Source organism: Altericroceibacterium endophyticum (assembly GCF_009827595.1).
GTDB classification, from domain to species: domain Bacteria; phylum Pseudomonadota; class Alphaproteobacteria; order Sphingomonadales; family Sphingomonadaceae; genus Altericroceibacterium; species Altericroceibacterium endophyticum.
This window is the reverse complement of sequence record NZ_WTYT01000006.1, coordinates 173015-230051: the sequence shown is the minus strand read 5'-3', so window position 1 is coordinate 230051 and position 57037 is coordinate 173015. Positions and strand designations below refer to the sequence as shown.

The following is a 57037-nucleotide window of genomic DNA, read 5'->3' as shown; positions in this document are numbered from 1 at the left end:
TTGCCTCGGCAATCGCTTCATCAAAATCATCCACCCGAATCACTTGCAGCAGCGGGCCGAAAATCTCGGCATCGGGGCGGCTGGTCATGGCGGTGGTGTCGATAATGCCGGGCGTCACAAACGGCAGATCGCCATGCGGGCGCCGCATATGGGTGATCGGCTTGCCGCCGTCAGACATCAGGCCAAGATAGGCTTCGGTAAGCTGATCGGCGGCGTGTTCATCAATCACTGTGCCCATGAAGGGCTGCGGATCGTCAAATGGTGCGCCGATGATGATCCGTTCGGTCAGTCTGGTGAGCGTTTCAATCGTGGCATCATACATGCTGGATTTCACGATCAGGCGCCGTGCCGCCGTGCAGCGCTGCCCCGCTGTGGTGAAGGCCGACTGCACGATCAAGGCGGCGGCATCATTCAGCTTTGGCGTATCCCACAGGACCAGCGGATTGTTGCCGCCCATTTCCAATGCGACGATCTTGCCCGGATTTTCGGCCAGCGCCTTGTTGATCGCAATGCCCGCATTGGCCGATCCGGTGAACAAGACACCATCAATATCGTCATGCGCCACCAGCGCCTTGCCTTCGTCCGGCCCGCCGATCAGCAACTGCAGAACATCTTTCGGCACGCCGGCAGTGTGGAAACATTTGACGAGAAATTCGGCCACTGCGGGCGTTTTTTCGCTGGGCTTCAGGATCACCGTGTTCCCGGCGATCAGCGCGGGGACGATGTGTCCGTTGGGCAGATGGGCCGGGAAATTATACGGGCCCAGTACCGCCATGACGCCGTGCGGTTTGTGGCGCAGGGCGGCGGTGCCTTGCAGCGCGCTGTCCAGTTTGCGCTGTCCGGTGCGTTCGGCATAGGCCGTCACCGAAATATCGACCTTGCCAATGACCGCGCTCACTTCGGTGCGCGTTTCCCACAGGGGCTTGCCCGTTTCGCGCGCGATCAATTCGGCGAAGGGTTCTTCCTGCTTGCGCACTTCATTGGCGAAGCGGCGCATCAGTTCGATCCGCGTGGTGGCCGATGTTGCGGCCCATTGCGGCCATGCCTGCCTTGCGTTTGATACGGCCAGTTCCACATCGCCGCATTCTGCACGCCACAATTCTTTGCCAGTGGCCGGTTCGAAGGAAATGATCGCGTTTTCGCTCACGTCGTTGCTCGCACTTTCAAAAATTCGGATGGCCATTGGCGGGAATGGTCAGAAGGGGGGTGTTTAACCACATCTTGGTGATCTTACGAGTCTTGGCTGGAGGGGGGACCATGCCCTTGCGCTATGGGCGGAAGACCGTGCGCATCGCCCATCCGGCGGATTGCGTCAATCTTGGCTTCCAGCGGCTGCCAGTCATCCCTTTCGGCAATCGCGGACCAGATCGTTTCGACCTCGTCGATCAGCATGGTTTCCGGGGCGTTTTCCGTCCAATAGGGATGATCACTGTCCACCGGATCGAACGCCTTGAAGATGTCGGCCAGTTCACCTGTCGCGCCGCGCCCGGCGCGGTGACGCATGAAAAACGCATCGGGCGTATCCCCGCTTTCGCGCATGGCCCGTTCTGCGGCCATGATCAGTGCCGTGCCCGATTGGGTGTCCCCGCCGCTGACGCCCAGACGCCATGTGATGCGGCGGATCATGGCATCACGGTAAAGGTCACCGAAGCGGTCCATTGCCGCCAGCAGTGGCTCCGATGGCACCAGACGGCGCAGGACGATCGCCAATTGGGCCAGATTCCATTTGATCGCTTCAGGCTGCCGTCCAAATGCGTATAGCCCCTGATGATCGAAATAGGCGGCCGTAAAATTGGGGTTCCATGCGGGCAGGAAGCGCCATGGCCCGTAATCGAAGCTTTCCCCGGTAATGTTCATATTGTCGGTGTTGAGCACCCCGTGAACGAAACCGGCGACCATGTAGGATGCTGCCAGATCGGCGAGGCGCTGGGCCGCCTGATGCAGCAATTGCACGGCAGGCTCCTCGGCGCCGGGAGCATCTTCTGGTGGCGGCGGGCCGGGATAATATTGCAGGCAGTAATCGATCAGGGCGCGCAGATGATCGTCTTCCTCCATCACGGCCAGACGCTGAAAACTGCCGATGCGGATATGGGAATGCGACAGGCGCACCATTACGGCGGAGCGGGTGGGTGAGGGTTCGTCATGCCGCTCCAGTTCTTCGCCGGTTTCGATGACCGACAGGGTCTTGCTGGTGTTGACGCCCAGCGCTTCGAGCATTTCTGTCGCCATGATTTCACGCACGGCACCCTTCAGCGTCAGCCGCCCGTCGGCGGTGCGGCTATAGGGCGTGCGGCCTGATCCCTTGGTGCCGCAATCGAGCAACCGCTCCGCCCCATCGCGCAATTGGGCGAACAGAAATCCGCGGCCATCGCCAAGCTCGGGATTATAGACCTGAAATTGATGCCCGTGATAGCGCAGCGCAAGGGGGCGGGGCAGATTGTCCGGCAGCGGTTCGAACCGGCCGAAATGCGCAACCCATTGATCATCGGTCAGATCATCCAGGCCGACAGTCTTGTCCCATCGGCGGTTGCGGAACCGCAGATCATGGCTGGGGAACTGCGCGGCGGCGACCGGATCGGCCAGCCAGTCGGCAATTTCCTGAATGCGTGGGTCGGGTCTATAGCGCGCGGCTTGCGGATCGGGTCGCATCTGCCATTAGTGGGGGCGAATCCTAATGCTTACAAGGCACAAGGGTACGAAACGCGACGGATCGACCGCATCTCTGGGGATATGATGAGCGAAGCTGCATTCAATACCGGCGTCTGGCAGAGCCCCGATGGGCTTACCCTGTATTATCGGGACTATCCCGGCCCGCAGGACAAGCCGCCCATCCTGTGTATTCCGGGACTGACCCGCAATGCGAGGGATTTTGAGCCGATCGCGGACGCATTCGCTGGGGAGTGGCGGGTGATTTGTGTCGATTTGCGCGGGCGCGGGCAAAGCGATTACGCGAAAGACACCGATAGCTATATCCCCACCCAATATGTCGCTGACCTATGTGCTCTGCTGGATCAGGAGGAATGGGGCAAAGTCGTCGCGGTGGGCACATCGCTGGGCGGTATTCTGGCGATGATGCTGGAAAATCAGCGTCCGGGCCTGCTGGCGGGGGCAGTGCTGAATGATATCGGCCCGGTGATCGAACCTGCCGGCCTGGAACGGATTCGTGATTATGTGGGGCAGGGGCGGAGCTACCCCACATGGATGCATGCCGCCCGGGCAATGCGGGAGCAGGCGGGGGAGGCCCATCCCGATTTCCAGATCGAAGACTGGCTGCGCATGTCCAAACGGTTGATGTGCGTATCAGGCAACGGCCGGATTACCTTTGATTACGATATGAAGATTGCGGATCCGTTTTCCGATGATGGAGCGGAGGCACCGGCGGATATGTGGCCTCTCTTCAAAGCACTGGATAAATGCCCGGTGCTGGCGCTACGCGGTGGCTTGTCGGATATTCTTTCAACTGCCACGCTGCAGCGTATGCAAAGCGAGATTCCCGATATGGAAACGCTGACCGTGCCGCGCGTCGGCCATGCGCCCACGCTGGAAGAAAATGATGTGCAGCACGCCATTGCGCGGCTGCTGGGTAAGGTGTGTCGATGAGCAAGTCTGCCGCTACAAAAGCTGCCGGTGCGGCCAGCAAAGCTGCGAAGAAGGTCTCCGCTCCATCGTCCGGCAAAGGCGGGCGCGCCAGAATCCTCCATCTGCATTCCACCTTCGCGACCGGGGGCAAGGAAATGCGCAGTGCGAAGCTGATGAATGCCTTTGGCAATCTGGCCTCGCATGACATTGTTTCGGCCGAGCCGGACCATCTTGAAGCGGCGGATCATGTCTCGCCCGCGATTGCGATGGGCTTCCCCGAATTTCCTGCGCTGAAGGGCAAGCCGCTGCCCGGCAGGCTGAAACGGCTGGCTGAAAAGATGCAGAATTACGACCTCATCTGCACCTATAATTGGGGCGCGATGGATGCGGTGATGGCGCATACGCTGTTTGCCGATGTCTATAAGCTGGCGCCGCTGGTCCATCATGAAGATGGTTTCAATGATGATGAGGCCGTGAAGCTGAAACGTGGCCGCAATCTCTATCGCCGGATTGCGCTGGGCCGCACCGCTGCGCTGGTGGTCCCTTCGCGCAAGCTTGAAGATATTGCGCTCAACATATGGCAGCAGCCGCGCGGCCGGGTCCAGCGGATCGACAACGGCATCCCGGTGGCGGCCTTTCACAAGAAGCCCAAGCCCGATTTGCTGCCCGGTCTGATCAAGCGCAAGGATGAAAGCTGGGTCGGCACGGTGGCCGGTTTGCGTCCGGTGAAGGACATTCCGGCACTTGTCCGTGCGATGACCGAATTGCCCGATTACTGGCAATTGGTGATTCTGGGCGAAGGGCCGGAGCGCGCGCGAATCATCGCTGAGGCTGAAAATCAGGGTATTGATCACCGGGTTCACCTGGCGGGTCATGTAAAAGCGCCGGAAAAGGTGATCGGCCTGTTCGATATTTTTGCCCTGTCATCCCGCAGCGAACAATTCCCGCTTTCGGTGGTTGAGGCGATGGCCGCTGGCCTTCCGGTGGTGGCGCCCGATGTTGGTGATGTTGCCAGCATCGTGGACGAATCCAACGCGCCCTATATCGCTCCGGCAGGGGATGAAACGGCTCTGGCGGCGGCCTTGGCAAGGCTGGCCGCAGATCCGGCGGCGCGCGATTCGATTGGTTATGCCAACCGCCGCAAAGCCACCGAAGAGTTCGATGAATCGAAAATGGTGGCCCGTTACAAATCGCTCTATTGGGGGCTGATGGGGCGGCATAAGCGGTAATTCCGGCCCCTTCGCCTTCATTTTCCATTCACTCGATCTGGGACAGAGCGGGAAACATGAATTGAATTGACTGTGCCATTCGTTAAACAGCGGCGCAGTTTGTACTTATTGCGGGGATTTGCCTTCCGTGGCCCTCAGACCGAATGATCCGGATAAACGCGCCGAAAAACTCGCCCAGCGTGAAGCTGCCGAGCAGGATATGCTTATGCGCGAGGTTGATGATGCTGTCCGTCAGGACCAGTTTGCCGGGGTAGCCAAGCGCTATGGCATCATCATTATCGGCGCCGTGGTGGTGTTGCTGGCGGCCTTTGGTGGCTGGCTGTGGTGGCATGAACATCGGGAGGGCCAGCTCGAAGACCGGTCGGAAACCCTGGTGACCGCGCTCGACAATGTCGATGCCGGCAATCTCAAGGCAGCCGATGAAACGCTGTCTTCGATCATGGATGGTGACGATACGGGCGCTGCGGCGGCTGCCGGAATGTTGCGTGCCGGTATTGCGATGGAGCAAGGGCGCAGTGACGACGCGATCAAACTGTTTGACGCGCTCGCCGCTGATGACAAAGCGCCGCAAGCCTACCGCGATCTGGCACTTATCCGCAGCACATCCGCCGGGTTCGACAAAATGAAGCCGCAGGTGGTTGTCGACCGGCTGAAGCCATTGGCGGAGCCCGGCAATCCGTGGTTTGCCAGCGCGGGTGAACTGGTTGCCATGGCCTATCTCAAACAGGGTAAGGATGATCTGGCCGGACCGCTTTTCGCGCAAATCGCGAAATCGAATGACGCGCCTGAAAGCCTGCGTTCGCGCAGCCGTCAAATCGCCGGTCTGCTGGGCTATGACGCGGTGGAAGATGTTGACGAAACGCTCGAACGTTTGCGGGAAGAAGGCGGCACCGCCGCCGCGCCCGCACAGGCCGCAGCCGCTCAATAAGAGCCTGACGCCGGAAACTGGATGGATATTGATGATCTTTCGTAACTTGTCAGCAGCGCGTAGCCGCATCTTTGCCGTATCAGCTCTGGGCGCCGCTCTGGCCCTTGGTGGCTGCGGTGTCTTTGGTGGCGGCGACGATGGCCCGACTACACCGACGGTGGGCGACCGTATCCCGGTACTGTCGCGCATTGCCAATGCGGTAGAGCCTGATCCGGCGCTGGCTGATGTTTCGGTGGTCCTTCCCCCGGCACGTGAAAATGACGAATGGAGCCAACCGGGTGGCAATGCCGCCAACGCGATGGGCCATCTGGCCCTGGCGGCTGCGCCGCAAAAGGTCTGGAGCGCATCGATCCCCGGATCGAACAAGAAGCGCCGTATGGCTGCGGCGCCGGTGGTTGGCGGCGGCAAGCTGTTCGTGATGGATACCGATGCCACGGTGCACGCATTTGATGCGCAAACCGGCGCCTCGATCTGGAGCCATTCGCTGGATTCGGATTCGAGCACTCGGGATTCTTTGTTCGGCGGCGGTGCGAGCTATTTCGGCGGCAAGGTTTATGTCACTGACGGCGTCGGCGATGTCGCCGCGCTGGATGCGGAAACCGGGTCTGAACTGTGGAATGTGAAGCCGGCCGGCCCGCTGCGCGGATCACCGACCGTGGCCTTCAACGCCGTTTATGTGATGACGCAGGATAACCAGATCCATGCGCTCAATTTGCAGGATGGCTCGGTCATCTGGCAGGATTTTGGTGCTTCGGGTCAGTCCGGCGTCTTTGGCGTCGCCGCGCCTGCAGCCGGGCAGGGCACGGTCATTGCCGGATACAGCACGGGTGAGCTGGTCGCATATCGCTACGAAAATGGCCGTAATTTGTGGTCCGATGCGCTCGCGCGGACATCCATTTCAACCGAAGTGGGCTCTCTGACCGACGTTGATGCCGACCCGATCATCGATGATGGCCGGGTGTATGCTCTGGGTCAGGGTGGCCGCATGGCAGCCTATGAACTGGTGACGGGCCAGCGTCTGTGGGAACTGACATTGGCGGGTATTTCCACCCCGGCAGTGGCCGGCGAATGGATCTTTACGCTGACCGACGATGCGCGCCTGCTGGCGATCGCGCGCTCTACCGGTAAGGTCAAATGGATCACCCAGCTGGATCGTTACAAGGATGAGAAGGACCGCGAGGGCCCGATTTTCTGGACTGGTCCGGTACTGGCGAACAACAAATTGTGGATCGCAAGCACGCGCGGCAAAGTGATGAGCGTGGATGTTGTAACTGGCCTTGCGACCGAATTCACCGAATTGAGTGACGGCGTATCTTTGCCCCCGATCGTCGCCAATCAGACACTTTATCTGATGGACAACAAAGGTCGCATCACTGCCTGGCGGTGATGGGATCTTGCATAAGCCCCATGCCGCGTTACTCCTGATGTGACAGGGGGCAGCATGGGGCGGCAAAGCAGCAATAACGTCGGACAACGGCCGGCCAGCGATGTATCGGTTGCCACCGGTATCGTGGGCTTGGCCGCTTTGTGCGCATGTCTTGTCTTTGCGCATTTCTGGCCATTTATCACGCGCGCATTGGCGATTTCAGCTCCGGCAGAGCCGCTTTCCGGCCCGGTCATGTCGCTGGTGACCATGCTGTTCGTCGCGCTGATGATGGGGCTGTGGGCGGTGCTGGTGGAGAAGGTCCACCGGAATGCCTCCACCGGGATCGATTGGACGCAGCGGCTCAAATTCAGCGAAACGCGTGAGATTTCCTTCACCAAACTGGCCGGATTGTGGATTACCTGGGGCGTGATCGCGGCAGTGTATTGCCTGCTGCGCTTCTATTGGGATGGCAGTTTTCTCTTTGCCATGAATGTTCTGTCAGCGGCCGCGCTGCCGCTGTTCCTGCTCTCGATCCCTTACGTCCTGTGGCTTGACCGCTATTTGGTTCAGCCGCGCGACCGGGTTTGGCATTTTGGTGCCATGCTGACGGGAGCGGCATCATGGGACCGTGCGAAAGTCGCGGAGCATTGGCGCGGCTGGGCGATCAAGGGCTTCTTCGGCGCATTCATGCTGTCGATTTTGCCGGGCGGTTTTGCTGCCGTGGTGGAGCGAGATTACACGGCGATATTTACCAATCCGGCGACTGCGGCAACCGCGCTGATCGATCTCATCTTTGTGATCGACGTGCAGATCGGGACGGTCGGCTATCTGTTGACGCTGCGTCCGCTGGATGCCCATATTCGCAGCGGCAATCCCTTCTTGGGCGGCTGGGTGGCGGCGTTGATCTGTTATCCGCCCTTTGTGTGGGGATTGATGGGACGGGCCGACGTGCTCAGCTATCAGGTGCATACCAGTGGCTGGGCTTCATGGACGGCGATGTGGCCCGTGTTGGGCTGGATCTGGGCTGTGTGGCTGGTGGGTTTGACCGCGGCCTATGCCTGGGCGACGATGGCGTTTGGCATCCGCTTTTCCAATCTCACCTATCGCGGTGTGGTAACCAATGGCCCCTATCGCTTCACACGGCATCCGGCCTATCTTTCCAAGAACATCTTCTGGTGGTGTTCCGTTTTGCCCTTCCTTGTCACCAATGGCTCGCTGGTGGATTCGGTCCGCAATACCGCGCTGCTGGGGGTGGTGAGTGCGATCTATTACTGGCGTGCGCGGACGGAGGAGGATCATCTGCTGCGCGAAGATGCAAAATATCGCGCCTATTACGATTGGATGGCGCAGCATGGCTGCATCACCCGCCGGCTGGAAGCCCTCTGGGCGCGGTTCAATCCGTTTAAGTCAGCCGCGTAGCCTTCGCTTTAAAGCGCGGCTGCCTGACCCAGTTCATAGGCGGTGATGTCGCGGTCATAAAAGCCCAGCTCGGCGCGCGCTTCTGACCATGCATGCATATGCGGAGAGGCAAAATGGCGCAGCAGGCTGTCATGCGAATCCCAGATTTCCGTAACCCGGAACAGGCCCGGTTCCGTCACATCCTCGGCATAGGAATAGGACAGGCAGCCAGCCTCTTGCCGGGTGGCTTCGATCACCGCCTGCATCAAAGTCTGGGCTTCAGCCAGTTTTTCTGGCGGGAAGCGGAAATGGCCAATTACACAGAGCATTATTCAGAAGCTGTATTTGTAAACGCGTTCAATGTCCCCGGCCCACTCGCCATTATATTTATCGAGCAGGCGCTGCGCCGGGACTTTCCCGCTTTCGACAATTTCGAACAGGGTTTCGATATAGCCCGTTTCATTATCGCCGCTGGCGTTAAGGCGCGCACGCCGGGCCAGACCGGATCGCGCGATTTCGAGCACTTCGCGGGCGATATCCTTCAGCTTTCCGCCACCAGGAAGCGGGGCGTCGAGCGCCAGACGGGGCACCGCATTGCGCAAGGCTTCGCGTTCTTCCATGCTCCAGTCCTTGACCAGATCCCATGCAGCGTCCAGCGCGCCCTGATCATAGAGCAGACCGACCCAGAAGGCGGGCAGCGCGCAGATCCGGCTCCACGGGCCACCATCGGCGCCGCGCATTTCGAGGAAACTCTTCAGCCGTACTTCGGGGAATGCGGTTGAGAGATGATCCCACCAGTCGCTTTCGGTCGGCAATTCGCCGGGTAAAGCGGGCAATTCACCTTTCAGGAAGTCACGGAAGCTTTGCCCCGCCGCATCGATATAGCGGCCATCGCGCACCACGAAATACATCGGCACGTCGAGCATGTAATCGACATAGCGCTCATAGCCGAAATCATCATCAAAGACGAAAGGCAGCATGCCCGTGCGATGCGGGTCGGTGTCCGACCAGATATGGCTGCGGAAGGACAGGAAGCCGTTGGGCTTGCCTTCGGTGAAGGGCGAATTGGCGAACAGGGCAGTGGCCAGTGGCTGCAGCGCCAGACCGACCCGGAACTTCTTCGCCATGTCTGCTTCGCTGGAATAATCCAGATTGACCTGAATGGTGCAGGTGCGCAGCATCATGTCGAGGCCAAGCGAACCGACCTTGGGCATGTGCCGCGTCATGATGTCATAACGCCCCTTGGGCATCAGCGGCAAATCTGCGCGGGCCTTGTCCGGCCACATGCCGAGGCCGAGAAAGCCGACATCGCAGGAATTGCCGATTTCCTTCACCTGAGACAGGTGGCGGCCGGTTTCGGCGCAGGTCTCATGCAGATTTTGCAGCGGCGCGCCGGATAATTCCAGCTGGCCTGCGGGCTCCAGGCTGACAGTCCCATCAGCGCCATTCATGGCGATAACTTGACCGTTTTCCTCAACCGGCTCCCAGCCGAATTGCTTCAGCTGCAGAAGGATATCTCGGATACCGCCTTCTTCGCTATAAGAGGGCGCGTGCTTATCCGCCTTCTTATAGACCAGCTTTTCATGCTCAGTGCCAATGCGCCATTGCTCCGGCGGCTTTTCGCCGGCCTGAAGGGGCGCGACGAGTTGATCGCGGCTTTCAATCCGCGGCTCGTGCTGCTCTGCTGAACCCTTTCGCGTGCTCATGTACAAGCCGTTAGGGAAGTTGACGAAGGGGCGCCAGCGTAAATTGTACCGCGCGGTCGGTTTATGCCGGCATCACTATGCTGCCCAGTCGCCGCGAAGCCCCATCCACAGCGCGGTCGCGGCAATTGCAGCGGTCTCTGCCCGCAGAATGCGTGGCCCCAGCGTAATGGCCTGTGCAGCCCCTACAGCGCGCACGGAATCGCGTTCCTGATCATCGAATCCGCCTTCCGGTCCGATCAGCAGCGCTGCGCCACCCTTGTTTTGCGTGAAAGCCTCTGCGGCAGGAGTTCCGCCCAGTTCATCGGCAAAAAACAGGGGGCGCGATGCGGGCCATTCGCGCAGCAGAGCATCCAGTTTCACCGGCTCGGAAAGCTGCGGCAATGCGGTGCGGGCGCATTGTTCCGCCGCTTCGGCGATGACCGTGCGGGCGCGGTCCATGTTCAGCTTATCCGCAACGCAGCGGCGGGTTATGACCGGCTGAATATGCCGCACGCCCAGTTCGGTCGCCTTTTCCAGAACCTGATCAAACCGATCTTTCTTGAGCAGCGCGGCGCAGAGCGTGAAATCGGGCACATCCTCGCGCTCACGCAAATGGGTGCGGGGGCTGAGGACAAGACTGCGCTTGTCGGCCTGGGTGACTTCAGCGGCCCATTCGCCGGTATGGTCATCACACAGGATCACCGCATCACCGACTTTAACGCGCATTACGCGCAGCAGATAATGCGCCGCCTGTCCGTCCAGTGCAACGGGCTCCGCTTCCGCAAGGGGAGGGGGGACAAATAAACGCGGCGCGCTGCGCGGGGGCCAGGCGGGTGTAGCAGGCATGGGCTTTGCACTAAGCGGAGGGCGGGCTAGGAGGCAAGTCATGTCGACACATTCCCCCGCCGATAATGCCGAGTCTGCGATCGTTCCCGATAGCGAGCATCGCGGTCTGGTCGCCCGTTTGCCGCAGCCTTTGCGCGATTATGCTTTGCTGGGGCGGTTCGACCGGCCCATTGGCTGGTGGTTGCTGTTCTGGCCCTGTGCCTGGTCGCTCGGCCTCAGCGGGACGGGGCTGCAATGGCAATTGCTCGCCTGGATGCTGCTGGGATCGATTGCCATGCGCAGCGCCGGCTGTGTCTATAATGATATCGTCGATGCGAAGCTGGATGCGCAGGTTGCGCGCACAGCGCAGCGGCCGATCGCCAGTGGCCGGGTCAGCCGCAAGGCCGGCTTTACATGGCTATTGGTGCTTTGCGCCGTGGGGCTGATTGTGCTCCTGCAATTGCGCTGGCAGGCACAGCTTGTCGCGCTGGGCAGTCTGGTTCTGGTTGCCGCCTATCCCTACATGAAACGCATCACCTGGTGGCCGCAGGCATGGTTGGGGCTGGTCTTCACATGGGGCGCACCCACCGCATGGGTGGCGGTCCGGTCGGACAATCTGGAGGTGCTTGCTGCCCTATATGTCGGCGCGATTTTCTGGTGCATCGGGTATGACACGATCTATGCCGTGCAGGACAAGGAAGACGATGCGCTGGTGGGTATCCGCTCCAGCGCAAGGCGGCTTGGCGGGCGGGTGAAGCAAGGTGTTGGCCTGTTCTACCTGATCGCCGTGGTCAGTTGGGCACTGGCATTCTGGTTGATGCGGCAAGATTGGCTGGCGTTGCTCGGCCTGGCTCCGGCCGCTTTGCACTTGTTCTGGCAAGTGGCCACGCTGGACGCTGACAAGGCGGAAAATCCTCTTATCCGGTTCCGTTCCAACCGTTTCCTCGGCCTGCTGGTGGCGCTGGGCTGTTATGTCGTGGGGAATGCCTGAAAGCTTTAAATGTAAAGGCATTATGAACAGCAGGGTAAATAGAGCTTGCGCTAAATGTAATCATAAAGTTAGGTTGAGATGAAAGTCGCACTCCCGGTCATACTTGTTTGGGACTACAGTGAACAAAGACGATCTGATCTCAATCGGTATGCTTGCCAGCCGCACAGGTGTGGCAGTATCCGCCATTCGTTTTTATGAAGATCGCGGCTTGCTACGCAGTTGGCGCACGGATGGTAATCAGCGGCGATTTCTGCGGTCGGATATTCGGCGGATCAGCTTTATTCTCATTGCCCAGAAACTTGGCCTCGGTCTCGATGAGATAGAGGGGCAGCTTGCCAATTTACCTGCTGGGCGGTCGCCCAGTCTGGGGGATTGGCAGAAGGTCAGCCGGTCCATGCGGGTTGCCATTGATGAGAAGATCGAATTGCTCAGCCGGGCGCGCAACCAGCTTGACCATTGTATCGGTTGCGGCTGTGTCAGCCTGCCGCGCTGCCAGACGATGAACCGTGAAGACCGGCTGGGCACTGTCGGTGCCGGGCCGCGGCTGGTGCTGAAATAATTAGGCCGTAAACTCATAAACAGCGCCATCGAGGTTTGAGTCAAAATGGCTCAGCGCTAGGAAAGAAGGCGTGGGAATATGTCGATATTTCAAGGCTTCTTGACGCTGCGATGGGCCATTTTGACCAAATCGCTTTGCGACGCCCAAATGGCTTCCCTCTCGAACCAAATCGCCCTTGGAAAGGCAAACAGCCTTCCCGGCGGGCGCTTTGCTCCGATATGTTCGCCATTTGGGCGCCTCGACGGTGCTGTTTATGAGTTTACGGCCTAGCTTTATTCCGCCGCCAGCAATTCTTCCGCCCCGCCAAGATCCACACTGACCAGCCGCGATACCCCGTGTTCCACCATGGTCACACCGAAAAGGCGGTGCATCCGGCTCATGGTTACGGCATTGTGGGTAACGATCAGATAGCGGGTCTTCGTCTGCTCAACCATATGATCCAGCAGATCGCAAAAGCGATCAATATTGGCATCGTCGAGCGGTGCGTCCACTTCGTCGAGCACGCAGATCGGGGCGGGATTGGTCAGGAACAGGCCGAAGATCAGCGCAACAGCGGTCAGCGCCTGTTCCCCGCCGGACAGCAGCGTGAGCGATTGCAGGCGTTTGCCCGGCGGCTGGGCAAAGATCTCCAGCCCGGCCTCCAGCGGATCGTCACTATCGACCAAAGCCAGATGCGCCTGTCCGCCTTCGAATAATTTGGTGAACAGCACTTTGAAATGCTCGTTCACCGCCTCGAAAGCGGCGCGCAGGCGCTCGCGCCCTTCGCGGTTGAGATTGCCGATGGAACCGCGCAGCCGGTTGACCGCTTCGGCCAGCTCGGCCTGCTCTTCTGCGCTGGCACCGTGGCGGGCCTCTATGTCCTGCAATTCCTGAGCGGCGACCAGATTGACCGGGCCGATCCGTTCACGGCTGGTGACAAGCTGCTCCAGATCGGCGCCTTCCTTTTCCGCATCCTTCACCTCTGCCGGATCGAAGGAAAAGCGGGTGGAAAGCAGCGGGGGAGGGCAATGGAAGCGTTCGCCCGAAGAACGAGCGAGCTCCGCCCGGCGGCTCTCTTCATTCTCCGCTTTGGCGGAAAGAGCCGCCCGGTTCTCGCGCGCCTGTGACAGAGCCTCTCCGGCGGCGGTCAGGGCAGCGTCCGATGCCCGCGCGTCTTCGCCAATTTGGCTGACTGCTTCTTCAGCAGCGGTCAGCTCCCCCGTCAGACGCTGCTTGATCGCCTCACCCTGCTCGATTTCGCGCAGGAGGCTTTCGGGCTTGGCGGCGATAATCGCGCGTTCCTCGGCAATCTCCTCGAAACGGCGACTGGTTTCCGCCAGTCGCCGGGCTGCATCGCCTGCGCGGGCTTCCCAGCCCTTGATGTCCGCGCGCTGGGCAGAGCTGCGTTCACGCGCCACGGCCAGTGCCTGATCATGCGCGGCCAGTGCTGCTGCTGCCGATTGCATGTCGCCGCGTGCGCTTTCATTGCGTGTGCGGGCGGCATCCAGATTGGCGCGGCCCGTTTCCGGTGGGGGCAGTGCGGCCAGTTTCGCGGCGCTGGTTTCGGCCTCGTCCTGCGCCTCGGCCATCCGGGTTTCGGTTTCGCTCAGGCTGCGGGCAAATTCTTCCAACCTTGCGGTGAGCCGTTCCCGCGCGGCTTCGGCCTGATCGACCCGGCGCAGCGCCTGCCGTTCCTGCTCCTGAGCCTGTGCTTCCTCGCGCTGGGCCGCAACCAGTCGCTGCTGGATGGCGGCCAGTTTTTCACGCGCGGATTGCTCGGCCTGCTCGGCCTGATCGGCTGTTTCCTGCAGCGCGGGCAGCATACGCTCCAGTTGGGCATGGCGATTATCCGCCTCCAACCGCGCGGCTTCTGCTGCGCCTTCCCCGCGGGCAACGAAGCCGTCCCATCGACGCAGAAAGCCGCCCCGTGTGACCAGCCATTGTCCGGGTGCGAGGTCGCGGCCATCATCCTGATCGGCCACATGGACCAGAGCCAGTCGGGCCTGCAGCGCGTCGGGGCATTGGCTGACATGGTCCAGCAGACTGTCAGCCACTCTTTGCGGTGCAGTGCGCCCTCCGGTCCAGAAGCGGCCTTCGCTGTCCGCTGGCGGTGTGCCGAGCGGTGCTTTCGCATCGCGGCCCAGCACTGCGGCTACCGCCCGTTCATAGCCAGGTTCTGCCCGCACAGTATCAAGCGCGGCGGGCAGGCCGAATTTATTGCTTGCCTGTTTGGCCCGGGCCTGCCGGTCACGCTGCAGCGCCTGATATTCCCGCTGCGTGCCTGTCAGTTCTGCCCGCGCGGCAGACAAGGCCGCTGCCGCTTCGTCGCGCAAAGGACCAAGCGCATCCTTCTCGCTCTGCAAATTAACCAGCGCGTTGTGTCTGTCTTCGCGGGTCTGCTGCGCCTGTGCATAGGCATTTTGCGCATGGATCAATTCCTGCTCCGGGTCGCTGCCAGCCAGCAGCTCTTCCCGTTCATTCTGCTGACGCCGGAGATCCGCCCTGAGCCGTTCCAGCCGGTTCGCGGCCTGCTGCTGTTCGCTTTCGGCCACCCGCCAGTCCGCCTCTACACCGGCATGGTCAGCCGTTGCCTTGGCCAGCGCAAGTTCCGCCATGCGTGAGGCGTTTTCGGCTTTCTCTGCCGCGCGGGCCAGTTCGGGCCGTTTCGCTTCATCATTTTGCAGCGCTTGTTCAGACCCGGTGAGTTCCTTCTCCAGCCGTTGCAATTCTTTTGCAGCATCCGTCGTGATCCGGTCAGCCTCCACCCGGTCATCTTCGAGCCGCTTTTTCTGCCGGTCGAGATCGGCCAGCCGCTGCTCGGCGGCTTCCAGCTGGGTGTTGAGGGATGCGAGCCGGTGGCCATGGGCATTGGCATCATCGCGCCGGTCGGCCAGCACATCACGGGCAGCGGCCAGTTTCTCGGCCAGCCTGCGCTGAGTCTTCTGCGCGGCGGTGAGCGCGCTCTGCGTTTCATCGACGCGTTTTTCGGCCGCCTGAGCCTCGCTTTGCGCGGCTTGCGCAGAGGCTGCTGCATCGCGCCAGCGGGCAAATAATACACGCGCCTCGGCAGCGCTGATCTTCTCACTGAGTTCGCGGTATCGTTCGGCCTGCCGCGCCTGCCGGCGCAGTGATGCAATCTGGCTGTCGAGACCGGCCATCAGATCTTCGAGCCGGGCCAGATTGCTTTCGGTCTGGCGCAGCTTGCTTTCGGCATCACGGCGGCGGACATGCAGCCCGGCAATGCCGGCGGCTTCCTCCAGCATTTGCCGTCTTTCGGCCGGTTTGGCGGCGATGACCGCGGCAATGCGGCCCTGACTGACCAAGGCTGGGGAATGCGCGCCCGTGGCGGCATCGGCAAAGGTCAGCGCAACATCCTTGGCCCGGACATCGCGGCCATTCACGCGGTAGGCGCTGCCCGCGCCGCGCTCTATCCGCCGGGTGACCTGCAATTCCTGATTATTGGCATCGCTGGCATCCAGCACCACTTCGGCGAAGTCGCGCGGCGGGCGCTGCTGCGTGCCCGCGAAGATGACATCATCCATCCCGCCGGAGCGCAGGCTTTTGGGCGAATTTTCGCCCATGACCCAGCGGATCGCCTCCAGCAGGTTGGATTTGCCGCAACCATTGGGGCCAACGACTCCCGTCAGCCCCGGTTCAATATGCAATTCGGCAGGCTCAACGAAGCTCTTGAAGCCCGAGAGCTTGAGCTTCCTGAACTGCATCGGCCCCCCTTTCGCCCGTTCTTACCGGGCACCGGCCTGTTGCAAGTCAGCCTCGATCGCGGCCCAGGTGTTGCCGTCAAGCTTGCGGCCATTGAGGAAGAATGTCGGCGTGCCGGTCACATCCATTTCTTCGGACTGGGTGTTGGATTCTTCCACGATCTGTTCAGCCATTTCGGGCTGGGCCAGACATTCCTTTGCCTGGTCGCGGCTGATCCCGCGCGCGGCGAAGAAATCGAGCAAGCCGGCAGCTTCGGCGATTTTTTCATAGCGCTGCTCGGCCGGGGCCTGAACCGCCTTGTTCAAGGCTTCGGGATTTGCCTGCACGGCGCCGACAATCTCCTGCAGATTGTCCCAGACCTGATTGGACAGCGGGTGGAAACTCTCTACCGTGCCGCAGCGGGTGAGCATGGACATCGTCAGATCCAGCGGATCGTGAATCTGGTTGCGCAATTCGTAGCTGACCGTGCCATCATTCACATAGGCATCAATCCCTGCGCGCGCTTCCTCGGCGAAATCGGCGCAATGCGGGCAAGTGAGGGAGGCAAATTCGAGCAATTTCAGCGGTGCGTCCGGATTACCGATGCGATAGCCGCCTTCTTCGGTTTCCACCGCCACTTCCATCCATTGCTGCCCCTCAGGCGCAGCGACGGGATCAATCGGATCGCCCGCCACATCGGCTGCAGTTTCATCATTCCCCGACCCGCAGGCCGCCAGAGCGAGAACGAGCGGGGCTGCCAGAGCGGCGAAAGTGGCTTTGCGAAGCATGGTCATCCGTTACGAAATCCTGTGATATTTTGAAGGCAGGCTAGCGCAAGGCGCTGGCCCTGCAAAGATAGCTATTCACCGCGCGTGCGGCGCATGGTGTTTACTTGAACTGATTGTCTTTCAAACGGGCATCCAGCTTAGGCTTCAGATCTTCCCAACTATAGGCATCGGCAACCATCTTGCCATTGATGGCGAAGCTTGGCGTACCCTCAATCTTGAAAGTCTGCCCGTCACGCGCCGATTGGGCCGCGAATTTTTCCATCGCCGCGCGGTCACCCAGGCATTGGTCAAGCTGCGAGCGGCTATAGCCGCGTGGTTCGAGAATTTTATACAAGTCGAGATCGGACGCAATTGCCTGAAAACGCTGGGCATAGGTGCCGCTTATCCAGCGTTTGCGTTGTTCCGCCGTCGTTGCGCGGGCTTTGGTCAGGAATTCGTCCTGGTTGCGGAAAATCGCCTCGTGATTGCCATAAAACTTCTCATCCGGACCGCATTCGGCCAGCAATACGGCGGCCATATCCACCGGGTCGCGGATGATGTGACGGGTTTCCACGGCGAGCTTGCCCGGCTGAATATAACCCATCTTGAGTATCGGCCACGCCTGATTCTCAAAATGGCCGCAATGCGAACAGGTGTAGCTGACAAATTGGGTCAGCCGCGTTGGGGCCTGCCGGTCACCTTTGATATGGCCGGTGAAGTTTTCCTGGGCGCTCTGTGTGAAACCGGGCGTTGCGATCAGCGCCAGCGGGGCGGCAAGGGCGAGGGCCGCGGTGAAAAGCTTGCGTTTCATTCCGTCTCATTCTCCTTGGAACTCAAACTTCGCGCCATCGATTCCAGAACCTGTCTCAATTCGGGGTCGCCAATGTCGCGCAGCGAATCGCCCAGCTCCATCGGTATCGGTTTCAGGGAAGGCGGCGCCTTCGTTTTTACTTCAGCACGCGCAGGCTTAACCTCGCCTTGCCGCAATTTTACGCGGGACACAGCCTTATAGCCAAAAAAGCGGTTCACCCGCTCCATAATCTCCGGCGTGACATGCTGGATCAACGGGGCATGACCGGGCAGAACGACCAATTGCAGAATGCCGTCGGTCTTCTCCCCCGGCGGGAAGCGGATCGCTTCGGGCAGGCAGACCTTGGCGTGCCGTTCCCCCACAATTTCTGGCCAGCGGCTGACGACCGAACTTTGCACGAAGCCGAACCGGCGGAAGGCCGCGCGTCCGATTTGGGGCATCAGATCGGCGATCTGTTTCGCCGGGCCGCCGCGTGGCCGTTCATATTCGCGCGGCTTGGCGCGCGAGGGCTTCTTGCTCCCTGCGGCTTTGCCTTTCACGGCTTTACTTGCCGCAGGCTCGCCCGCGACGTTCTTGCGCGCTTTGCCGGTCTGTTTGTTGTCGCGTTCCATCTGCGCCTGTCTCATGCCATAGGGCAGGGATGGATGATAGCGCTGGCGTGATCTCACACACACTTCTGGCATGGTATGATGGCCATGCGCGGCAATTGCCATGGCGTCTGCCACCAGGAAGCCGCGCGGCGGCTGATCCATACCGTGTGTGGCTGTCCGAAGTGATGCTCCAGCAAACGACGACCGCCGCGGTTGCCCCCTATTTCGCGCGCTTTGTTGAGCGCTGGCCAACGGTGCAGGCATTGGCTGCCGCATCGGAAGAGGAGGTCATGGCTGCATGGGCGGGGCTGGGCTATTATTCGCGGGCGCGCAATCTGGTCAAATGCGCGCGCGAAGTGGCGCAGCTGGGCGGTTTCCCTGACCAGGAAGAGGATTTGCGCAAACTGCCGGGGCTGGGCGCCTATACCGCCGCGGCGGTTGCGGCGATTGCCTTCGGGCGCCGGGCGGTGGTGGTGGATGCCAATGTGGAACGCGTGGTGTCCCGCCTGTTCGCCATAGAGGAGCCGCTCCCCGCTGCACGCAAACAGATCCGTGCGGCGGCGGAGCGGATTACACCGCAGCAACGCACGGGCGATTTTGCGCAGGCGATGATGGATCTGGGCGCAACCATCTGCACCGCGCGCGAGCCGCGCTGTCTGTTATGCCCGTTGCAGGCTGATTGTATGGCCCGGGCACAAGGCGATCCCGCGCGCCTGCCGGTAAAGGCACCCAAAAAGGCGAAGCCGCAGCGTCAAGGCACGGCCTTCTGGATCGAACGGGCGGGTGAAGTCTGGCTGGTGACACGCAGCGACAAAGGCATGCTGGGCGGAATGCGCGCTTTGCCGGATGATGGCTGGAGCGCGCGGGCGGATGGTTCTGGCGATCCGCCCGTGGCTGGCCAGTGGCAGGATTACGGCGCCATCAGCCATGTTTTTACCCATGCCGCGCTCACCTTGTCGGTGCGCCGGCTGGATGTGGCGGATGCTCCGGGTGGCCATGGCGAATGGTGGCCGATTTCGGCGCTGGACGAGGCTGGTTTGCCAACCCTGTTCACCAAGGCCGCGCGTCTGGTACTCGCCCAGCGCAACTAGGCCGTAAACTAAAGCGGATCAGATGATTCCGCCGCCGAGCGCGAGGCGGATGACCGCAACGACAAAGACGATAAGGCAGAAATTGCGCCCGCCATTATTGCTCGACAGCGCGCCGATGCCGATGCCCACAATCGCGATGGGCAGGACGAACCAATTGCCCCAGCCGAGCAGGGGAATGGAAGAAGGTATGGCCAGCAACAAGGCGACGATACCGACGAGAATGGAAAACAGGTTAAGCATGTGTTCTATATGAGCAATACACCTGCTTATGGCAAGCCCGCGACCTCAGCCAGTGTTGCTTGCGCCGCCCAATCAGGCGAAGTAGCGGTTGATAAACAGCCATGCCGGGAGCCCATGCAATGCAGTTGAGTGACGAGCTTTTCCTTTCGCGCCGAGGCATCTTACGCGGCGGAGCTATCGCGGCTCTGGCCGGCATGTTTCCGGTGCATGGCGCGTTTGCGCAGCAGCGGCAGGCATGGCCAAAAGTTGAGGCATTGCTGGCCAATTATGTGTCGGATCGCAAGGTCGCCAACATGGTCGCCGGGCTGGGCATCGGGGCCGAAGCGCCGCAATTTCTGGCCCAAGGCTCGGACAGTCTGAAGGGGGATCGCACGGCGGATAGCCGCAGCCTGTATCGCATCTATTCCATGACCAAGCCGATCACCGGCATGGCGGCGATGATCTTGGTGGATCAGGGCAAGTTGCAGCTGGATCAGCCAATTTCCGATTTTCTGCCCAAATTCGCCCGGATGCAGGTGCAGAAGGTCTATGATGGCCCCGTTTCAGAGGACAATCTGGAACCGGCGGTGCGGCCCATCACCATTCGCCATTTGCTCACCCATACGGCGGGGCTGGGCTATTCCATCGTTCAGCAGGGACCGATTGCAGAAGCCTATAAGGAAGCAGGGCTGACGCCGTTTCAGGTGACGCGCAATGCCGCCATGCCGGCGTTTGCCGGAACCCCGGCACCCAGTCTGGAGGTTTTTGCCGACCGCTTGGCGGATATGCCGCTGGTCTATCAACCGGGCACCCATTGGAGCTATTCGGTCGGGCTGGATCTGCTGGGCCGGATCATTGAAATTGTCTCGGGTCAGACGTTCGACGGTTTTCTGCAGGATCATATCCTCGGCCCCTGCGGCATGGTCGATACCAGCTTCACCGTGCCCCGGGCCAAGGCTGATCGGCTGACGACAAATTATATCGTTGCAGGATCAATGCTGCTGCCGATCGACAGTGCCGAAAATTCGATCTTCTTTGATCCGCCCGCGTTTCCCTTTGGCGGGGCCGGGCTGGTCAGTACACCGGCCGATTATGACCGGTTTTTGAAAATGCTGGTCGGCTATGGCAATCTGGACGGCAAGCGGGTGATGAGTGAGGCGGCAATCCGGCTGGGCACGTCTGACCTGTTCCCCAAGACGATGGACGGTGCGGATGAATTTTCCAAAAGCGCCGGTTTCGGTGCCGGGGGGCGGGTTGGCCGCGGCGCAGAAGCAGGCAGTTATGGCTGGTCTGGTGCCGCCGGAACGGTGGCATTTGCCGATCTGAAACACGGGCTGCGCGCTGGATTGTTCACGCAATATATGCCGTCTCAGGCCTATCCGCTCACCAGTGCTTTCCCCGATGCGGTGAAGAGTGATCTTGGCGGCGCTGCTTTATCCCGCGATACAGGAATGTCTGAATGAGTGCATTAATTTCCCCTGCCTTTGCCGGTCATCCGCTTGATCGTGCGGACAACACGCGGGCCGATCCAGAGCAGCTGGCGGCGCTGCGTCAACCGGATGCTTTGCTACTGGCTCTCGATGGGCTGGTCCCGCGGCTGGATGAGAATGGGCGGCTGGAATGGCGGAAATTATCCGCTGCGCCGGAGGATGCGGAACTGGTCTTTCTGGGGTTGCTGGACGGCCAGGCTGCCTTTGTCATGGTGCCGCAGGAGGGTGATCAGAATCCGGCCTTCGCGCATAAGCAGACTTGGCAGGCGGTGGCGCTGCTCAATTCTGCTGAACTGGCTCTTTACGGCGGAGCGCGCAGCATTGCCGACTGGCATGCACGCCATCGGTTTTGCGCGCGCTGTGGTTCACCCACGCAAATTGCCAAGGGCGGCTGGCAGCGCGGCTGCGTGAATGAGAAGTGCGGTGCACAGCATTTTCCCCGTGTCGATCCGGTGGCGATCATGCTGGTGGAGCATCAGGGACGTCTCTTGCTCGGCCGGGGGCTCAATTTCCCGCCGGGTCGTTATTCGGCGCTGGCGGGCTTTATCGAACCGGGCGAAACGATTGAGGAAGGCGCTGCGCGTGAAGTGCTCGAAGAAGTGGGCGTAGTCCTTGAAGATGTCCGCTACATCGGCAGCCAGCCCTGGCCCTTTCCATCGCAATTAATGGTCGGCTGCCATGGTTTTGCGGCTGGCGATCAACTTACTATCGACACAACGGAGCTGGAGGATGCCCGCTGGTTCACGCGCGCCGAGGTGGAGCAGGCGCTGATCGATAAGGACAAGAGCCCTCATTTCATTCCACCACCACCGCAGGCGATTGCGCATGATCTGTTGCAATGGTGGGTAAAGAACGGGGCAGGCGCAGTATGACCGACACTGTGCCTCTCATCTCAGTAGACATCTGGTCCGATGTGATGTGCCCGTGGTGTGCCATCGGCTATAGTCAATTCGCCAAGGCGGTGGCGGAGCTGAACGGCGAAATCGAGGTTGAAACCCGGTGGATGCCCTTTGAACTCAATCCCGACATGCCAGAGGCGGGCAAACCGCAGGCGCAGCATCTGGCGGAAGTCTATGGCCGCTCGGCCGAAGAACTGGCGGATATGCGCGCCAATCTGGAAGAGGCGGCACGGCGGGCCGGATTTTCGATGGATTATACGGGCGAGGGGACAGCGCCCGAGCCGATGATGTGGAACACCTTTGCCGCGCACAGGCTGCTGCGCTGGGCGCTGGCGGAATATGGCCCAGCGGCGCAAACCGGTCTGAAACTGGCCTTGTTTCGCGCCCATTTTCAGGCTCGGCGCAATGTATCAGATCACGCGGTTCTGCTTGATCTGGTCGAGAGTGAGGGAATGGACCGGGAGGCCGCGCAAGCAGCCTTGAGGGATGATGCGCTTGCCACGGCAGTGCGGATGGAGGAACAGCGCTCAGCATCAGCGGGTATCCGCAGCGTGCCGGCCTTTGTTTTCAATGACCGCTATCTGGTTCCGGGCGCGCAAACGCCGGAAATATTCGGCGACACTATCCGTAAGATAGTGGCTGCCACAGAGGCCGATCAGGCATCTCCCGGCTGAAGAGGCACCCACGCGCTCCGAGCCGGTCAGACTTAGAATACCCTCTCTGAAATCAGCCGCGCTGCTGATGTCTCCGCTGGTTCTGAGCGCGGGCGCGTAAATGGCCGAGCTGGCATGGGTCCTTCACCGCCAGCGCCAGTTCGATGATTTCATTGGCCGGTTTGGGTGTGCTTTCAGACATTTGATCGCTCTCCTTGGTCAAAGGGATCAATGCGTCAAAAAAGCGATATGTTCCAAAAACTTGCTGGAGCGTGCCTCACATGAGGCCAAGTCGATGCAATTCGCCGAGCATTTTTCCGGGCAGGGCATCGCTTGCGTCAAACCCTTTGGGCAGGTCCTTCGGCGCGTCCTTTTCTTCCAGATAGCGCCAGCCCTGATGGGCGCGTTTGCGCTGGCTTTCCACGCCGATGAGCTGGGGTGAAAGGCGGATCCACCAGCGCCCGTCCTCGCTGCGCTGTTCGAAGCCCAGAATCTCGGATCGCGCGATCAGCGCGTGGTCGAGAATCCAGTAGAGCGAGCCGCCCTTCATCTCCTCATGCCGCTTGGGCAGATAGCGGGTCAGGATGCGTGCCTCACCGCCAAATTCCTGCGCCCGCTGGCTCAGGCGGTCGCGCAGCTGAGTGGGACTGTCGAGGCCATAAGCGATCTTGGTCATGTTAAGCGGCATGGCGCATAGATAGGGCGTCTTGCGCCGCCCTCAACCTATCCGGCGAGGCCGCATGCCACCGCCAGCCCCAAAAAGGCGAAAAAGCCCATGGAATCGGTAATCATCGTCACGAATACGGAACTCGCGACGGCCGGGTCCTGACCGACGCGGTCGAACAGGACAGGCACCGCCACACCGGCCAGACCTGCGGTGCAGATATTGATGACGACCGCCGTGGCAATCACAAGGCCAAGCATGGGCGAGAAGATGACCGCCGTGGCTATCCCGATCAGCGCCGCCACAGTCACGCCATTCAGCATCGCCACGCGCATTTCGCGCCAGAGTATCCGCCGCGTATTGCTCTTGGTCAGCTGATTGGTGGCCAATGCGCGGACAGAGACCGCCATGGTCTGCGTCCCGGCATTGCCGCCAATCGACGCGACGACGGGCATCAATATGGCCAGCGCCACCAATTGCTCAATCGCGGCCCCGAATGCTGCGATGATCAGGCTGGCGACCAGCGCCGTGCCCAGATTGGCGATCAGCCAGCGGACCCGCGCCGAATAGGCATCACGGATCGGTTCGTTAATATCGCCTTCGCCGGCACCCGACATCAGCAGGGCATCTTCGCCTGCTTCTTCGGAAATGATGTGGACGATATCATCGACGGTCAGCTGACCGACCAGGCGCCCACCTTCATCGACGACAGCGGCGGAAATCAGGGCATATTTCTGGAAGCGCAGCGCGACTTCCTCCTGATCCATACCCACCGGGATCAGCGTTTGATCACGCTGCATGACATCGGTCAGCGGAATGTGCCGCGGGGTGCGCAATATCCAGCTGAGCTGACAGGCACCGACCGGGCGGTGCCGGTGATCAACGATGAAGACTTCCCAGAATTCGGTTGGCAAATCATCCTGATCGCGCATGAAATCGATCAGGTCGCCCACCTTCAGATGTTCCGGCACGGCGACCAGCTCGCGCTGCATCAATCGGCCGGCGGTTTCCTCAGGATAGGACAGCGCATTTTCGATGACTGCGCGATTTTCCGGGTCCAGCTCGGCCAGAATGGCGCGTTGATCGCGTGGATCGAGATCTTCGATCAGCTGGACGGCATCATCGGTATCAAGCTGTTCGGCAATCCCTGCCACGGCGGAAGCGGGCAGGGATTCGATCATGTCATCACGGACATAATCGTTGAGTTCGGAAATGACCTCACCGCTCATCAGATCGGTGATGGCAGCGGCCAGCAAATGGCGCTGTTCCGGTTGCAGCAATTCCAGAAGGTCAGCAATGTCGGCGGGATGAAGCGGTTCGACCAGATCGTAGGCCCGGCCTTCATCCTCCTCTTCCAGCGCTTCGATCACGCTGGCGACATATTCGGGCTTCAGGCGGTTTTCCTCGTCGAGCTGTTCATGTTCGTCCGCCTTTTCAGGCAGGGTTTCGGCATGGATCTGCTCGTCGATTTCGCTTTCGGCCATGCCACGCCTCCTATTCGGATGGACTGCAGAATCAAGCACTTCAACCACATGCGGCGGAATCCGCACGGATCATGCCGGGTGATAGTGACTTTGCAGTTTCGATCTCTATACCGGCCCCCACGATTTTAACCCATAGGAGATTTACGGCATGGCCGATGAAAAACTCACTTTTACGATCGATACCGGCAATGGCGAAACCAGCGATGTCGTGATCAAATTGCGCCCCGATCTGGCGCCCGGTCATGTGGAGCGGATCTCCAGCCTGGCCAAGGACGGTTTCTATGATGGCGTGGTCTTCCACCGCGTGATCCCCGGCTTCATGGCGCAGGGCGGCGATCCGACCGGCACCGGTATGGGCGGCAGCGATCTGCCCGACCTGAAGGCCGAATTCAACTCGGAACCCCATGTGCGCGGCACATGTTCCATGGCCCGCACGCAGGTGCCTGACAGCGCCAACAGCCAGTTCTTCATCTGCTTCGGTGATACGCCGTTTCTCGACGGTCAGTACACTGTCTGGGGTCAGGTAGAGAGCGGCATGGATCAGGTTGACGCTCTGCCCAAGGGTGAGCCGCCGGCAAATCCGGGCAAGATTGTGAAAGCCACGATTTCCTGATCGAATCGGCTTTTTAGCATCAAGCGAAAGGGCGGCGCCGCAAGGCTGCCGCCCTTTTTCATGCCGCATTTCCAGCACAGGTCATGGTTTGCACGGGGAATGAACGCGGCTGGGCTTTCAGCAGATGCTCTGCCTGCCCGCCCTTACAATCCGGCGTCTACCATCCAGTCATGAAACATGCGGACGGGGCGCTGTTCCAGGGCAATCGGGCGGCAGACGAACCAGTAGCTATAGGGGCTGGGGACCGAGCCATCGAAAATCTTGGCCAGACGCGGATCATTGGCGCGCTTGAGATGGTCGTCATGCATGACCGCAATGCCCAGGCCCTGCGCGGCAGCTTCCAGTATCAGCTGACCGGAATCATAATGATCCACTGCGGCAGGCTGGAGATTCTGAAATCCGCGCGCCTTCTTCCAGGCGTCGAAACTCAGCGGCAAATCACTATGCACCAGAAAGGTCTGCTTCTCGAGCACTTCCTGAGAGGGTTGGAAGCCGATTTCATCCGCCAGAACGCGCCCGCAAATGGCATGGACACGGTTTTGGTCCAGCTGCACTGCGTGATAGCCCGGATCGGGATCGGTTGTCAGCAGGATCGCCGCATCCAGCGTATCGCCCACTCGCCCCATCAAATGGGAGCCGGTGTCGATATCGATATGCAGGCGCGGATGGAGTTTGCGCAGATCAGGCAGGCGGGGGAACAGTCGCTGTGTCCCGAATAAAGGCAGCACGCCCAGCCGCAGACGCAGCAGGCTGAGATTTTCGGATTGACCCTCCACCGCCACAGCCAGCGCCTCAAGGTGCGGCGCGACGGCATCGTAAAAGGTTCGCCCTTCATCGGTCAGCTTCATCGATTGCTGCGAGCGGGAGAAGAGCTTCTTGCCGACAAATTCTTCGAGATTGGTCACGCGCCGGGAAAGCGCCGACGGGCTCAGTCCCAGCTCAGTGGCAGCCGCGCGCGCAGAGCCCAGCCGAACAATGCGGACGAAAGCTTCAAGAGCCCGAAGAGGGGGAAGGCGGCGCATGGCGGAAAATACTTTGTTCAGATTAATGCAACAATGTCGAGCGTCAAATGCAACTTCTACATTGATGAATGCTTAACTTCAGGTCTCGTTGTCCGAATTTCTGTCAATATCGGGTCGCCGCAGCCGCAGGCGCTGAACATGGGTTTCATCGCCCTCCATAATCTCGATTTCCCAACCACTGGGATGGGTCAGTACGGTGCCCACTTGTGGCACCTGTTCCGCCAGGACGAAAGCCAGCCCGCCTAACGTATCCACCGCTTCAACCACTTCGGCAAGCCGGGGATCACCCACGGTTTCGGCGGCGTCATCCAGTTCAACCCTGGCATCGGCATCCCATAGGCCTTCACCGATCTGAACGATCCGTTCTTCAGGCGCGTCATCATGTTCATCTTCGATCTCGCCGACGATTTCCTCGACCAGATCTTCGATCGTGATGATTCCGTCCACGCCGGAGAATTCATCGACCACCACGGCCAGATGAATGCGCCGTGCGCGCATATCGGCCAGCACGTCCAGCGCGCCTCTGGTGGGGGGGACGTAGAGTGGCTGCCGCATGAGCGAGGTCCATTCCTCGGTCGGCGGCTGACCCTTGGCGACATAGCTGAAGATGTCTTTCACATGCATCATGCCGATCACTTCATCGAGCGATTCGCGATAGACCGGCATGCGGGAATGGCCGTGTTCGGCAAAGCTCTGCACCAGTTCGTCCCAGCTTGCGCTTGCGGCAATGGCAATGATCTCCTTGCGGGGAATTGCCACATCATCGGCATCATGCTCGCTGAAATGGAGCAGCTTGCGCAGCATGGTCAGCTCCACCGACGAAAGGTCGCCATGGACCGGGCGCTGACTCCCATCGGCGCAGTCGCCAACATGTTCGTCAATCACCTCTTCCAACTGCGCACGCAGCGACATGTCGCCGGCACCGCTTTCAAACAGGCGACGAATCAGCGACCACAGGCCGTTGCTACTGTCCGCGTCTCCATTGGCGGTGTCACTCAATCTGGAACCCTCGGGCATCGCCCTGTCGCTCTCCTTAATGTCAAATTCGGTCACCATATGGGTCGGCTATACCCATATTCGCAAGCGTCTTTATTTCGAGCGCTTCCATAGCTTCGGCATCGGCGTCCGAAATCTCGTGATCATGGCCGGCCAGGTGCAACATTCCGTGCACGATCAGATGGGTCGCATGGTCTTCCATCGTCACGCCTTTTTCCGCCGCCTCCCGCGCGCAGGTCTCATAGGCCAGGGCAATATCGCCCAGCAATTCAGGGGGGCCATCCGCCGCCAGGGTCAGCAGATCATCCCGCTCCAACATGGGGAAGGACAGGACATTGGTGGGTTTGTCACGGTCCCGCCACTCGCGGTTCAGCGCATGGACGTCTGCATCGGAGGTGAAAAGCAGGCTGGCGCTCAGCCGGTCATTGTCCAGTTCCGGCGCATGACGGGTCAGCGTATCGACCGCGCGCTCGGCGAGATTTTCCCAGGCCCCTTCGGGCCATGGTTCTTCGAGAGATATATCCAGTTCCAAACAACACCTTCAGCTTTTGGATTCGGCAATGCATGCCCTTGGCACATTTGCGGACTCCTATGCCAGCGGAACCATCGGATGAGCCTTATGTGCGGTGAGTGGTTTGGAACAGGAAAAGGGTTCTAACCGTATGAAAGGTAAAGGAGAAGATAGTATGCCAAAACGTCAATCACTGCATCCGGACAATGATCTTATCGACTCCATGCAGGATGAAAATATGGGCGGCCAGCAAGGCCGCGCCGGCGGAAATGTACCGCGCGATGTCGGGACACGTTCTGAAATGAACACGGCGCGTGGTTCTGACCAGAAGATGGAGCGGCCGACGGGGCAGGACAACCCTGAAGAAGATGCTCTCAAAGGGCCAAAAACCCGCTCCGCCATTCAGGATTCGCGAAATTGAACACGCCTCTCGCCCGCGTGGGCTAGCCAAGCTGGCCCTCGCGGGTAAACCGCTTAAAGGGGCCGGAATGAATTGTGCGAGAATTACGGGCGCCAGAATGGCGCTGGCCAGGCTCGGCGAACTTCGGCCCCAGAGAAGAAAATATCGGTGATGACGATCGGTTTGACGCCAGCTGCGGATGCGCCGAGGGTAAGCGTCAGCTCATCCAGATTGAGCTTTGCCATAGGCCAGTCGAAAAAGGGGTGAATTGGCCGCCGCTGCCCATCTGGCCACAGGCCGCTGGCGCGTAAATTGCGTGCGGGCACCATGCGCGAAATCTCGGCTGAAACGCGCTCCAGCCTGGCATCATCATCAAGCGATTGCAGGGAACGTCTCCAAGAGGCGCGCTGCTGTAGATATTCGCCCAAATCGGCCAGTCCCATATCGAACACAGGCTGTGGCCGGGGAGCCAAATACGGTTTCCCTCGCTGCGGCGGTGCGCCCGTGACAATCCGCCTGATTGCCCGCCAGAGCAGAATGATGGCGCCCAGCGCGACAATCGCTGCAGCGGTGCTGATCATCGTCGTGCGCGAGGAAAAACCAAGCTGTGCTGGGTCGATTGTTGCCATCAGCAGGATCAGCGCCGCGAAGACGGCTGCATAGAGCAGAGTGGAGACAACCCGGCGTTCCTTGCGGAAGCGGCGCGCCGGCGGGCGGCGCCATTGCCAGATCAGATAATTGCGAAACGACATGGGTGAAGGTGCGGGGTCTGATAGCGGTGCCGGTCTATCTCACCCGGCACCTGATCTCAGCTATCCTTGCCTTCATAGGCTTCGACGATCCGGCCCACGATCGGATGACGGACCACGTCGGCACTGGTGAAGCGGGTCACGCCCATTCCTTCCACATCCTCCAGCCGCGCCACGGCATCGGCCAGACCGCTGCGTTCATCACCGCCCGGAATATCGACCTGCCGCGGATCGCCGCAAATCACCATCCGGCTGTTCTGCCCGAAGCGGGTCAGAAACATTTTCATCTGCTCGCGCGTGGTGTTTTGCGCTTCGTCCAGAATAACAAACGCATCGGCTAGGGTCCGACCACGCATAAAGGCGATTGGTGCGATTTCGATTTCGCCACTGGCGATCCGCCGATCCACTTGTTCCGGGGGCATGCAATCATAGAGCGCATCGTAAAGCGGGCGCAGATAAGGATCGACCTTTTCCTTCATATCGCCGGGCAGAAAGCCAAGCCGTTCGCCCGCCTCCACCGCCGGGCGGGACAGGATCAGGCGCTGCACGCTGCCGGTGATCAACTGGCTGACGGCCTGTGCGACCGCCAGATAGGTCTTGCCCGTACCGGCCGGGCCCAGTGCGAAGATGATATCGCGGCTGGCCAGTTGCTGCATATATCCGGCCTGCATGGCGGAGCGCGGCACAATGGTCTTGCGCCGGGTGCGGATCATGATGGAAGGGGCATTGGGTTTGCCGCTGATGATCCCTTCCAGCGTCGGCTCATTGGCCATGGCGATCATGGATTCGATGGCCCCGGAATCAACTTCCTGCCCGGTCAGCAATTTCTCATGCATGGATTTTAGCACGGCGCGTGCGCGTGCGACCTGATCTTCGGTCCCCTCGATCACCACCTTGTTACCGCGTGCGGCAATATAAACGCCGATTCGGTTTTCGATCTGGACGAGATTGGCGTCGAATTCACCGAACAACGCGCCAAGCACGGCCTGTTCGTTAAATTCGACTTCGGCCCGGGCGCGGCGAGGCATGTCGCGGCGATCCTCGGGATGGGCGATGGCGGCCTGTGTTTCGGCACGATCGTTCTTGCGGCTCATGCGCTCCTTTCGGCTAATGATTCGAAAAGATAATCGCCTTCTTTCGCGACACAAGCATGGCATGTGCCCAAGGCGGTGGAAAAACAAGCCGGGACAAAGACGAGATAGGACAATTTGTCCGCTCACTGCACGGGACCCGGCCCACCATCTGGGTGGTTACTATGTCAGATGTAACAACAGCAGGTGCACCCATGCAGGACTTCTCTGACAAGATTGTAATCGTAACTGGCGCAGCGTCAGGCATTGGTGAGGCGATTGCCCGCGATCTGGCAGCGCGCGGCGCAAAAATTGTGGCGGCCGATTTTAACCGCGAAGGCGCTGAAAAACTGGCCGGAGAATTGGGCGATCAGGTGCGCCCTTTCATGGTTGATGTCAGCAAGGCAGATCAGGTGAAGGCCATGGTTGATTTTACGACCAGCGAATTTGGCGGGCTGGATGGCGCGGTCAACAATGCCGGGATCGGCGCACCGGATGTGAAAATGGGGGAGCTTGATCCCGACGACTGGCAGAAGGTCATCGGCGTCAATCTCAACGGCGTATTCTATGGTCTGCGCTATCAGATTCCTGCCATGCTGGAGCGCGGCGGTGGAGCGATCGTCAACATGGCCTCCATTCTTGGCGCTGTTGGCTGGTCCGGCGCGTCAGCCTATGTCGCGGCAAAGCACGGCGTGTTGGGCCTGACGCAGACCGCCGCGCTGGAATATGCGGCGCAGAATATGCGGGTGAATGCTGTTGGCCCCGGCTTTATCGAAACGCCGCTGATCCGGGAAAACATGTCGGATGAAGCACTCGCCGGTCTGGAAGCGATGCACCCTGTCGGGCGTCTGGGAACACCGGATGAAGTCGCGAAATTGACGGCTTTCCTGCTCAGCGATCAGGCAAGTTTCGCCAATGGGGCCTATTACCCCCTGGATGGTGGTTTTCTGGCACGCTGATTCCCCCCCCCCCCCCCCTTGAGCGTGCCAGGGAGAGGTCAGGTGTTGTCATGCGGGACACCTGGCCTCTCTAACAGCCGATAGGGAACAGACAGGCCGCGCAGTGTCGCGGCTGCAGGGGTTCTACGCCGCGACGGTCTGTTTCAGTTCGCCGCGCAAGGAATTGGGCCCGGCCTGCGCCAGATGGACGCGCACCATATCACCAATTGCTGCTTCACCCGTGAAGAAGACCGATTGCAGCCATGGTGATTTGCCCAGCCACTGGCCCGGCAATTTGCCCTGGCGTTCCACCAGCACATCACAATTCTGGCCCTGACTGCGCTGGTTAAAGGCCAGCTGATCGCGGTTCAGCGCTGCCTGCAGACGCTGGAGCCGTTCATCCATCACCTCTTTCGGCACGGCGTTATCCATGCTCGCTGCGGGCGTGCCGGGTCGGGGGGAATATTTGAAGCTGTAGGCCTGCGCATAGCCAACCGCATCGACCAGTTTCAAAGTCTGTTCGAAATCCTTGCCGGTTTCACCGGGGAAGCCAACGATAAAATCACCCGACAGGGCGATGTCGGGGCGAACCTTGCGGAAACGGTCCAGCAGCTTGAGATAGCTCTGCGTCGTATGGCTGCGGTTCATGGCCTTCAGAATGCGATCGGAGCCGCTCTGCACCGGCAAATGGAGATAGGGCATCAGCTTGTCCACCTCACCATGTGCGGCGATCAGGCCTTCTGACATGTCATTGGGGTGGCTGGTCGTATAGCGGATGCGTTCCAGGTCAGGCAGTGCGGCCAGAGCGCGGATCAGCCCGTCGAGGCCGATTTCATGGCCGGTTGCATCTTCACCGCTCCACGCATTCACATTCTGTCCCAGCAGGGTGATTTCGCGCGCGCCATTTGCCACAAGGCGGTCTGCTTCCGTGACCAGATCAGTGAAGGGGCGAGAGATTTCCGCGCCGCGCGTATAGGGCACAACGCAATAGGTGCAGAATTTGTCGCATCCTTCCTGCACGGTCAGGAAGGCACTGGGGCCGACGCGGCGGCGCTGCGGCAGGACGTCGAATTTGGCGTTGGCCGGCATATCCGTATCCGTGCCGCGTTCACCCTTCACCGCGCGGTCGAGCATGTCGGGCAGCCGATGATAGGCCTGCGGCCCCACCACCATGCCCACAGCCGGTGCGCGGGCCATGATTTCTTCGCCTTCCGCCTGCGCGACGCAACCGGCGACCGCGATCATCGGATTTTTGTCACCCTTGGTCAGGCGTCCAATATCCGAATAGACTTTCTCGGCGGCCTTCTCACGGATGTGGCAGGTGTTCAGTACCACCAGATCGGCATCATCGCCTTCAGCTGCAGGGCTGAGCCCCTTGTCATTCAGCATTTCGGCCATTCGTTCGCCATCATAGACGTTCATCTGGCAACCGAAGCTTTTGACCCGATAGGTCTTGGGTGTTTCGCTATTTCGCATGGGGCGCGCATTTATCCCGATTCGCTCAGGAAATCAAAAGCGGATCGCATTCCTGATCTGACATTCGGCGTGGCGAGCCATTGTCTTGCGGTCCGAATGGGGAATGGGAGAGAGAAACCGGACGGTGAGCCGGACCGGACGCAACCGGGCGAAAATCCGAAAAAAATCGGCAGGTCCGGGATTATCGCCCACCCATGCAATCTCTGGTGCATTGTCATAGCATAAAGCGACCGGCTGGATCGCGTGCGTTTCAGGCAATTGTTCGGCGGCCGATAGCAGGCTGCTCTTGAATGGCGCGACATCGTCGCCCAAGCTCGTCGTGCCTTCAGGAAATAACGCCAGGCAGCGTGTGCCGATCACGTGGGAAATGGCGTCTATCTGGCTGCGCACATTGAGCCTTTGCGAACGGGATATGAAGATCGTGTCATTCTGTTCACACAGCCAGCGCATGAAAGGGTGACCGCTCAGCCCGTCATGCGCGATAAAGCTCGCGCCGCAAACATGGGCGAGGGCGGGAATATCCATCCAGGTGACATGGTTGGACAGCAGCAAGGCCTGCGGCTCTGCCTGTCCAACCACGCGCAGGCGCAGGCCAGAGATATACCCCAGTCCGGAAAGGAACAGGCGCGCGGTTTTTCGGCCCGCGCCGAACAGGCTGAAGATGCCATGCGGGATCAGACAAAACCCGAGCCACAGCCCGAGTAAAGCCAACCGTATTATCACCAAAACCCATTGCCAGACTGACAGAGGGGCAGGCTGAATCATAAGGCGTTAGTCATCGCGATCTATCCGGACGCCATACAATTCCATGCGGTGGTCCACCAGGCGATAGCCCAGCTTCTCGGCGATTTGCCGTTGCAGGGCCTCCAGCTCAGGGTCCACGAATTCCACGACCTTGCCCGTTTCGACATCGATCAGATGATCATGATGCGCTTCGGGCGCAGCTTCATAGCGGGCGCGGCCATCGCCGAAATCATGCCGGTCGAGGATGCCGGCCTCTTCGAACAGGCGCACGGTGCGATAGACCGTAGCGATCGAGATTTTCGGATCGATTGCGGAGGCACGTTGATGCAGCATTTCTACATCAGGGTGATCCTCGCTTTCCGAAAGAACGCGTGCGATCACCCGCCGTTGTTCGGTGATTCTGAGTCCGCGTTCCGCGCAAAGCTGCTCGAGATCAATGGATTGTTGCAAGGTATTCCCCGATATTGAAAGCCCCGCCACTATGGGAAGTGCGGGGCTGATTTTCAACTATATGAGAGAATCGATCAATCCTCTTTCTTCCGGCGTCCACGGCGCTGGCCCGGCTTCCGGCCGAGGCCGATCTTCTTGGCCAGTTCGCGGCGCTTCTCAGCATAGTTGGGGGCAACCATAGGGTAATCCGCTGGCAAATCCCAGCGTGTACGGTAATCTTCAGGTGTCATGCCATAGGCCGTCATGAGATGCCGCTTGAGCATCTTCATTTTCTTGCCGTCTTCGAGGCAGACCAGATAGTCCGGCTTGATTGAAGCGCGAATGGATACAGCCGGCTCAGGTTTTTCTTCAACCTGCTCAGCTTCACCCAAATTGGCCAGAGCGCCATAAACGTTCTGAATCAGCGAAGGCACATCTTCAACCGTTACGTTATTGTTGCTGACATGCGCAGCGACAATATCAGATGTAAGTGTGATCAGGGTTTCGGCCATGTCGCTTTCAATTTTTGCACTATGTTCCATTATATTCTCGTTTATTTTTTCGACCCGAATTTTATACTTAAGCCATTGGCTTCAAGTTGCGATATATTCTCCCGTGCACATGCGTGAAGGGATTGCAAGAAATTATTTAAATAGGATGCTTACTATACCAAAATAGAACAAATTGGTTTTTCCAAAGAAATGCCAATTCTCGATGGTTGGAATATATATTTCGCAAAATGAGAAAAACTCTTCGTAGATTTACTTGAGAGATTGTCCGGGCAAAAAGGATCGATCAAAGATCAGATTGCCTAACCAGCTCCGAATCGCTTTAACTACAAAGTGGCAAACGCAAATTTATCAAATTCAAACAAGTGTTTTTACGAAGGTAATAGCATCAAAGGGGCCGTCGGTTCCCGACCGATAATAATTTGGTCTTCTTCCGCATTCGACGAAACCGCTGGATTTATAGAGTTCTAGCGCTGAATTGCCGTCTCGCATCTCGAGGAAGATGCGTTCCACGCCGCGGTTACGCGCCGCGTTCAAAAATCTTGAAAGAATGAGCTGCCCTATTCCTTTCCCCTGATGCGAGGGGTGTACGGCCAGCAACAACAGTTCTTCTTCATCGACTGCACCGCGTGACATGGCGAAACCGCAAATCTCATCATCAACAAGCGGATCGTCGCCATCCTTATTGGCGACGACGTAAAATGTATTGGGCATGACCAGTGCTTCACTTACCTGACGCTGTGACCATGCTTCGCCATAGAGCGGATCAAATGCGGCGTTCATCACCGACATGATGCCATCGACATGGTCCATCATGCCACCGGACTGTTTAGCGTCTTTCCGCCGGGCAGTTTGGCATCCGGTGGACGCCCATAAAACGGGCTGAGTTCGGTAGTCAGCTGATGAGCAGGCAAGGAGGCAAAGCAACGCGCATCGGGCAGGATCTCCAGAACGCTGCCGTGGCCGCGCCGCTCGATAAGTGCCGCGGCCTGCGTGCCGGCAACAAGGTCATGTGCGGCATATTGGGCTGCATCATCGGGCTTCAGGGAGCGGAGATCGCCATCGGGTTGTGTATCGCCGGAGAAATTCTGGACGAACCATTCGCCATGGCCGCCCGTCATCGCAACGCTGACCTTGTCGGTGTTGTGCTGCGCCTGAGCCATGGCGGCTATCAGAGCAAAGCTGGGATAGCCCAGCACCTTGGTCTGCCAGGCGAGGCCCAGTGCGCGCGCCGCAGCCAGACCGATCCGCACACCCGTAAAACTGCCGGGACCAAGTGCGACAACAATACGGTCAGCGCGGCCATTGCCGGGCAATTCGGCAATCATCGGCACCAGCCGTTCCGCATGACCACGGCCGAGCCGTTCAAACCGCCCGTCCAGCATATCAGTTCCATCGAACAATGCGACCGAGCAGGCTTCGGTCGCACTATCAATAATCAGGCTGCGCATGATGTTTTACAGGATGCGGTTGAAACGGTCGAAATCGGGGCGGGGGCTGCGCTCGAAGATGCTTTTTTCGTCGCCATAGCCGATGGAACAAATGAAATTGCTCTTCCACGCTGGCTGATCAGCAAAGAAATCGGCATCCACGGCCTGATTGTCAAAACCGGACATGGGGCCGCAATCGAGCCCGACCGCGCGGGCCGCCAAAATCAGATAGGCGCCCTGCAGAGTGGAATTGCGGAAAGCGGATTCCTTGCGCCCTTCTTCGTCACCTTCAAACCAGCTTTTGGCGTCAGTGTGGGGGAATAGCCAGGGAAGCTGTTCGTGAAATTCCTCATCCATCGCCAATATGGCGCAGACGGGTGCGCCGGTTATTTTGTCTTTATTGCCATCCGATGCATGTCCGGCGAGACGTTTCTTTGCGTCATCCGATTTGCACCAGTAAATTCTGGCGGGAAGTTGATTGGCCGAGGTGGGCCCCATCTTCATCAATTCCCAGGTCTGGTGAAGCTGATCATCAGACACGGGGCGATCAAGAAAGGCATTATAGCTGCGCGCTTCACGAAACAGCTGGTTCAGCGCGCTGGATGAAAGGATTTCGGCCATAATTCGTGTTCCTTGGTATGGGGCGCCGGTCAGGCGGCGCGAACTTCAACTACTTCAGGAACATAATGTTTCAGCAGCCCTTCGATCCCGTGTTTCAGGGTAGCGGTCGAGCTGGGGCAGCCTGAACAGGCGCCCTGCATGGTCAGATAAACGACGCCGTCACGGAACCCGCGATAGCGAATATCGCCGCCATCCCCGGCAACGGCAGGGCGTACGCGTGTTTCCAGCAATTCCTTGATCTGGACGATCACATCTTCATTGCCCGGATCATCGACGATGTCTTCGTCTTCTTCGGCTGGAACGGAAATGCCGGCGGCGCTGCCGCCAGTGAAGAGCGGAGCCTGACTGACGAAATGATCAAGCAGGATGGAAACCACCTGCGGCTTCAATGTCGACCATTCGACACCGGGGGCGGCGGTAACGGAAATGAAATCGCGCCCAAAGAACACCCCGGTCACTTCACCTGTATCGAACAGGGCAGATGCCAGTGGCGAAATTTCCGCATCTTCGGGCGAGGCGAAATCTCGCGTGCCCGAGGCCATGACCTCCTGACCCGGCAGGAATTTGAGGGTCGCGGGGTTCGGTGTTGTTTCGGTCTCGATAAACATGTCAGGAATTTAGGGTCGCATAAGGTAAAGGACAAGGCTCAGGCCGCTTTAGCACCATCATATAATGGTAAGAGCGCGCGACATGCCTGTCTTCGCACGGTGCCGGGTGGTGGGCGATGGAGTTATTGCGCGATCGTTTCGCGCTGCGTTTGATTGCCACTTTTGGTCTATTCACTGTTCCTTCATCACCGCAAGGCCTAAGCATTGCGTATGATTCTATCCGCTCGGTTTCGTCATCGCTTTCTTCCTCTCATGGCCTCGGCAATGCTGCTGTCGCCCGCTGCCGTTCAGGCGCAGCAGGCTGCGCCGACAGTGTCTGTTGCGGTCGAGCCCAGCGCTCCCCAGCCGCAATATCTGAAACCGGATGATCCATGGATCTATCGCGGCACCGATATTCCGGTCGATAAGGAATGGCTGTTTGGCGAAATGCCCAATGGGGTGCGCTATGCTGTGCGCCGCAATGGTGTTCCGCCTGATCAGGTGTCCATCCGTATCCGGATTGATGCCGGTTCGCTGAATGAAACGGATGACGAGCGCGGCTATGCCCACCTTCTCGAACATCTGACCTTCCGTCAGTCCAAATATATGGCGGAAGGGCAGGCCATCCCCATCTGGCAGCGTTTAGGCGCAACATTCGGTAGCGATACGAATGCTGAAACCACGCCGACGCAGACCGTGTTCAAGCTCGACCTTCCCAATGCCCGGCCCGCGGCACTTGATGAAAGCATGAAGCTGCTTTCGGGAATGATCCGCGAACCGACGCTCAGCGCGTCCAATCTGGCGGCCGATCTGCCGATCGTTCTGGCCGAGAAGCGCGAAAACTCGGGCGCTGGGACGCGGATCGCGGAGGCTACGCGCTCCACCTTCTTTCATGGCCAGCGACTGGCCGATCGCGCGCCCATCGGTACCATCAAAACCCTGAAGACGGCCACGCCGGAAAGCGTGCGGGCCTTCCATCAGAAATGGTACCGACCAGAAAACACGGTTATCGTTGCAGTGGGTGATGTTGATCCGCAGCAACTGGCGGCGCTGACAGAAGAGTATTTTGCCGATTGGAAGGTCGCGGGCAAGGCGCCTGCAGCCCCTGATTTTGGCAAGCCTGAGGCACCCGATGATGCAAAAGGTCCCAATCCTGTGGGGCGAACGCGGGTCATTGTCGAACCAGGTCAGCCGCGCGGAATTTCCTATGCCATTCTGCGCCCATGGGAACAGGTCACCGATAATCTCGAATATAATCGAGGCTTGCTGATCGACGGCATTGCGCAGGCTATCATCAATCGCCGGCTGGAGGCGCGGGCAAGAAGCGGTGGCAGCTATCTGATGGCATCGGCGCAGCAGCGCGATGTCAGCCGCAGTGTGGATGGTACATTTGTTTCCATCACGCCGCTGGGCGATGATTGGCAAGCTGCGCTGCATGATGTGCGCGCCGTGATCGCAGACGCTATCACCACCCCGCCCACGCAGGAGGAGATCGACCGCGAACTGGCCGCATATAATGTCGCCTTCGCCAATCAGGTGGAGCAGCGGGCGCTGCTCGCCGGTGGTCAGCTGGGCGATGATCTGGTGCAGGCAGTCGATATTCGTGAATCGATCGCCGCGCCTGAAACCATCTTGAACGTGTTCAAGAATATGCGGGATCGTTTCACGCCTGAGGCGGTGCTGGAGCATACGCAGCGCCTGTTCCAGGGTACGGTCGTGCGCGGCGCGCTGGTTACCCCGGTTGCCGGAGAGGCAAGCGAGGCCGATCTGCGCAAGGCCCTGAACCATAAGGTGGAAGCTGATGGCAATTCGCGCATTTCGGCGGAAAGCATTTCCTTTGCCGATCTGCCGCCAATCGGGGAGCCTGCCGATCCGGTGGAGCGGGCACCGCTTGGTGTCCTGGGGTCGGAGAAGATCACCTATGCCAATGGCGTGAAGGCGCTGATCTGGCGCACCAATAATGAGCCGGGGCGGGTCACCGTTCGGGTGCGGTTCGGCCACGGTCTGCAGGGCTTCTCCCCTGAAGATGCCGCCTATATTGAACTGGGTCAGATGGCTCTGGTCGGGTCAGGTCTCGGCCCGTTGGGGCAGGAGGAGCTGGACCGTATTTCTACCGGCCGCATGCTGGGTTTCGATTTCTCCATTGAAGACGGGCACTTCACTTTTGAGGCCCGGACCCGCAGTGCCGACGTGGCCGATCAGCTTTATCTCTTCGCGGCAAAGTTGGCCATGCCACGCTGGGATGCCAATCCGGTGGAACGGGCCAAGGCGGCCTCAACCCTGTCTTATGATAGTTATAACGCCACCGCTTCCGGGATACTCAGCCGTGATTTGAACTGGCTGCTGCACAATCGCGATCCCCGCTACGCTACGCCCACTCCGGCGCAGATTCAGGCGACCACGGCAGAGGGTTTCCGGGAAGTATGGGAGCCATTGCTAAAGCAGGGCCCGGTGGAAGTGATGGTCTTTGGTGACATCGATCCCGATCAGACCGTGGCCGCGCTGTCGCGGACATTCGGGGCCTTGCCGCCGCCGACTGCCTTGCCTGGCGATACCGTGACTGAGCTAGACGGTTTTCCTGCCGCGAATGATGATCCCCTGATCCTGTATCATCAGGGTGACAAGGATCAGGCTGCGGTTGCCATAGCCTGGCCGACCGGCGGTGGATCGGATCGCCTGCCGGAAAGCCGCAAGCTGGAAATTCTGGCCGATGTGTTTTCCAACCGGCTGCTGAACGCCGTGCGGGAAAAGGAAGGGGCCAGCTATGCGCCGCAAGTCGGTTCCAACTGGCCGCTGGACATGAATTCGGGCGGTCATTTGCTGGCTCTGGCGCAATTGTCGCCGGCCAATGTCCCGGCCTTCATCCAGGAAGCAGACAAGATTGCAGCGGACCTCGCCACAAATGGGCCAACAGCGGACGAACTGGCGCTGGTGACCGGGCCGATGCGGCAATTGATCAACCGGATTCAGACCGGCCATACGTTCTGGATGAATGAACTTGCCGGTGCGACGATTGATCCGCAGCGGGTCAGACATCTGCCCAGCCTGCTGAATGACTATACCAATGTGACGCCGGAAGAGATCCGTAGTCTGGCAGCGAAATATCTGGTCAAGGACAAGGCCTGGCACCTGGCAATTCTGCCTAAAGACACAGCCGCGGCAAACCGATAACGGATGTAACCTTTGCAATTGCAGGCCCTGAGTCGTATTTGCGCGCGGCTTTAATGATTAGTTTTGAGAGTGATTGACGTGGCAAACGACTGGACACCTGACGGCTGGAAGCAGCATGAGGCGAAGCACCTTCCGCATTATGAAGATGCGCAGGAGCTGGTCGATGCGGAAGCCACTCTGGCGCGCTTTCCGCCCCTGGTCTTTGCCGGCGAAGCGCGGTCTTTGAAGACCAAGCTCGCCGATGTGTCTGCCGGGCGGGGCTTCCTGCTGCAAGGCGGCGATTGCGCGGAAAGCTTTGCCGAATTCCACCCCGATAATATCCGCGATACGTTCCGCGTGATTCTGCAGATGGCGGTTGTTCTCACCTTCGCCAGCAAGCAGCCTGTGGTGAAGGTCGGCCGGATGGCGGGCCAGTTTGCCAAGCCGCGCAGCTCGCAGACGGAAACGCAGGGCGATGTGACATTGCCCAGCTATTTCGGTGATATCATCAATGGCATCGATTTCACTGCGGACAGCCGCCGGAATGATCCCGAGCGGATGATCCGCGCCTACAGTCAGGCGGCGGCAACACTCAACCTGCTGCGCGCCTTTGCTGGCGGTGGCTATGCCAATTTGCGGCAGGTCCATCAGTGGACATTGGATTTCGTGGATCGCAGCCCCTGGGCCGATCGCTTCACCAATGTCGCCGACCGGATCAGCGAATCGCTCGACTTCATGGAAGCGTGCGGGGTTGATCCGCAGAGCGTGCCGCGTTTGCAGAGCACGGATTTCTATACCAGTCACGAGGCGCTGCTGCTGCCTTATGAAGAAGCTTTGACGCGGCAGGATTCGCTGACCGGCAAGTGGTATGACACCAGCGCGCATATGCTGTGGATCGGCGATCGCACACGCTTTGAGGGCAGTGCGCATGTCGAATTCCTGCGCGGGGTCGATAATCCGATCGGCGTGAAATGCGGCCCCAGTCTGGAGCCGGACGTATTGCTGAAATTGCTCGACACGCTGAACCCGGCGCATGAAGCAGGGCGCATCACGCTCATCAGCCGGTTCGGCCATGAAAAGGTCGAAGCCGGTCTGCCCAAATTGGTGCGTGCGGTGAGGGATGCCGGGCACCCCGTCGTGTGGTCATGTGATCCGATGCACGGCAATGTGATCAAGGCCGAGAGCGGTTTCAAAACCCGTCCTTTCGACCGTATTCTGGCAGAAGTGAAAGGGTTCTTTGCCGTTCACCGGGCCGAGGGGACACATGCTGGCGGGGTTCATATCGAAATGACCGGGCAGGACGTGACCGAATGCACGGGCGGCGCCGTTGCGATCACCGATGCTGGTCTTGCCGACCGTTATCACACCCATTGCGACCCCCGGCTCAATGCCGCCCAATCTCTCGAGCTGGCGTTTCTCCTTGCAGAAATGCTGAACGCGGAAACGGGTGATCTGGCGCGTGACGCGGCCTAAAACCGTAAAGTTAATAAGTAGATAGAAGACATCTGTTAACCTTGGTAAGGTAGGACCTCTCGCAAGGAGAGGTTGTATAATAAAGTCACTGAGACATTGGGTGGAGCCGATATTGCTCGGCTTCGCTGTCCTGCTGGTCGGCCTTCTCATGTCGATCATGTATGCTGACTGGCAGGGATTTGTGCTGCTATGGCCGTCTGATGGCATTGCCATTGCTGCGCTATATCTCAGTCCGCGCCGCCGGTGGCCTGGTCTGCTGGTGGCTGTCTTCTGTGCAGAGGCACTCGTATCCCATATCGCGGGGTACGATTTGTCGATGAATCTGATGTTCGCAGCGGGCAGTACTGCCCTTGCGTTTCTCTCGCCGTGGTTGACCTTTAAATGTCCCGGCGACGCCAACCAGCCATTGAATAGTTTCGCTCAGGCATTCGGAATTGTCGGGGGCGCCCTGGTAGCTTCCGGGGCGAAATCACTGATCTCTCTGCCATCGCGGATTGATCAGCCTCTCGACAGCCAGATTTACTGGTTTCTCGCGCCGGTGCTGGCCATTCTGATCATTACCCCCATTCTCCTGGATATCGCGCGGGTGGCTGCGCAAGGTCGTCACTTGCGCGATCTGATGCGCTATTTTCTCGGCCGGTATGTTGCGGTGTTCCTTATCGTCGCGCTGATGTCTGCCATCATCTTTGCGCGCCCTGATCTGGCGATGTTCATCGCTGTCCTGGCGGCTATCATTATAGCGGTCAGCCTTTACGGGCAGATCAGTGCCGCTGTGGCGGCTCTGGCTTTTGCCAGTGTCGCAACCTGGGATAGTCTGGGTGGACATAGCCCGCTGGTTGGACTGATAGATCGGCCATTTTCTGCCGCAGTATATCTGCAGCTGACGATCCTGCTGATGATCCTCACGTCAATGCCGCTCGCTGTCTTGCAGATTAACCGGGAGATGTTTGAGAGGAGTTTGCGTCAGCGCAATAACCAGCTGATCGAAAACAACACCATGCTCAACCTTTCCGAGGAACTGGCCGGGATCGGACGCTGGCGCCTGAATTGGAGAACAGGTGAACAATTCTGGTCACCGCAGATGTTCAAACTCAATGGAATGGATCCGGAACTCGGCCCGGATCCGGGTGATGTAAAGCATTTGCTGCCAGATGGCGGCGAGGAACTGTTCAGCAAGATCCGCGAACATGCGGAAGATCGGTTGCCGTTTCCCATAAAATACCATGTGCGGTTTCCAAACGGGACGGACCGCATTTTGGAAATGCATGCCAATAATGAATTCGATGAAAGCGGGCGGCGTATTGGTCTGTTTGCCGTGGCGATGGATCTGACGGAACATTTTCGCCGGGAAAAAGCGCTGACCACGGAGCGCGCCCGGGCCATGCATCTGGCGGCCGAGGCGCATAAGCTTGCCAATACCGACCCGCTGACGGGGCTCGCAAATCGGCGCCGTTCGCTGGACCAGCTGGATAAATGCCTGAAAACCGCTTCTGAAAAGCAAACGCAGGTCGCGCTGATCATCTTCGACATAGACCATTTCAAACAGGTCAATGACAGGTTTGGCCACCAGACCGGGGATGATGTGCTGATTGCGGTCGCGGATCTCGCGCGCAGGCAAATGCGCGCCAATGATTTGCTCGGCCGGATCGGCGGAGAAGAATTTATCTGGATTCTCGAGGAATCGAGCGCTGAAGAGGCCGAATTGGGCGCGGAAAGACTGCGCCGGGCGATCGAGCTGCACACGGGACAGGATGGTCAGCCCAGAGTTACTGCCAGTTTTGGCTATGCGATATCGGAGCCGTATGAAACTCAGGATTCGCTCTTCGCGCGGGCTGATGCGGCTCTTTATGCCGCCAAACGGGAAGGGCGAAATGCAGTAAATGCTGCCCTGTAATTCAGCTTTTACTGGAACGGATCTGCGGCAAGATGCTTTATTTTCAAAGTGACTGCCCTCCACAATCGGAACGGCGGAAGGGGAGCGGGGGACGCCAATGGCAAGAACGCAAATACAAGCCGACAATTCCGATGAACGCTCCCTAAAGCAGCAATTTCGCCGAACCCGGCAACTCAGTCAGGATCTTATCGCGCCGCTTTCGGAAGCAGATGCGCTGATCCAATCGATGGAGGATGCCTCCCCCGCCAAATGGCATCTGGCCCATACGACATGGTTTTTCGAAACCTTTCTGCTCCGCGATCATGCCAGCGCCTACCAGCTGTATGATCAGGCTTATCCCTTTCTGTTCAATTCCTATTACGAAGCGGAAGGGGACCGGATGCTGCGTTCGCGGCGTGGTATGCTCTCACGCCCGTCGGTGGATGAGATTCTCGACTGGCGCCGCCATGTGGACGCGTCGATGGAGGATCTGCTCGATGAACCGGATTGCGCGGATCTGATCGCACTGGGCATCGCGCATGAACAACAGCATCAGGAATTGCTGCTCACCGACATAAAACACGCTCTGTTTCAGAACCCGATCGGCCCGGCCATGTGGGGTCAGCCGCAATGCAGCGCCGAGGCTGACGATCTGGGGTGGCATGAACATCCCGGCGGTATTGCGCGCATCGGCCATGAAGGGCCGGACTTCGCCTTTGATAATGAAGGGCCTGCACATCGCGTTCTGCTGGAACCCTTCGCTGTGGCTGACCGATTGGTGACCAATGGCGAATGGGGCGATTTCATCGCTGATGGTGGCTATGATGATCCCGCCTTGTGGCTGTCTGATGGCTGGGCGTGGCGCAACACGCATAAGATAAGCGCGCCGCTTTACTGGCGGGGCACAGAGTCCTTCACACATAGCGGTTTTCAGCCACGCGACCCCCATGCGCCAGTTACGCATATCTCCTATTATGAGGCGGATGCGTTTGCGAGCTGGGCGGGCGCCCGCTTGCCAACCGAATTTGAATGGGAAGTGATTGCGCAAGGTCAGGACCGCAATGACGGAAACCAGCTTGACCAGGCGGGGCCGCCGCTTCCCACAGGCGGCAGAAGTCTGTTTGGCGATTGCTGGCAATTTACCCGCTCCGCCTATCTTCCCTATCCCCGATTTCAGCCCGGCGCTGGCGCGGTGGGCGAATATAATGGCAAATTCATGTCCGGCCAGTTCGTGCTCAAAGGGGCGAGTTGCGCCACGGTGCGGGGCCATTCCAGGGCCAGCTACCGCAATTTTTTCTACCCTCATCAACGCTGGCAATTCACCGGCCTGAGACTCGCAAAGGATATCTGAATGGCTACCAAGCAATCGCTCGCCTTTGTGGACAAGGACGAGGATGGCGTTGATCGCGCATTCAAGGCCGACGTGTTGAACGGGCTGGGCGGCGCGTCAAAAGCCATCCCCGCACGGTGGTTATATGATGATGCCGGCTCTCAGCTGTTTGAAGACATCACGCGTGTCCGCGAATATTACCCCACGCGGGCGGAGACGGAAATTCTGGAGGAACGCGGCGCAGAATTTGCGCGGCTGATTGGTTCGGGCCGGGCCGTGGTGGAGTTCGGATCAGGGTCTTCGGTGAAGACGCCCTTATTGCTCAAGGCCATCGATCCTGGCGCTTACGTGCCACTGGATATTGCCGGTGATTTTCTGCGCGCTGCGGCGGCGGATCTGGCGGCCAAGTTTCCGGGACTGCCGGTCTATCCGGTTGAAGCGGACTTCATGAAGCCGGTATCGCTGCCCAAGGAAACGGAGGCGATGCAGAAGCTTGGGTTTTTCCCGGGGTCCACCATCGGTAATATGGTCGCCAGCAGCGCCGTGGATTTGCTCCGCTCCATGCGCTCCACTTTGGGGGACGGTGCGCAATTGCTGATCGGGATGGATCTGATCAAGGATATTGCCGTGCTCGAAGCCGCCTATGATGACAGTGCGGGCGTCACGGCTGAATTCAATTACAATCTCCTGCGCCGTATTAACCGCGAACTGGATGGCACGATCCCGGTCGACAAATTGCGCCATCGCGCGATCTGGAATGATCTGTATGCGCGGATAGAAATGCATCTGGAGGCGCAGGAGGATGTCAGTTTCACGATTGCAGGCGATGAATTTGCCATGCAGCAGGGGGAAACGATCCATACGGAAAACAGCCACAAATTCGATGTGCGCAGCCAATATATGCTGCTGCTTGCCGGGGGGTGGACGCCGAATACACGCTGGACCGATGGGGAGGGGCGCTTCTCCATGATTCTCGCCGATGCGATGCAACCGGCCACGGCGCCGTGATTGCGGCAGTCTAAGAACGCAGGACCAAAGCAGAAGCTTTGACGCATCTGCGCTGACGCCAATCCATACATCGTTTTTTCATCGGATGCCGCCTATATGACGGGCATGGATTTAGCACCGGTCTGGGATCAAATTGCGCAGAACGTCAGGGCGGTGCCTCAGTCGGGCCTACTGCTGGGGGCTGTCGCATCTATGGCGGTGGGCCTGCTGGGCTCGGTCGTGCTGCGCTATTCCCCGTTTCTCGGTCGGTTGTTGAGAGGCCTGAGCACGCTCGGGCTTATCTGCATCCTGCTGCTGGTCGTGCTGCAATTGTCACGTATGGATTCGCGGTTTGATCTGGCCGTGCCCGAATTGGGAATGCCCGAACAGATCGTGGCGGGCGGTGAAACCCGCGTGGCGCTGAGCCCGGATGGTCATTTCTGGCTGAAGGCTGAGGTGAACGGCCATCCTGCCCGCTTCATGGTGGATACCGGGGCCACTCTCACGGCGGTGTCGCCAGATACGGCCGAAGCCGCAAATCTTGAACCGCGCCGCGGCGGCATTCCGGTCCGCATGCGCACCGCAAATGGTGTTGTGGCGGCGCAGATGACGAATATCGAGGAATTCCGATTCGGCAATGTGGAGGCACAAGGTCTGGACGCGATCATCGCGCCGGGGCTGGGGCGCAGCAATGTCGTGGGTATGAATCTGCTGTCCCGCCTCGCTTCATGGAGGGTGGAGAATAACACGCTTATTCTGGTCCCCAAGGCCGCAAACCCGGGGAGCGAAGCCCCGGAACGGTAACAGGTGTTACTTTCATGTAACGCTTAGTGCAAATTCTCACGATCGTTATCATTGGGCTTGCTTCTGGCGGGAAGGCCTCATATCTGCACTCCCAATCAGACCGTCGATAACGGTCGTTATGATACTTGGGAGAGATTTATGATTTACCGCGTCCGCGCGTATCACCTCCGTGCAAGTGCTTTTCTGGCTGCTTCGAGCGCCCTGGCACTTGGCTTTGCAACTCCCGCCCTGGCGCAGGACGCAAGTGACACGGCCGCTGAAAGCAGCAGCACCACAGCCCAGAATTTCGGCAGCAACGAAATCGTTGTTACGGCTCAGTTCCGTGAGCAGAATCTGCAGGACACGCCGATTGCGATTACGGCCGTAACGGCTGATACGCTTGAAGCGCGCAGCCAGGAAAGCGTGACCGATCTCGGCAATTATGCACCGAATGTCAGCCTGTCACAGGCCAGCGGTATTCAGGGCAACTCCGTGGCGGCCTTCATTCGTGGCATCGGCCAGTCTGATTCGAGCTTCGCGCTGGAACCTGGCGTAGGCGTTTATATTGATGACATCTATTACGGCACGACCTTTGGCGCCGTGATGGATCTGACCGATCTGGAACGCGTCGAAGTGCTTCGCGGTCCTCAGGGTACGCTTTCGGGTAAGAACTCGGTCGGCGGCGCGGTCAAGCTCTACACCAGTGAGCCGGACGGCACAGGCGGCGGTTTCGTGGAAGCGAAATATGGCAGCTACAACCGCATCGATCTGCGTGCCAGCGCTGAATTCACCATTGCAGATGGCCTGTATGCCCGCATTTCCGGTGTGTCGAAAACGGCGGATGGTTTCTTCGATCGTCTCGACTATGGCTGTCTGAACCCCGGTTCGGGCTTCCCCACGACCGGCACCGGAACGGATGGCTGCAAGCTCGGTACAGAGGGCGGCCAGGATATGCAGGCGACCCGCCTGGCCCTGCGTTATGCACCTTACGGCTCGCCGCTCGAAATCAATGTCCGCGCGGATTATTCAACCAATAATTCCGAAGCACCGGCAACCAAGCTGGTCTATGCCGACAACCCGAATGTGCGCTCTTATGTGGAAGGCGATCCGACCGCCGGCGTGCCTTTCGATAGCCGCTTCATCACTGGGCCGAAGAGCTATTCCAGCTATTCCACCTATGCTGCAGGTGGCAATTACACGACCAATTTCGGTTTCCCGGCACAATTTGCCCCCGGCACTTTCCAGGCGAGCCCGACCAGCTCGGTTGAAAGCTGGGGCGTGTCTGGCAAGATCGATTACGAACTGGCCGACAATCTCTCGCTGACATCGATCACCGGTTACCGTGTGGCCGATGGTACCAGCGGCATCGATTATGACGGCTCGCCCATCGCTTTGATCCAGGCTGAATTCGGCTATCGCCACGAACAGTTCACGCAGGAACTGCGTCTGTCGGCACAGCTGGCGGATGGCCTGATCGACACCACGGTTGGCGGCTTCTATTATGATGCGAAAGACCGCATCAATGGACGTCAGCACATCCCGACATCGATGCTGAACTTCATTCAGGACGACAAGGTCACCAACCGCAGCGCGTCTGTGTTCGGGCACCTTGAAGTTCACGCGACGGATCGTCTCGATCTGGTCGGCGGCCTGCGTTACACGGATGACAAGAAGACCTACAATTTCGGTCGTTCCAATCTGGATGGCACGCCTCCTGCTCCGACCGATCCGACCAACTTCATTCTGGTTGGCCTGAACGGTCAGAAGGACACCTTCTCGGGTGATCAGATCGATTACCGTGTTGGTCTCAACTACGATCTCACCGACGACGTGATGGTGTATGCTCAGGTTTCGACCGGCTTCAAGGGCGGCGGTGTGAACCCCACTCCTTATGTTCCGGATCAGGTGCAGACGTTCGGTCCTGAAAAGATCACCACCTATGAAGGTGGTTTCAAGAGCCGCTTCCTCGACCGTGCCGTCACTCTGAACGGTGCCGTATTCCTGAACGATTACTCGGATATCCAGCTGGTGCGTTATCAGTGCCCGACCAGCGCGGTTCCGGCCTGTTCGATCCCGTCCAATGCGGGCGATGCCGAGATTTTCGGCTTTGAACTTGAAACCGTAATCGAACCGGCCCGCGGTTTCAGCATCGACGGTTCGCTGGGTTATCTGGATTTCGATTACACTGAAATCACCAACCCCGCGACGATGGTCACCATGGATATGGTCGCGCCGTATATTTCAAAATGGCAGGCTTCGGCTGGTGTTCAGTATGCCGCTATGTTCAAGAGCGGCGCTACGCTGACCCCGCGCGTCGACTGGTCCTATCGTTCGAGCTTCAACACGAACTCGATCAATAGCGATTACAACAAGATCGACGGTTACAGCCTGTTCAACGCACGCCTGACCTTCGAAACGGCTGATAGCAACTGGTCGATCAGTGGCGCTGTCACGAACGTCTTTGACAAGTTCTACTACGTCGCTCTGGCGGAAAATGTGAACAGCTATGGCGTTGTGACCGGCAACCCTGGCCGTCCGCGCGAATGGTCGCTCACGGTTCGCCGCGAGTTCTGATCCAACGCTGGATCGTCTTATAAAGGGCGCCGGTCTCAATGACCGGCGCCCTTTTGTTTGTCTGATTGCGGGCTGGTTCGATATGCCAAGCTGTCACCTGACGGCAAAGGGATATGCGGAGGCAGCCGGGGTTCGCTGAACCTTTCAGTTCTTGGCGAGCTGGATAAGTTCGATCTCATGCCCTTCGGGGTCGGTCAGCATCGCGACCTTTGTGCCTTCCATATCAAATGGCTCGACAGTTCCCGTGGCACCCAGTTCCAGCAGCCGCTGGTAAACCGCGTCCAGATCATCGACTTCGAAGCCGACCGGTCCATGGCCGCCGCCGACCGACACGTCACGTGCATCTTTCCATTCGACCAGCAGCAGGCTGGGCCCCGTTTGCTGGCCCGGAAGCGCCATGATGTGCTCGATGAAATCCGGTTCATCAAAAGTCGCGGTAATCGCGAAGCCGAACCCGTCGCCATAGAAGCGCAAGGCGGCCTCCATATTGGCGGTGTTCAATTTGAAGAAGGAAAGCCGGATAGCGGATGCAGACATGATAGATCTCCCTTGAATTCAGCGCAGGTATAGAGGTCATCTGCAGCACTTGCGAGGCTATCGATCGCCTGGCTGGAAAGCCGGATCGAGCAAGTCGATGCGAACAGGGGGCAAATTCGCAAAAACCGCGAGCCAACGGGCTTCCGAACAGATAAGCGAAAATCTTCGTCGAGGCGCCATTCTGACAGGCGGTTATCTGACGACAAGTTTCCCAACGAAGACATGAGAAGCATCCGCTTTGACGTCCGGCACTGACGGTACGGGCCGAATATTGCGTGCATCGCATGTGTCATCTCTGCGCTGAATTGAGGTTCAACGACAGCGTTCTGTTGGCGGGGCAAGCAATGGTTGACCAAGAGGATATGTGCGGGCTATATCGTTGTCTAAAGCTACAGTACAGTTGATTATAGCTACAAAGGATAGGCTTGAATGACTGATGCGTTACCGCCTTTTCGGGCCGATCAGGTTGGAAGCTTGATCCGGCCGCAATGGTTGATTGATGCGCGCGTCAGGTACTCGAATGGAGAAATCGACGACGCGGAAATGGATGCTGTCCGGCAGAAGGCTATTCGCGAAGTTGTCGCCATGCAGGAAGATGTCGGCCTGAAGTCGGTGACGGATGGAGAGTATAATCGGGGCAGCTGGCACACCGATTTTCTGCTGCGTCTGGCCAATGTGGAGCCGCACGCGTCCAAATTTTCGGTCACATTCCATTCGGAAAGCGGCGTGGCCAAGGGCAAGCCACATACGATGCGTGTAACCGGCAAGTTGAGCCGTCCCGAGCCAATCTTCGTTGAGGATTTCAAGTTCCTCAAGACCGTGACGAAGCAAACGGCAAAAATCACTATGCCGTCCCCCTCCATCCTGCATTTCCGCGGCGGGCGTGAGGCGATCGACACCGATATCTATCCGGATATAGAAGAGTTCTATGCCGATCTGGCGGGCGTCTATGCGGCTGAAATCGCCGATCTGGCGGATGCTGGCTGCACTTATTTCCAGCTGGATGAAACAAACTTTGCCTATCTGTGCGATCCTGTTCTGCGCGAGCAGGTGCAGAGCAATATTGGTGAAGACCCGGATAAGCTGCCGCATGTCTACGGCAATTTGATCAACCGTTCCATTGCCGGTCGCCCAGACACTATGCGCGCCTGCATCCACGTCTGCCGCGGCAACTTCGCGGGCAAGTGGATGGCCGAGGGCGGCTATGATCCGGTTGCGGACGTGCTGTTCAATGAAATCAACGTGGATGGATATTTTCTGGAATATGACAGTGAGCGCGCAGGCGGGTTCGAGCCGCTGCGTTTCCTGCCCAAGGGCAAGACTGTCGTGTTGGGACTGGTCACCACTAAGAGCGGCAAGATGGAAACCGCGGATGAGTTGAAGCGCCGGATTGAGGAGGCTGCTCGCTACGCACCTCTGGATCAGCTGGCTCTGTCACCGCAATGCGGCTTCTCCAGCGGGATTGGCGGCAACACGATGGATATCGAACATGAAAAGCGCAAACTCGCTTTGGTAGTCGAAGTGGCGGAACAAGTCTGGGGCTGACACCAGACAGTCCGACACAGGGCGTTGGGAGAGAGAAATGGGTGAAATTGTATTGGGGATGTGGACTTCCCATGGTCCTACCCTGTCCACCGATCCGGAACAGTGGACACTGCGGGTCACCGCGGACAAGAAGAGGCAGCACCCTTTTCGCGGTGGAATCTATGACTTTGACAGTCTCGTCAGCCTGCGCGCGGATGAAGAACTGGCGGAAAAATGCGCACTTGATGCGCGCAAGCAGAGGCACGCCGGATGTCAGGCGGCGATTGCCGAAATGGCGGAGCGGTTTGCAGCGGCCAAGCCTGATGTCGCCATCATCATGGGCAATGATCAGCGCGAGTTGTTTCTGGATGATGTAACCCCGGCCATCACGGTTTTCATGGGAGACACGATCTGGGATCAGCCGGCATCGCCGCAGCAGGCCGCGCGAATGCCGCCGGGCATTCACGAGGCGGAATGGGGGCATAGCCCGCCGGAGCGTCGCGAATATCCAGCTTGCCCCGAGCTTGCCGAACATTTGGTGAAATCAGTGGTGTCCGAAGGTTTCGATGTGGCCGTATCGCGCAAGCTGCCAGAGCCGCCGGGTCACTGGTCCAGCGGTGTACCGCATGCTTTCGGCTTTATCTATCGCCAGATCATGCGCGATAGCGTGATCCCCAATGTGCCGGTGATCTTCAACACCTTCTTTCCGCCTAATCAGCCGACGGCCGCGCGCTGCTTCGCCTTTGGTCAGGCAGTAGGCCGGGCGCTGAAGTCGACTTTCAAGGATAAGCGGATTGCCGTGTTCGGCTCTGGTGGAATGAGCCATTTCGTCATCGACGAACAGTTGGATGAACGCATTTTCGATGCGCTGCGCAATCGCGACCAGCGGGCGCTGGCCTCCATTGACGAAGCTTTGCTGCAGTCCGGCTCTTCCGAATTGAAGACGTGGATCGCGGCGGCGGGTGTGCTGTTCGACAGCGGTCTGAAGGGCGACGTGGTCGGATATGAACCCTGTTACCGGTCAGAAGCGGGGACCGGCACAGCCAATGGCTTTGTGGCTTGGCAATAAGACAATCCCCTTCGAGAGAGAGGAACAAAATGGATGATGATCTGATCGCGCAATTGCGCGCGTTGGATGCTTGTGCCCTGTCGGATGCACTGGACAAGCTGGGACTGTCCGGCTGCGTCAGCGGCTTAGTGGCATCAACCCCCGGAGTGAAGATTGCCGGCCGTGTCCACACCGTGAAGCTGGCCCCCGGCAGCCCGCCAGAAGGCAGTAAGCCGCGACATCTGGGGGCAGCAGCCATTGATGCCAGCGATGCGGGTGAGATTATCGTCATGGAGCAGCGCACCGGCATAGAGGCCGGTTCCTGGGGTGGCATCTTGAGCCGTGCGGCGCAGTATCACGGAATCTCCGGTGTGATTGCCGAAGGGCTGGTGCGTGATATCGATGAAGCGCGCGAAATTGGCTTTCCGGTCTTCAGTCGTGGTTTTACCGCCCGGACGGCGCGCGCCCGTGTTCATGAGGCGGCTACCGATGTGCCGGTGAGAGTTGGTGATATCACCGTAAGCCCCGGTGACTATGCCTTCGCGGATAGCAGTGCGGTGATTTTTCTGCCCGCTGACCAGGCTGCGGAAGTCGTTGAAACTGCCCGAATGGTTGCTGCGCGCGAAGCAGAAATGACCCGCCGCCTTGCGCAGGGTGAAAGCGCCAGTGACGTGCTGGGGGCGAATTACGAATATATGTTGGAGGCGAGGGGCGATGAGTGATCCGGATACCAATGTTGCCCGGGCCGGGAAGCTCGAAACCGCCACCATCAGTGACGCGCTGGACCGGCTGGGTATTGTTGGCCAGTGCTATGGAATAAAGGGCCGTGACCCGGACTTTCGGATGGCCGGGCGGGCCTTCACGATGCGGTGCGGCCCCAATTCCACCCCGCCTGGCACGGTGGGGGATTACATAGACGATGTGCCGGAAGGTGCCGTGGTGGTGATTGACAATCGTGGCCGGACCGACGCCACGATCTGGGGCGATATCCTGACCGAGATAGCCCATCGCCGCCAGCTGGCGGGAACAGTGATCGATGGCATCAGTCGGGATGTTCATCTCTGCCGCAGCCTTGGCTACCCGATCTTCTCGCTCGACCACTGGATGCGGACCGGCAAGGACCGGGTGCAGGTGGAGGAAATGGATTGTGTCGTCGGTATTGGCGGCGCGCGGGTCGGCCCCGGTGATATTCTGGTAGGCGATCCGGATGGTGTTGTGGTGATCCCGAGCGAGCATGAAGAGGCAGTTCTAGACGCTGCCGAGGAAATCGACGCCGCCGAAAACAGCATTCGCGAAGCAGTGCGCGGTGGGATGCGCCTGGATGAGGCGCGCCACCAATTCAAATACCATAATCTTCAGACCAGGAAGGATGCCCAATGATCATTGACTGTCATGGCCATGTCAGCGCTCCGGTGGAGCTATGGGCCTATAAGGCCAGCATTCTGGCACATCGTGGCTCCCACGGGCGGGGCAAGGTGAATGTGACCGATGAACAAATTATCGCCGCAGCGAAGAAGAAGGAGGTCTGGCCCGACGGGCACCTTCAGCTCTTGCACGATCATGGAACCGATATGCAGCTTATTTCGCCGCGTCCGTTTCAGATGATGAATTCAACACAGCCAGGCCGCCTGGTCCATTGGTTCTGTGAGGAAGTGAACACGATCATTCACCGCCAGTGTGCGCTGATCCCTGACACTTTCATTCCGGTTGCAGGTCTGCCGCAGGTGGCGGGAGAACCGATCGAAAATGTGTTTGCGGAAATGGACCGCTGTGTCAGCCTCGGCTTCAAGGGCTTCCTGCTCAATCCAGACCCTTATGAAAATGGCGCGGAAGAGGCGCCGGGGATGGGGGATCGTTACTGGTATCCCCTCTATGAAAAGCTGTGTGAGCTGGACATGCCCGCGCATATTCACGCAACAGGCTCTGTTTCTGAGCGTACGCCCTATTCGCTGCACTTCATCAATGAGGAATCCATTGCGGTTTACACCTTGTGCAATTCCTCCGTGTTCGAAGACTTCCCTGATCTGAAGGTAGTGATCAGCCATGGGGGCGGGGCCATGCCCTACCAGTTTGGTCGGTTCGAATCCCAGTCGCTGCGCGGGCCTCGGCGCTTTTCCGACCAGATGCGCAAGCTCTATTTCGACACGGTGCTCTACACTGAAGGGGCGCTGCGGCTGCTGATCGAAACCGTTGGAGCGGACCGCTGCCTCTTCGGCAGTGAATGCCCGGGTGTCGGCTCTTCGATAAACCCGGATACAGGCGTGGCGATGGATCACATCGCCCCCTGTATTGATAGTTTTGACTGGTTGAGTGCGGCGGACAAGAAGATGATCTTTGAAGACAACGCACGCAAGGTCTTCAATCTGGACGTCTGAGTACAAAAGGCCTGCCTTCCTGATGAAGGCAGGCCTTTGAACAGCCAGTTGCGCTGATCCGGGCAGAGAAAAAGCCCCATTATGCAGCGGGGCTTTTTATTCGCCTAGTTTATCCGTCCACATAGCCTTTGGCTTCGATGCCAATACCCATGGCGTCCTCCTGCATCTTGCGCACGTCTTCCGGCTGGCCAGCCTGAAAGATGAAGCGGGTGTGATGTAAGAGACCACGCTGCTTGATTTCTTCTTTGGTAAAGCCCTTCTCGATGGCTTCCCGATCAAAGACAGGCAGTTCCAGATTGTGGTTCTTCGCCGGATCACGGATGATCCCCTTGGGGTCTTCGTCGCTATTTTTGATCAATTCCAGATCGCGCAGGAACTGTCTGCGGAGCATGGCAATACCTTTGTCGCTGAGACCCAGATTCTCCTGCGTGCGGTCTGAAATACGTCCCTGACCTGCCCAGGCAACGAAGTCCTGATTCATCACATGGCTGGTAATCCAGCGGCCGTTTTCCGGATCTTTCACCGGTCCGTACCATGTGGGGATGCTGTCCTGTTTAAACGGCTCCTGTTCGCGCGGGACGCGGCTGAAGAACCAACCCACGGACAGCATATTTTCGTCATCAACCGGGACGCGAAATTCAAAATGGTCGCCGGTGAAGATGGCGTTGGGCCACACGCAGGCGCGACCTACTTCCCAGAAGGGGTGGGTTTCATCCGTGTCTTCGCGAATGCGGTTGTAGGTATAGCCGAAGTCTTTTTCGCGGAAGTCCACCTTCAAATGTTTCGGGCCATAGGGGCCTTCCTGTCCGCGGAGGCGGACAGTCCAATTGGCGTGCATCCACTCAAAATGAACCGGATCAATAGAATTTTCCTGCCCTTGCAGCCAGTTGCAGGGAACTTCGGACAAGACAATCTGTACGAAGCCGTTCTTCCAGTTGAACGGCGCCCAATCTGGTAGTTCAGGCGCTGGTCCCGGACCGAGATAGGCCCACAGCAAGCCCGCCTTGGCCTTCACAGGGTAGGCCTTGATCTTCACCTTGTCGCGATATCGACCGCCGGGGTTTGCCGTGTCTTCATAGGGCTGTTCCAGGCAATCGCCCTTATGGTCAAACAGCCAGCCGTGATAGCTGCAGCGAAGGCCGCACTTTTCCACGAAACCCATGGCCATATCGGCTTGGCGATGCGGACAATGCTTGCCCATCAGGCCGTAATTGCCATCCAGATCCTTATATAGAACAAGATCCTCCCCCATCAGGCGGACGGATTTGGTCGGCTCATTTTCCAGTTCGGATACGCCGCCGATAGGGTGCCAGTATCGGCGGAGCAAATCCCCCATGGGTTTGCCTGGCCCAACCTCTGTGAGCAGACGATTTTGTTCATCTGTCAGCATCTCTCTCTCCCAATGTTGTTTATATATTCTTCTCATTTTTATTGTCTAAGACAACAAAAATTGTCAAGCGGTTGTGCTTGCGGGCTCTTCCCGTTGAGATGGGCAATGGCTATGGTTGCAGCCTTTGCCAGGAGTGACCTGTGAGCGATGATACCCAGCAGGGCGAAAGCCAGCGCCTGAAGTCATTCCGCAATTTCATGACCTTCAAGCTGCATATGCTTGGCGGCCATTCAGAGCGTTTTTCTGAACGGTATTACCGCGATCTCTTCGGCTTGAGCCTGACGGAATGCCGCATCATCGGCATCACCGGCAGCCTGGATCTCGTGACCTTCAAGAATGTCTGCGCCATGGCGCATCTGGAAAAAAGCTACGCCAGCCGTATCATGAATCGATTGGTGGAATCCGACTTGATCAAGAAGCAGGAAAACCCCCAGGATCAGCGATCTGTGCTGGTTTCCCTGACCGAAAAGGGTCGGGCATTGCACAGTGAATTGCATGCCGCATCTGCTGCGTTGAATGTCAGTATGATGTCCGTGCTTTCGCCAGAGCAGAAAGAAACCTTCGTCACCTGCCTGACGTTGTTGCATGATCATCTGAATGAAATGGAAGCGGATGGCGATGGCGCGGAGGCCGTGTGGCGCAAGCATAAGGAAAAGCCTGCTGCCCGCTCTCGTTCTGGCCGCTCTGAAGAGGTTGCCATTGATCTCCAGACTGCGCGACAACTCCACGATATGTTGGGCAAGATAATCCGCGAGAGATAAATCTCTCCTCTGGATATTGTAGACTGAAGCAACATTTTGTCTTATTCGATCTATTCATAAAATAAGATCGAAGGAGAAGGCATGCCCGCGACGGATTTTAGAATTGAGGAGGCGTTGGCTCAGTGGCAGCCGCGTCACCTTGTCGGTGGTGAGCTGTTGGCGCAAGGTGCACCTTTTGGTGTGGTCGACCCATCCAGCGGTGAGGTGTTTGCGGAATGCCCGGAGGCTGGG

Annotated in this window: 56 protein-coding genes (2 of these 56 cut by a window edge); 28 read left to right on the top strand and 28 right to left on the bottom strand. The window is 58.9% G+C overall.

Annotated features, from left to right (window positions below; all coding sequences use genetic code 11):
* Positions 1-1183, bottom strand: the 5' portion of a protein-coding gene (gene astD, locus GRI91_RS14090) for a succinylglutamate-semialdehyde dehydrogenase (protein ID WP_160737325.1). It extends 263 nt beyond the left edge of the window; 1183 of the gene's 1446 nt are visible here — the first part of the coding sequence; the start codon lies at positions 1181-1183; its stop codon lies beyond the left edge, outside the window.
* 47 nt (positions 1184-1230) lie between these two features.
* On the bottom strand, positions 1231-2649 hold the full coding sequence (locus GRI91_RS14085; protein ID WP_160737324.1) for a protein adenylyltransferase SelO family protein: 1419 nt from the start codon (positions 2647-2649) through the stop codon (positions 1231-1233).
* A gap of 84 nt (positions 2650-2733) precedes the next feature.
* On the opposite strand from GRI91_RS14085, the gene GRI91_RS14080 reads away from it, so the two are divergent.
* The 5 genes from GRI91_RS14080 to GRI91_RS14060 all read left to right on the top strand — a co-directional run bounded on the left by GRI91_RS14080 (position 2734) and on the right by GRI91_RS14060 (position 8521).
* Complete coding sequence (locus GRI91_RS14080) at positions 2734-3600, top strand: alpha/beta fold hydrolase (protein WP_160737323.1); 867 nt, start codon at positions 2734-2736, stop codon at positions 3598-3600.
* Positions 3597-4808 carry a glycosyltransferase gene (locus GRI91_RS14075; protein WP_160737322.1) on the top strand — a complete coding sequence of 404 codons (1212 nt, stop codon included), beginning with the start codon at positions 3597-3599 and terminating at the stop codon, positions 4806-4808. Before GRI91_RS14080 ends, GRI91_RS14075 begins: the two co-directional genes overlap by 4 nt.
* A 127-nt stretch (positions 4809-4935) precedes the next feature.
* Entirely contained in the window at positions 4936-5736 is an 801-nt protein-coding gene (locus tag GRI91_RS14070; RefSeq protein ID WP_160737321.1) for a tetratricopeptide repeat protein, read from the top strand.
* 31 nt (positions 5737-5767) lie between these two features.
* A complete protein-coding gene (locus GRI91_RS14065) occupies positions 5768-7123 on the top strand; it encodes a PQQ-like beta-propeller repeat protein (RefSeq protein WP_160737320.1) in 1356 nt (451 codons plus the stop codon).
* A gap of 54 nt (positions 7124-7177) precedes the next feature.
* The gene (locus GRI91_RS14060) at positions 7178-8521 is read left to right on the top strand and encodes a methyltransferase family protein (RefSeq protein ID WP_160737319.1); all 1344 of its coding nucleotides are present in this window, start codon (positions 7178-7180) and stop codon (positions 8519-8521) included.
* An 8-nt stretch (positions 8522-8529) separates the two neighbouring features.
* Here GRI91_RS14060 and GRI91_RS14055 read toward each other — a convergent pair whose 3' ends face one another.
* The 3 genes from GRI91_RS14055 to GRI91_RS14045 form a co-directional block, all read right to left on the bottom strand.
* Positions 8530-8829, bottom strand: a complete 300-nt coding sequence (locus GRI91_RS14055) for a putative quinol monooxygenase (protein ID WP_160737318.1) — start codon at positions 8827-8829, stop codon at positions 8530-8532.
* A gap of 3 nt (positions 8830-8832) precedes the next feature.
* A complete protein-coding gene (locus tag GRI91_RS14050; protein ID WP_160737317.1) occupies positions 8833-10206 on the bottom strand; it encodes a glutamate--cysteine ligase in 1374 nt (457 codons plus the stop codon).
* A gap of 75 nt (positions 10207-10281) precedes the next feature.
* Complete coding sequence (locus GRI91_RS14045) at positions 10282-11031, bottom strand: 16S rRNA (uracil(1498)-N(3))-methyltransferase (protein ID WP_160737316.1); 750 nt, start codon at positions 11029-11031, stop codon at positions 10282-10284.
* Between the two features lie 40 nt (positions 11032-11071).
* Between GRI91_RS14045 and ubiA the strand changes: the two genes are divergently transcribed.
* Positions 11072-12001, top strand: coding sequence for a 4-hydroxybenzoate octaprenyltransferase (gene ubiA / locus GRI91_RS14040; RefSeq protein WP_160737315.1), 930 nt, complete (start codon positions 11072-11074; stop codon positions 11999-12001).
* A 118-nt stretch (positions 12002-12119) separates the two neighbouring features.
* Positions 12120-12560 (top strand): redox-sensitive transcriptional activator SoxR, encoded by a 441-nt coding sequence (gene soxR / locus GRI91_RS14035; protein ID WP_337190379.1) that lies wholly within the window; start codon positions 12120-12122, stop codon positions 12558-12560.
* A 272-nt stretch (positions 12561-12832) separates the two neighbouring features.
* On the opposite strand, the gene smc is transcribed toward soxR, so the two are convergent.
* The 4 genes from smc to GRI91_RS14015 all read right to left on the bottom strand — a co-directional run bounded on the left by smc (position 12833) and on the right by GRI91_RS14015 (position 18442).
* Positions 12833-16261: a chromosome segregation protein SMC gene (smc, locus tag GRI91_RS14030; protein ID WP_160737314.1), complete on the bottom strand. Its 3429-nt coding sequence runs from the start codon at positions 16259-16261 to the stop codon at positions 12833-12835.
* 21 nt (positions 16262-16282) lie between these two features.
* On the bottom strand, positions 16283-17032 hold the full coding sequence (locus GRI91_RS14025) for a thioredoxin domain-containing protein (RefSeq protein ID WP_237437907.1): 750 nt from the start codon (positions 17030-17032) through the stop codon (positions 16283-16285).
* Positions 17033-17126: 94 nt separating this feature from the next.
* On the bottom strand, positions 17127-17816 hold the full coding sequence (locus GRI91_RS14020; protein ID WP_160737313.1) for a DsbA family protein: 690 nt from the start codon (positions 17814-17816) through the stop codon (positions 17127-17129).
* A complete protein-coding gene (locus GRI91_RS14015) occupies positions 17813-18442 on the bottom strand; it encodes a DUF721 domain-containing protein (RefSeq protein WP_160737466.1) in 630 nt (209 codons plus the stop codon). Before GRI91_RS14015 ends, GRI91_RS14020 begins: the two co-directional genes overlap by 4 nt.
* A gap of 14 nt (positions 18443-18456) precedes the next feature.
* On the opposite strand from GRI91_RS14015, the gene mutY reads away from it, so the two are divergent.
* On the top strand, positions 18457-19497 hold the full coding sequence (mutY, locus tag GRI91_RS14010) for an A/G-specific adenine glycosylase (protein WP_160737312.1): 1041 nt from the start codon (positions 18457-18459) through the stop codon (positions 19495-19497).
* 18 nt (positions 19498-19515) lie between these two features.
* Here mutY and GRI91_RS14005 read toward each other — a convergent pair whose 3' ends face one another.
* Positions 19516-19737 (bottom strand): hypothetical protein, encoded by a 222-nt coding sequence (locus GRI91_RS14005; RefSeq protein WP_160737311.1) that lies wholly within the window; start codon positions 19735-19737, stop codon positions 19516-19518.
* A gap of 119 nt (positions 19738-19856) precedes the next feature.
* Between GRI91_RS14005 and GRI91_RS14000 the strand changes: the two genes are divergently transcribed.
* From GRI91_RS14000 to GRI91_RS13990, 3 genes are read left to right on the top strand one after another with little or no spacing between them, the layout of a single operon-like run.
* Complete coding sequence (locus tag GRI91_RS14000) at positions 19857-21179, top strand: serine hydrolase domain-containing protein (RefSeq protein WP_160737310.1); 1323 nt, start codon at positions 19857-19859, stop codon at positions 21177-21179.
* Entirely contained in the window at positions 21176-22078 is a 903-nt protein-coding gene (gene nudC / locus GRI91_RS13995) for an NAD(+) diphosphatase (protein WP_160737309.1), read from the top strand. Before GRI91_RS14000 ends, nudC begins: the two co-directional genes overlap by 4 nt.
* The gene (locus GRI91_RS13990; RefSeq protein WP_160737308.1) at positions 22075-22779 is read left to right on the top strand and encodes a DsbA family oxidoreductase; all 705 of its coding nucleotides are present in this window, start codon (positions 22075-22077) and stop codon (positions 22777-22779) included. The genes nudC and GRI91_RS13990 overlap by 4 nt, the downstream gene beginning before the upstream one ends.
* Positions 22780-22831: 52 nt before the next feature.
* Here GRI91_RS13990 and GRI91_RS16295 read toward each other — a convergent pair whose 3' ends face one another.
* The 3 genes from GRI91_RS16295 to mgtE form a co-directional block, all read right to left on the bottom strand.
* The gene (locus GRI91_RS16295) at positions 22832-22960 is read right to left on the bottom strand and encodes a hypothetical protein (protein ID WP_272917857.1); all 129 of its coding nucleotides are present in this window, start codon (positions 22958-22960) and stop codon (positions 22832-22834) included.
* A gap of 75 nt (positions 22961-23035) precedes the next feature.
* The gene (locus GRI91_RS13985) at positions 23036-23446 is read right to left on the bottom strand and encodes a DUF1489 family protein (RefSeq protein ID WP_160737307.1); all 411 of its coding nucleotides are present in this window, start codon (positions 23444-23446) and stop codon (positions 23036-23038) included.
* Between the two features lie 35 nt (positions 23447-23481).
* Entirely contained in the window at positions 23482-24906 is a 1425-nt protein-coding gene (gene mgtE / locus GRI91_RS13980; RefSeq protein ID WP_160737306.1) for a magnesium transporter, read from the bottom strand.
* Positions 24907-25054: 148 nt separating this feature from the next.
* Between mgtE and GRI91_RS13975 the strand changes: the two genes are divergently transcribed.
* Positions 25055-25519, top strand: a complete 465-nt coding sequence (locus GRI91_RS13975) for a peptidylprolyl isomerase (protein ID WP_160737305.1) — start codon at positions 25055-25057, stop codon at positions 25517-25519.
* A gap of 143 nt (positions 25520-25662) precedes the next feature.
* Here GRI91_RS13975 and GRI91_RS13970 read toward each other — a convergent pair whose 3' ends face one another.
* The 3 genes from GRI91_RS13970 to ybeY form a co-directional block, all read right to left on the bottom strand.
* Entirely contained in the window at positions 25663-26541 is an 879-nt protein-coding gene (locus GRI91_RS13970; RefSeq protein WP_160737304.1) for a LysR substrate-binding domain-containing protein, read from the bottom strand.
* 78 nt (positions 26542-26619) lie between these two features.
* Positions 26620-27558 carry a hemolysin family protein gene (locus GRI91_RS13965; protein WP_160737303.1) on the bottom strand — a complete coding sequence of 313 codons (939 nt, stop codon included), beginning with the start codon at positions 27556-27558 and terminating at the stop codon, positions 26620-26622.
* Positions 27559-27580: 22 nt separating this feature from the next.
* Positions 27581-28069 carry an rRNA maturation RNase YbeY gene (gene ybeY / locus GRI91_RS13960; RefSeq protein WP_160737302.1) on the bottom strand — a complete coding sequence of 163 codons (489 nt, stop codon included), beginning with the start codon at positions 28067-28069 and terminating at the stop codon, positions 27581-27583.
* Between the two features lie 94 nt (positions 28070-28163).
* Here ybeY and GRI91_RS13955 point away from each other — a divergent pair, with 94 nt between their 5' ends.
* Entirely contained in the window at positions 28164-28469 is a 306-nt protein-coding gene (locus GRI91_RS13955) for a hypothetical protein (protein ID WP_337190378.1), read from the top strand.
* 83 nt (positions 28470-28552) lie between these two features.
* On the opposite strand, the gene GRI91_RS13950 is transcribed toward GRI91_RS13955, so the two are convergent.
* Together GRI91_RS13950 and GRI91_RS13945 are read right to left on the bottom strand one after the other, a co-directional pair.
* The gene (locus GRI91_RS13950) at positions 28553-29200 is read right to left on the bottom strand and encodes a hypothetical protein (protein WP_160737301.1); all 648 of its coding nucleotides are present in this window, start codon (positions 29198-29200) and stop codon (positions 28553-28555) included.
* Between the two features lie 56 nt (positions 29201-29256).
* Positions 29257-30291 (bottom strand): PhoH family protein, encoded by a 1035-nt coding sequence (locus tag GRI91_RS13945; RefSeq protein ID WP_160737300.1) that lies wholly within the window; start codon positions 30289-30291, stop codon positions 29257-29259.
* 191 nt (positions 30292-30482) lie between these two features.
* Between GRI91_RS13945 and GRI91_RS13940 the strand changes: the two genes are divergently transcribed.
* Positions 30483-31226, top strand: a complete 744-nt coding sequence (locus GRI91_RS13940) for an SDR family NAD(P)-dependent oxidoreductase (protein ID WP_160737299.1) — start codon at positions 30483-30485, stop codon at positions 31224-31226.
* 123 nt (positions 31227-31349) lie between these two features.
* Here GRI91_RS13940 and miaB read toward each other — a convergent pair whose 3' ends face one another.
* The 8 genes from miaB to GRI91_RS13900 form a co-directional block, all read right to left on the bottom strand.
* The gene (gene miaB / locus GRI91_RS13935; protein ID WP_160737298.1) at positions 31350-32681 is read right to left on the bottom strand and encodes a tRNA (N6-isopentenyl adenosine(37)-C2)-methylthiotransferase MiaB; all 1332 of its coding nucleotides are present in this window, start codon (positions 32679-32681) and stop codon (positions 31350-31352) included.
* A 33-nt stretch (positions 32682-32714) separates the two neighbouring features.
* Positions 32715-33404 carry a 1-acyl-sn-glycerol-3-phosphate acyltransferase gene (locus GRI91_RS13930; protein WP_160737297.1) on the bottom strand — a complete coding sequence of 230 codons (690 nt, stop codon included), beginning with the start codon at positions 33402-33404 and terminating at the stop codon, positions 32715-32717.
* 48 nt (positions 33405-33452) lie between these two features.
* Positions 33453-33875 carry a Fur family transcriptional regulator gene (locus GRI91_RS13925; protein WP_160737296.1) on the bottom strand — a complete coding sequence of 141 codons (423 nt, stop codon included), beginning with the start codon at positions 33873-33875 and terminating at the stop codon, positions 33453-33455.
* 74 nt (positions 33876-33949) lie between these two features.
* Positions 33950-34396: a Ros/MucR family transcriptional regulator gene (locus GRI91_RS13920; protein WP_160737295.1), complete on the bottom strand. Its 447-nt coding sequence runs from the start codon at positions 34394-34396 to the stop codon at positions 33950-33952.
* A 324-nt stretch (positions 34397-34720) separates the two neighbouring features.
* Positions 34721-35179, bottom strand: coding sequence for a GNAT family N-acetyltransferase (locus tag GRI91_RS13915; protein ID WP_160737294.1), 459 nt, complete (start codon positions 35177-35179; stop codon positions 34721-34723).
* Positions 35176-35814 carry a tRNA (adenosine(37)-N6)-threonylcarbamoyltransferase complex dimerization subunit type 1 TsaB gene (gene tsaB, locus GRI91_RS13910; protein WP_160737293.1) on the bottom strand — a complete coding sequence of 213 codons (639 nt, stop codon included), beginning with the start codon at positions 35812-35814 and terminating at the stop codon, positions 35176-35178. Before tsaB ends, GRI91_RS13915 begins: the two co-directional genes overlap by 4 nt.
* Before the next feature lie 6 nt (positions 35815-35820).
* Positions 35821-36414 (bottom strand): malonic semialdehyde reductase, encoded by a 594-nt coding sequence (locus GRI91_RS13905; protein WP_160737292.1) that lies wholly within the window; start codon positions 36412-36414, stop codon positions 35821-35823.
* Between the two features lie 29 nt (positions 36415-36443).
* Entirely contained in the window at positions 36444-37022 is a 579-nt protein-coding gene (locus GRI91_RS13900) for a NifU family protein (RefSeq protein WP_160737291.1), read from the bottom strand.
* Positions 37023-37286: 264 nt separating this feature from the next.
* Between GRI91_RS13900 and GRI91_RS13895 the strand changes: the two genes are divergently transcribed.
* From GRI91_RS13895 to GRI91_RS13865, 7 genes are all read left to right on the top strand, one after another.
* Positions 37287-40172 (top strand): M16 family metallopeptidase, encoded by a 2886-nt coding sequence (locus GRI91_RS13895; RefSeq protein ID WP_237437905.1) that lies wholly within the window; start codon positions 37287-37289, stop codon positions 40170-40172.
* A 78-nt stretch (positions 40173-40250) separates the two neighbouring features.
* A complete protein-coding gene (locus tag GRI91_RS13890; protein ID WP_160737463.1) occupies positions 40251-41624 on the top strand; it encodes a class II 3-deoxy-7-phosphoheptulonate synthase in 1374 nt (457 codons plus the stop codon).
* A gap of 112 nt (positions 41625-41736) precedes the next feature.
* Positions 41737-43518: a sensor domain-containing diguanylate cyclase gene (locus GRI91_RS13885; RefSeq protein WP_160737290.1), complete on the top strand. Its 1782-nt coding sequence runs from the start codon at positions 41737-41739 to the stop codon at positions 43516-43518.
* Between the two features lie 97 nt (positions 43519-43615).
* Entirely contained in the window at positions 43616-44848 is a 1233-nt protein-coding gene (gene egtB, locus GRI91_RS13880; RefSeq protein WP_160737289.1) for an ergothioneine biosynthesis protein EgtB, read from the top strand.
* A complete protein-coding gene (egtD, locus tag GRI91_RS13875; protein WP_160737288.1) occupies positions 44849-45835 on the top strand; it encodes an L-histidine N(alpha)-methyltransferase in 987 nt (328 codons plus the stop codon).
* A 105-nt stretch (positions 45836-45940) separates the two neighbouring features.
* Positions 45941-46618 carry a retropepsin-like aspartic protease family protein gene (locus GRI91_RS13870; RefSeq protein WP_160737287.1) on the top strand — a complete coding sequence of 226 codons (678 nt, stop codon included), beginning with the start codon at positions 45941-45943 and terminating at the stop codon, positions 46616-46618.
* Between the two features lie 138 nt (positions 46619-46756).
* Positions 46757-49171: a TonB-dependent receptor gene (locus GRI91_RS13865; protein WP_160737286.1), complete on the top strand. Its 2415-nt coding sequence runs from the start codon at positions 46757-46759 to the stop codon at positions 49169-49171.
* A 144-nt stretch (positions 49172-49315) separates the two neighbouring features.
* Here GRI91_RS13865 and GRI91_RS13860 read toward each other — a convergent pair whose 3' ends face one another.
* On the bottom strand, positions 49316-49708 hold the full coding sequence (locus tag GRI91_RS13860; protein WP_160737285.1) for a VOC family protein: 393 nt from the start codon (positions 49706-49708) through the stop codon (positions 49316-49318).
* A 429-nt stretch (positions 49709-50137) separates the two neighbouring features.
* Here GRI91_RS13860 and GRI91_RS13855 point away from each other — a divergent pair, with 429 nt between their 5' ends.
* From GRI91_RS13855 to GRI91_RS13835, 5 genes are read left to right on the top strand one after another with little or no spacing between them, the layout of a single operon-like run.
* Positions 50138-51253: a 5-methyltetrahydropteroyltriglutamate--homocysteine S-methyltransferase gene (locus GRI91_RS13855; RefSeq protein WP_160737284.1), complete on the top strand. Its 1116-nt coding sequence runs from the start codon at positions 50138-50140 to the stop codon at positions 51251-51253.
* A 37-nt stretch (positions 51254-51290) separates the two neighbouring features.
* On the top strand, positions 51291-52301 hold the full coding sequence (locus GRI91_RS13850) for a DODA-type extradiol aromatic ring-opening family dioxygenase (RefSeq protein WP_160737283.1): 1011 nt from the start codon (positions 51291-51293) through the stop codon (positions 52299-52301).
* 29 nt (positions 52302-52330) lie between these two features.
* Positions 52331-53002 carry an RraA family protein gene (locus tag GRI91_RS13845; protein ID WP_160737282.1) on the top strand — a complete coding sequence of 224 codons (672 nt, stop codon included), beginning with the start codon at positions 52331-52333 and terminating at the stop codon, positions 53000-53002.
* Complete coding sequence (locus tag GRI91_RS13840) at positions 52995-53660, top strand: RraA family protein (protein ID WP_160737281.1); 666 nt, start codon at positions 52995-52997, stop codon at positions 53658-53660. Before GRI91_RS13845 ends, GRI91_RS13840 begins: the two co-directional genes overlap by 8 nt.
* Positions 53657-54655, top strand: a complete 999-nt coding sequence (locus tag GRI91_RS13835; RefSeq protein ID WP_160737280.1) for an amidohydrolase family protein — start codon at positions 53657-53659, stop codon at positions 54653-54655. The genes GRI91_RS13840 and GRI91_RS13835 overlap by 4 nt, the downstream gene beginning before the upstream one ends.
* Before the next feature lie 109 nt (positions 54656-54764).
* On the opposite strand, the gene GRI91_RS13830 is transcribed toward GRI91_RS13835, so the two are convergent.
* On the bottom strand, positions 54765-55991 hold the full coding sequence (locus GRI91_RS13830) for an aromatic ring-hydroxylating oxygenase subunit alpha (RefSeq protein ID WP_237437903.1): 1227 nt from the start codon (positions 55989-55991) through the stop codon (positions 54765-54767).
* A 194-nt stretch (positions 55992-56185) separates the two neighbouring features.
* Here GRI91_RS13830 and GRI91_RS13825 point away from each other — a divergent pair, with 194 nt between their 5' ends.
* Positions 56186-56806, top strand: coding sequence for a winged helix DNA-binding protein (locus GRI91_RS13825; RefSeq protein WP_160737278.1), 621 nt, complete (start codon positions 56186-56188; stop codon positions 56804-56806).
* Positions 56807-56887: 81 nt separating this feature from the next.
* Positions 56888-57037, top strand: partial view of an aldehyde dehydrogenase family protein gene (locus GRI91_RS13820; protein WP_160737277.1) — the 5' end (the start) only. The gene runs 1308 nt beyond the window's last position; the window shows 150 of its 1458 coding nt (coding positions 1-150); it begins with the start codon at positions 56888-56890; its stop codon lies off the right edge, out of view.

Excerpts from the sequence above, each read along its gene's own strand:
- GRI91_RS14085 (WP_160737324.1), bottom strand. The coding sequence starts at position 2,649 with ATGCGACCCGATCCGCAAGCCGCGCGCTATAGACCCGACCCACGCATT.
- GRI91_RS14080 (WP_160737323.1), top strand. The coding sequence starts at position 2,734 with ATGAGCGAAGCTGCATTCAATACCGGCGTCTGGCAGAGCCCCGATGGG.
- GRI91_RS14075 (WP_160737322.1), top strand. The coding sequence starts at position 3,597 with ATGAGCAAGTCTGCCGCTACAAAAGCTGCCGGTGCGGCCAGCAAAGCT.
- GRI91_RS14065 (WP_160737320.1), top strand. The coding sequence starts at position 5,768 with ATGATCTTTCGTAACTTGTCAGCAGCGCGTAGCCGCATCTTTGCCGTA.
- GRI91_RS14060 (WP_160737319.1), top strand. The coding sequence starts at position 7,178 with ATGGGGCGGCAAAGCAGCAATAACGTCGGACAACGGCCGGCCAGCGAT.
- GRI91_RS14055 (WP_160737318.1), bottom strand. The coding sequence starts at position 8,829 with ATGCTCTGTGTAATTGGCCATTTCCGCTTCCCGCCAGAAAAACTGGCT.
- GRI91_RS14050 (WP_160737317.1), bottom strand. The coding sequence starts at position 10,206 with ATGAGCACGCGAAAGGGTTCAGCAGAGCAGCACGAGCCGCGGATTGAA.
- GRI91_RS14045 (WP_160737316.1), bottom strand. The coding sequence starts at position 11,031 with ATGCCTGCTACACCCGCCTGGCCCCCGCGCAGCGCGCCGCGTTTATTT.
- ubiA (WP_160737315.1), top strand. The coding sequence starts at position 11,072 with ATGTCGACACATTCCCCCGCCGATAATGCCGAGTCTGCGATCGTTCCC.
- smc (WP_160737314.1), bottom strand. The coding sequence starts at position 16,261 with ATGCAGTTCAGGAAGCTCAAGCTCTCGGGCTTCAAGAGCTTCGTTGAG.
- GRI91_RS14025 (WP_237437907.1), bottom strand. The coding sequence starts at position 17,032 with ATGACCATGCTTCGCAAAGCCACTTTCGCCGCTCTGGCAGCCCCGCTC.
- GRI91_RS14020 (WP_160737313.1), bottom strand. The coding sequence starts at position 17,816 with ATGAAACGCAAGCTTTTCACCGCGGCCCTCGCCCTTGCCGCCCCGCTG.
- GRI91_RS14015 (WP_160737466.1), bottom strand. The coding sequence starts at position 18,442 with ATGAGACAGGCGCAGATGGAACGCGACAACAAACAGACCGGCAAAGCG.
- mutY (WP_160737312.1), top strand. The coding sequence starts at position 18,457 with ATGGATGATAGCGCTGGCGTGATCTCACACACACTTCTGGCATGGTAT.
- GRI91_RS14005 (WP_160737311.1), bottom strand. The coding sequence starts at position 19,737 with ATGCTTAACCTGTTTTCCATTCTCGTCGGTATCGTCGCCTTGTTGCTG.
- GRI91_RS14000 (WP_160737310.1), top strand. The coding sequence starts at position 19,857 with ATGCAGTTGAGTGACGAGCTTTTCCTTTCGCGCCGAGGCATCTTACGC.
- nudC (WP_160737309.1), top strand. The coding sequence starts at position 21,176 with ATGAGTGCATTAATTTCCCCTGCCTTTGCCGGTCATCCGCTTGATCGT.
- GRI91_RS13990 (WP_160737308.1), top strand. The coding sequence starts at position 22,075 with ATGACCGACACTGTGCCTCTCATCTCAGTAGACATCTGGTCCGATGTG.
- GRI91_RS16295 (WP_272917857.1), bottom strand. The coding sequence starts at position 22,960 with ATGTCTGAAAGCACACCCAAACCGGCCAATGAAATCATCGAACTGGCG.
- GRI91_RS13985 (WP_160737307.1), bottom strand. The coding sequence starts at position 23,446 with ATGCCGCTTAACATGACCAAGATCGCTTATGGCCTCGACAGTCCCACT.
- mgtE (WP_160737306.1), bottom strand. The coding sequence starts at position 24,906 with ATGGCCGAAAGCGAAATCGACGAGCAGATCCATGCCGAAACCCTGCCT.
- GRI91_RS13975 (WP_160737305.1), top strand. The coding sequence starts at position 25,055 with ATGGCCGATGAAAAACTCACTTTTACGATCGATACCGGCAATGGCGAA.
- GRI91_RS13970 (WP_160737304.1), bottom strand. The coding sequence starts at position 26,541 with ATGCGCCGCCTTCCCCCTCTTCGGGCTCTTGAAGCTTTCGTCCGCATT.
- GRI91_RS13965 (WP_160737303.1), bottom strand. The coding sequence starts at position 27,558 with ATGCCCGAGGGTTCCAGATTGAGTGACACCGCCAATGGAGACGCGGAC.
- GRI91_RS13950 (WP_160737301.1), bottom strand. The coding sequence starts at position 29,200 with ATGTCGTTTCGCAATTATCTGATCTGGCAATGGCGCCGCCCGCCGGCG.
- GRI91_RS13945 (WP_160737300.1), bottom strand. The coding sequence starts at position 30,291 with ATGAGCCGCAAGAACGATCGTGCCGAAACACAGGCCGCCATCGCCCAT.
- GRI91_RS13940 (WP_160737299.1), top strand. The coding sequence starts at position 30,483 with ATGCAGGACTTCTCTGACAAGATTGTAATCGTAACTGGCGCAGCGTCA.
- miaB (WP_160737298.1), bottom strand. The coding sequence starts at position 32,681 with ATGCGAAATAGCGAAACACCCAAGACCTATCGGGTCAAAAGCTTCGGT.
- GRI91_RS13920 (WP_160737295.1), bottom strand. The coding sequence starts at position 34,396 with ATGGAACATAGTGCAAAAATTGAAAGCGACATGGCCGAAACCCTGATC.
- GRI91_RS13915 (WP_160737294.1), bottom strand. The coding sequence starts at position 35,179 with ATGATGGACCATGTCGATGGCATCATGTCGGTGATGAACGCCGCATTT.
- tsaB (WP_160737293.1), bottom strand. The coding sequence starts at position 35,814 with ATGCGCAGCCTGATTATTGATAGTGCGACCGAAGCCTGCTCGGTCGCA.
- GRI91_RS13905 (WP_160737292.1), bottom strand. The coding sequence starts at position 36,414 with ATGGCCGAAATCCTTTCATCCAGCGCGCTGAACCAGCTGTTTCGTGAA.
- GRI91_RS13900 (WP_160737291.1), bottom strand. The coding sequence starts at position 37,022 with ATGTTTATCGAGACCGAAACAACACCGAACCCCGCGACCCTCAAATTC.
- GRI91_RS13895 (WP_237437905.1), top strand. The coding sequence starts at position 37,287 with ATGCTGCTGTCGCCCGCTGCCGTTCAGGCGCAGCAGGCTGCGCCGACA.
- egtB (WP_160737289.1), top strand. The coding sequence starts at position 43,616 with ATGGCAAGAACGCAAATACAAGCCGACAATTCCGATGAACGCTCCCTA.
- egtD (WP_160737288.1), top strand. The coding sequence starts at position 44,849 with ATGGCTACCAAGCAATCGCTCGCCTTTGTGGACAAGGACGAGGATGGC.
- GRI91_RS13870 (WP_160737287.1), top strand. The coding sequence starts at position 45,941 with ATGGATTTAGCACCGGTCTGGGATCAAATTGCGCAGAACGTCAGGGCG.
- GRI91_RS13865 (WP_160737286.1), top strand. The coding sequence starts at position 46,757 with ATGATTTACCGCGTCCGCGCGTATCACCTCCGTGCAAGTGCTTTTCTG.
- GRI91_RS13860 (WP_160737285.1), bottom strand. The coding sequence starts at position 49,708 with ATGTCTGCATCCGCTATCCGGCTTTCCTTCTTCAAATTGAACACCGCC.
- GRI91_RS13855 (WP_160737284.1), top strand. The coding sequence starts at position 50,138 with ATGACTGATGCGTTACCGCCTTTTCGGGCCGATCAGGTTGGAAGCTTG.
- GRI91_RS13850 (WP_160737283.1), top strand. The coding sequence starts at position 51,291 with ATGGGTGAAATTGTATTGGGGATGTGGACTTCCCATGGTCCTACCCTG.
- GRI91_RS13845 (WP_160737282.1), top strand. The coding sequence starts at position 52,331 with ATGGATGATGATCTGATCGCGCAATTGCGCGCGTTGGATGCTTGTGCC.
- GRI91_RS13840 (WP_160737281.1), top strand. The coding sequence starts at position 52,995 with ATGAGTGATCCGGATACCAATGTTGCCCGGGCCGGGAAGCTCGAAACC.
- GRI91_RS13835 (WP_160737280.1), top strand. The coding sequence starts at position 53,657 with ATGATCATTGACTGTCATGGCCATGTCAGCGCTCCGGTGGAGCTATGG.
- GRI91_RS13830 (WP_237437903.1), bottom strand. The coding sequence starts at position 55,991 with ATGGGGGATTTGCTCCGCCGATACTGGCACCCTATCGGCGGCGTATCC.